Here is a 57,671-nt window from a genome sequence, read left to right on the forward strand (position 1 = left end):
GTTGATGAACCCAGAGCATCAGGCTGAACCACAGGCTCGACAGAAGGACGAATAAAGTAAACAGGCTGCCCAGTAGCCACAGACTCCAATGTCTGGAGATGTATTCGCGTCCCTGCATCATCACTTTTTCCTGAGAAATAGGCTTTATTTTCTGTAGGTTGCGAACTCAAAAGCAATGCCGGTTTTGTCGTCGATATGTTGCTCGGCAGCGACCTTTTTAAATTCCGCTGGAATCTCTGGATAATAGGCATCGCCCTGTACATCCAGTTCGACATGGGTCAGTTCCAGACGGTCTGTAATATTCATGGTCTGTTTAAAGATTTCACCGCCACCAATGATGAAAATGGTTTCGGGTTTTTCTGAAGCCTTCACATCTGTCAGGGCCTGACTCAACGCATCTTCAATGCTATAAGCGACTTTGGTGCCTGCAAATGCCCAGTCTGGATCACGGGTAATCACCCAGTTCACCCGTTTAGGCAGAGTACGTCCCATTGATTCTAGTGTCTTGCGACCCATCACCACCACACCGCCTTGGGTGATTTCCTTGAAGTGTTTCAGGTCTGCAGAGATATGCCAAGGCAGGTCATTGCCCTTGCCGATACAACGCTGCTGATCCATGGCGACGACGTGTACAACTTCTAAATCTTGAAATGACATGTATTGAATCCTTTTTATCAAGCCCAAAGTCCTTCGTATAATTTTTTACTGGTACGAAAGAAAGGTTAAAAATCTATATTGATTGCCTTCATGCTTTAGGCTAGGAATAATTTTGAAAGGAGTTGGCGATTTACGTGTGGTAAAAGGCCTCTCCCTAGTCCTCTCCTAAGAGGAGAGGGAACTTTATAATAAAGAAAATTAAACAGCGACAGGGGCTTTAATTCCTGGATGAGATTCATAACCGACAATTTCGATATCTTCAAATTTGAAATCGAACAGGTCTTTGATCTCAGGATTTAGTTTTAATTGACAGAGGCCTAATGGCTCACGGCTGAGCTGTAACTGTGCTTGCTCGAAGTGGTTGCTGTACAAATGAGTATCGCCGCCAGTCCAGACAAAGTCACCGACCTCCAGATCACAGACTTGCGCGATCATATGCGTCAACAAAGCATAGCTGGCAATATTAAATGGTACACCCAAAAAAACATCGGCACTGCGCTGATACAACTGACAAGATAATTTGCCATTATGTACAAAGAACTGGAACAGGGTATGGCAAGGTGGTAATGCGACCTGACCTGCCTCATTCGGGTTCCAGCCCGATACAATCAGACGGCGCGAATTTGGATTGGTTTTAATTTCATTGATCAACCATTTGATCTGGTCAAAACCGTCCTGATTATAACTATTGTCTGCATTTTTGCTGGCCCCAAAATTACGCCATTGGTGGCCGTAAACTGGACCCAGTTCGCCTTCAGGACGGCCAAAACGCGCAGTCTGTTCTGCGGTTGCCCATTCGTCCCAAATCGAGACTTTATTGTCTTTTAAATATTGAACATTGGTATCGCCTTTCAGGAACCACAACAGTTCGATCACGATAGAGCGGAAATGAACTTTTTTGGTGGTCAGTAAAGGAAAACCTTGCGAAAGATCAAAGCGCATTTGATGACCAAATACCGAACGTGTACCTGTACCGGTACGGTCGCCTTTATCGCCGCCGTTGTCGAGGATATGTTGTAAAAGGTCAAGATATTGGCGCATAGTTCTCTCTATTTGAATCTGTTAAAAATCGCCGTTTTAACAGCAAAATGGATTATTTTGTAATCAATTTTCTGTCGAAAGGGACAATTTAAATTGCGCACATCATAGCATTTTTTGATGAGCTTTCATCGTCCAAATTGAGAATAAAAAAGACCTCCTGATGGAGGTCTTTTGATTGCAATTTAAGCGGTTTTGTGGCCAGTATGCGCTGTATGAATCAGATTAGACAGATCATAACCCAAGGATTCTGCATAACTTAAATATTCGCGTTGAGTGGTTTCATCCAGACTGGTACCACGATGCAATCACCATAAATATTCTTTATTCGGCTCGCCTACAAGCGCCGTCTGATAATCGGGATCGATTTTTAATACCCAGTAATCGCCCTTGGTAAACGGAATCCAACGCAGGCCTTCAGGTAAAAAGCTGACTTCAAGCTTGGCATGTTCTGCATCGACAATGGTTGCTTCAGCAATAGCTTCCTCCAGTTTGCCATCACCATCCAGACAGCGATTCTGAACCCGAACCTTACCATTTTCATTCAAGCTATAGACAGCAGAAATATCGGTGCTGTCTTCAGGTTGGTGCTTCATCGGCAAGCGTGCAATTTCATACCAGGTCCCTAAATATTGTTCTAAATTAAAATTTGAAACGGTGCTTAAAGTCTGACTCATTTTTCTTCTCCATTTAGTTCAACATTAAAAATGCCTCATCAGTGTAATACAGGGTCTAAAGCTCAAAATGATGTAATCATGTAGTGAAATGCTGTCTGAAAATGGCCGAGCTACAGACTAAATCCACACGTTTGAGTAGAAAAAAGTAACGGCTCATTTTCTCTATTTCAGGCTGAAAACGCTTTGCAAGGCGTCGGAGTTAGCTTTGCTTTACATTTTTTTTTGCAAAGATAATGGGTTTTGTAACTGTATTAGAAAGAACGGCTTAATTTGAATGCCGCAAAAATAGACAAATTTATTTACATTTTTAATGTGAAAGATAACATTTAAACGACTAGTATTCTCGGCTTGTTAACAATATGAAAGCCTAAATTACAGGCGAGGAGCGGTTGGTAAGGCATGATCTATGATCATCAAGTAAACATGAGCGAAGTATATGCTCCTGTCCAAGCGAATATCATGGTGCGTTCCCAATCGGAGCAAAGACCTAAAAAGTCATCCCAAAAAGCCACTGTCCGTAACGCTTCAGGCGTAAGCAATGGCCATCGTATCAATATCGAGAAATTTACCAGTTATCTGCAAGGCATTACCCGAAATACCAGTACACAGAAATGTGCGCGCAGTATTCGTGTCGGTCTGCAATCTTCTGGAGCGAAAATTGTGAATCATCCGGTCGCAGCAGCAGATTGGGGAAGTACCCTGATGCAGCTGGGTTATAAGAAAATTAATGCTTCTTTTGATCGGCCGAAAAAAGGCGATATCTATATTATTGACCGTACTCAGGGACATAAATATGGACATATCGCGGCTTATTCAGGTAGTGCCTGGGTATCGGATTTTAAACAGCGAGATCATGCGGTTTATCGCAATAAAAACGTGACTTATAGTTACTATCGTCTGGAAACTTACTTCTAAGAAAACACTGCGAAGTGATCAGTCCTCAAAACGCTTCGCACGGCTTTCATAGATTGAAACGATAAATAATCCAATCGCGGCAAAGCCAAGACATTGCAGACCCAAGGCAAATTTGCCCCATTGCTGGTGCTGTTCTGGTAAATAGCCAAACAGGGTAATTAAGGCAATGATGGGAATGACCCGGCTCAAGGCGCTAAAGCCATTTGCATAGGGATTGGATTTTGAGATTTTCAGGCGGAAATGGTGCAGTAAATGCACGACAATTCCAATCGCTAAACTCACCCCCACAAATACCGGATCTAACTGGGCCACAGTCGATGCCGCATAAATAAAAATACAGGTCGCGATGACAACGATGAGTTTGATTTGACGGCTACAGCGTTCCGAATACCAAAATTCAAGCATGGGGTGAACCCGAATCTGATTTGTTCTGATTGAGCAGGGACAGTGGAGAAAACAGACAAATTGCCAGTGCCATAAAGGCAATGCCTTGTGCACCCGGAATCAGGATTTCGCCCTGTTGCATATTCATAAAAACTAAAGCAATCAATAAGGCAATTGGAATCCAGGTCAGTAATCTATACAGCAAACCGGTCGGATTTTTGCTGGCAAAGTGGATTTTGCAGTAACGACAGATCAGAAAAATGATGCCGGTACCGACAAACATCAAAATAGAATCTAAGGGCAGTGGTTCCATCCAGTACAAGCCTGCAGCTGTCGCTGCAATCACAATAAAGATCAATAGTTTTTTGAGAACAGATACCTGCGGATTAAACCAGAACTCAAGCATAATGATGAAAGAATAGAAGAGATAATCGGCACTTTAGCATATTTTGAGTATAAAAAAGCGAGGCCTTTGCCTCGCTAAATTACGCGATTTTCTCAGCTATTTTTTTGTGGACCCCAGTCATATATTTTCTTCTGATAGGCATACCACATCATCCACAAGCCAATCAGGATCATTGGTAGGCTCAGGAATTGTCCTTTGCTCATCCAGCCAATAAACAGTTGGCCATTGTCCGGCTCACGGAAGAATTCAACCACAAAACGTGCCAAGCCATAACCGATCAGGAACAGCGCAGAAACTGCCATACGTGGACGTGGCTTCGAGCTGAACCACCACAGTATAATAAACAGGATCAGGCCTTCACATAGTGCCTGATAGAGTTGAGATGGATGACGAACCAGTTGCAGCGGATCGGTCGGAAAGATCATGCCCCAGGCAAAGTTTGGGTCGGTGACCTGACGGCCATACAGTTCGCCACCAATAAAGTTACCAATTCGGCCAAACATCAAGCCTGTCGGTACGCAAGGTGCGATAAAATCCAGAGTCTGGAACCAGGTCATCTTATATTTCTTGCACCACCACAACATGGCCAGAATGACCCCGAGGAAACCGCCATGGAAACTCATACCGCCGGTCCAGATCTGGAACAGCCATAAAGGATCGGCCAGGAACTGAGAAAAACCGTAGAAGAAGACATAACCGACACGGCCACCGATGATCACACCGAGTGCACCGAAGAAAATCAGGTCAGACACCATATCCGGTGTCCAGCCACGTTGTTTGGCGCGAAACGTCGCCAATCCCCAGGCAAATAAAAATGCCAGTAAGTACATCAGTCCATACCAGTGGACTTGTAAGGGCCCGAGCGAAATCGCGACGGGATCAATATTGGGATAGGTGAGCATTCCTGTTCCTTGTGATTCTGTTTTGCACAGATTTTAGCTTAAAGCAAAGAAAAATGTTGTACATTCAATGTGTAAAGATCGAGAGCGTAAATTATGTGTATCGTGGCATTGGCTTGGCGGGTTCTGGATCAGAGCTCATTATGTCTGATTTCAAATCGGGATGAGTTCTATCAGCGTCCTACGCAGGAGCTGCATGAATGGGAGAATAGTCCGATAATTGCCGGACAGGATCTACAGTCGGGCGGCACCTGGATGGGGATTACGGCTTCCAGTCGCTGGGCGGTGATTACCAATTTTCGTGATGGGCAGGACAAAGGGCATTATCCGACTTCACGTGGACATATCATCCAGAACTTTTTAGATTCTGACTTAACGCCGATTCGTTTTGCTCAAGATCTGGAACAACGCCAGTGTGACTATGCCGGCTTTAACCTGTTTATCGGCGATCAAGATCAGGCGGTGTATATGAGCAATCGCGGTGAAGCACCACAAGTACTGGCCCATGGCGTCTATGTGGTTTCGAATGGCCTGATGAGCGAAGACTGGTACAAGACCCGACATTTACGTAAACGCTTTACCCAGGAATTTTTACCGATGCTGCAACAACTGGAGATCGCAGAAGCAGATTTGTGGTAAGCGTCCGCTGAATCCCATACCAATTTTTAATTCGATTTAGGTTTCCAGCAGTGTGGCAGTAACTCTTCAATCTGGGTCACTTTATGTGTCGGCAGCCTTTTCAGCACATCACTTAAATAGGCATACGGATCCAAGCCATTCAGCTTTGCTGACTGGATTAACGTCATGATGTTTGCCGCTCGCTGACCACTGCGCAGCGAACCTGCAAACAGCCAGTTCTTGCGCCCCAACGCCCAGGGACGCATCTGATTCTCGACCCAATTATTGCAAATAGGTAGATTGCCATCATCCAGATAGCGGCTTAAAGCTGGCCAACGCTTCAGAGTGTAATTGATGGCCTTGGCGGTGGGAGAACTCGATGGCACTGTCAGATGATGTTGGTTGAGCCATTCATATAGTTGTTGCATCACTGGTTGACTATGCTGTTGTCGGTATTCGCGGCGGTCTTCCGCTGTACCATCGGTCTTTTTCCTGAGTTCTGCTTCTATCGCATACAGTTTCTGAATCAGCACTAATGCCTGTTCAGCGACCTGACTTTTCCCAGTTACATGCAGTTCATGGAATTTACGACGTGCATGGGCCATGCAGCCCACCTCAATGACCTGGCCTGATTTAAAGCGTGCTTTATAACCACTGTAATCATCACAGACTAGATAACCCTGCCAGCCTTTCAAGAACTCTGCAGCATGCTGGCCTGAACGACTATCCTGAAAGTCATAGATCACCGCCTGAACTGGATTGTACTGTGTAGTGGCATAGGCCCAGACATAACCTTTCTTCGGTTTTTTATCATTCTCACCCATCCGCATGATGGTGACCGGTGTTTCATCTGCATGCAGCACCTGCTGTTGTAGTACCACCTCTTTTAAGGCATTGGCCAGAGGTTCCAGTTCTACACCGCAGCGACCTATCCAGTCAGATAAAGTTGATCTAGAAAGTTCGATTCCCGCCCGCTGATAGATCAGACGTTGACGGTACAGCGGCAAATGATCGGCATATTTCGATACCAAAACATGGCTGAGCAGTTCAGGTGAAGCAATACCTTTATCAATCACATAGGCGGGCATCGCTTGCTGAGTCAGAGTGTCACACTGATCACAGACCCATTTACCACGCACATGCTGTTCCTTATAGAACTGTGCCGGTCTGAAATGCAGTTTTTCACTGACATCTTCGCCGATACGACGGAGTTGGCAGCCACAAGCACATTGGGTTGATGCAGGTTCATGCTCAATACGGATGGTGTGTAGATGATCTGGCAGTGGTCGACGTTTAGGTTTATTGGTTTTGGCTTTGTGTGTCACTGCATCGGTTTTATCTGCATTTAGCCGTTCCAGTTCTAGATCAACCGCGGCAATATCTTCTTCAACCGCTTCATCCCACAGGTGGATTTGTTTTGCAGTGAGATGTTCGTTTTTACTGCCGAATTTGTGCTGTTTAAATAGTGCGAGTTCATGCTCGTATTTTTGATTGAGAATAGAAAGATGTTGAACTTTAGAATCTAATTGCTGATTGGTGACTTCAAGATGTTGAACTCTGGCATCTAATTGCTGGTTTGATTGTGCTAGAGACTGATGCTGCAGCGCCAACTGTCTGGTGAATTCCAGCAGTTGTTCATGGGTCAGTTGGCTTAAGTCAGGCAGCGTATTCATGACCGCAGTATGCCTGAGGTCATGAGAAGAATGAAATAGAACGTTTGGAGAATAGCAGAATGGAACAGTCTGGTTTAAAGCATCGTCACCACCTGCTGTCGTCCAATGCGCTGCCAGGGCAAACCCTGGATCAGTGCCTGTAACTGTTCCGGGCTGAGGGCTACGGTTTCACCTTGGTGAACTTGAGCCCAGTGAAATTTGCCCTGTTCCAGCCGCCGGGCACACAGCCAGATGCCCAGTCCATCATGTACCAGTACTTTCATACGATGGCCACGTTTATTACAGAACAGGTAAGCACAATGCGGTTTGATTGAACCAAAGGATTTCATAATCTGCGCCATGGCCGTATCCATACCCGCACGCATGTCCATGGGCTGGGTAGACAACCAGATTTCATCGATACGGATCATGTTGCAAGTGCCTTGAGTAATTCTGCTAAAGCAGATATTTCTGATACTTGCCATTTCAAGCCAATTTCTGCTTTTGAGTGGGGTAAAGTAATTTGAACCTTTAACATGTCAGTAGGAGTAGGATCTAATGGTGCAGAGCAAGATAAGGCAATAAATGCAGGTTTATTCGGTAGTGGTGAGCGATCATTCCCTGGCTTAGCATCAATTAAGCGAATCCATTTGGATACAAGATTTGTATTCAATCCATGTTGCAAAGCGACTGAAGCAATTGAAACGTCTGGTGCTTTACAAGCCTGAACGATCTGCTGTTTAAATTCAGCACTGTATGTTCTTCGTTTTTTCGCAAGAGATGCGATGGATGTCTGGTGATTTGTAGTCATAAATTTTAGTCCCCACTTGTTTCTAAGTGGGGACTAAATTAAGGCTTATAGGATGAATTCAGAAGGTGTGTTCAGCGGACGCTTACGATTTGTGTCATGCAGTCTGGGATATTCTGGAAGACGAACGCAAGGTGATTCCTGAACTTCTGCCAGACACCGGCATCTCGGTTGAAATGGAACAGCTGCTGTCTTCGACTTTTATCCAGAGTCCGGCCTATGGCACCCGATGCTCCAATTTTTTGAGAATGCAGCAGGGACGATGGCACTGGATCGAGAAGTCACAACAAGGTGCGACCGCAGGTCAAACTATTGAGAAAATAATTAGCCTGAAATAATCACCGGATATAAAAAATGCCGACTTGACGTCGGCATTTTTGAATAACAGCTTTTTTTATACGCTCGCTTGTTCCAAAGCCTCACCCGCAATGGCGCCACCATCTTTACGGGTAATGACCACAGTTGCAGAGCGAGGTACTTTGCCTAAACGGCTATAACGCTCGCTTTGGTTGGCTGGCCATGCACCCCCTGGATGCTGAACGTTGACAAAGATCGCTTTATAGTCCGGGGTAATAGTCACGCCGGTAATTTCACAACCCGATGGACCAGTCAAAAAGCGACGAACACGATCATTGCTGAGTTTGGCACCAACAAAGGTTTCCTGTCCTTCTGCTTTGGTGCTGGCTGCAAGCGCTTTAGCACCATCACCTACAGTACCCGGAAGTGCTGCCAGCATCATACAGTTGGTTTCATCGGTATACTGACCATCATCGGTCTGAATCCACAGAATTCCGCGCGGATCGAACCACATGCCATCTGGGCTGGAGAAGTCATTTAAATCATCCAGACCTGACAAGTTGATGTTAGAGGCAGCACGTGCTTCTGCACCGAACAGGAAAATATCCCAAGCAAAACTTGTTGCTGTAACTGTGTTTTTAGCTTCACTGAAACGAATGATATGACCATTCATGTTTCCTGAGTTGCTAGCTGACGAGCCTTTAAAGTCGATGTAGCTACGTGGGTTGGCTGCATCGGTTGGGTAAGCACGTCCACGGTTACCGTTGTTGGTAAGCGTTACATAGACTTCACCATTTTCGGGATTCACTGCAACCCATTCTGGACGGTCCATTTTGGTCGCACCTACATGGTCAGCAGCAAGACGGGCATTGATGACGATGTCATCTTGGCCTGCAAACGGATAGATTTCATTGGCAGCAGTTAAACCATTTTTGCCATGAGTCAGTTCTAGCCATTCACCTGTACCGTCATCATTGAATTTAGCGACATATAATGTCCCTTTATCCATGTATTTATCACCAGCGGTATAACCACCATTAATGTCTTTTGGATCCCAGACGGCTTCAGAAACAAATTTATAGATATATTCGCCGGTCGCGTCATCACCCATATAGAACGCTAATGGCTGACCCGGAATAGGGTTGCTACAGCGGCAGTCTTCGTGTGCAAAACGACCCAGTGCAGTACGTTTAACTGGACGTGTAGTCGCGCTAAATGGATCAATCTCTACAATGAAGCCACAGGTATTCATGACATTACGATAATCTGCTAAAGCATTTGCGCCTTTAACTGAAATATCCCAACGATCATAAAGTCCTTTATCACCGGTTAATTCAGCAACAGGAGTATTCCAGCGGTATTGAGACGAACGGGCATCAGTACCACCACGACCATAACGAGATAATGAAATTTCTTCTTTTGCAATAGCGCGGGTGTCGTTGGCTTGACGAGCGAAATAACCACTCCAGTTTTCTTCAGCCGTTAAGTAAGTTCCCCATGGCGTATAACCATTACCACAGTTGGCAAAGGTACCGCGAGTCAATGTTCCATCTGGTGAGAAAATAGTTTTGACGAGGTCAGAACCACGCGCTGGTCCATTAATTTCCATCTCGGTTGCTGCAGTGATACGACGGTTAAAATTAGAATTTAAGTTGATTTTAACGTCTTGTGTATTTGCATCTTTGCTGATCTCAATAACAGAAACACCATGCGCATTCACTTCACGGAGTACCTGATCTTCTGGACGTACGCCATCGATAGTAATTGTACCTTCTGGTGTATGGAGCTGAGATTGTTGTAGATATTCGTGGTTTAAAACAAGTAAACCTTGTGTTGATTCTTTCGCAGCATAATTTTTGTTGGTTGGATGCATACCGAAGAAGCTCATACCATCATGGTTATCGCCTGAACGGAACTGGTAAGAGGCACCAGAAGCTAAGGTCGTATCGGTCTTTTCTGGATAAGCAGGGTTGATTGGATCGCCTACTGCATACAATACTTTAAGCTCATAACCTTCAGGAACACTGAAGAAGTTTTGGGTATTCTTGCGAACCGGCTCAAAGGCTAATTTATTCGGACGTGCTTTTAGGTCACTCCAGGCATGTTGATCTGGGCTAGTAGTGTCTGGCGGTGTAGTTGGATTACTGTCAGGAGTACCAGAATCATTATCATCATCTGAACAACCACTTACTGTTGCTGCAAATGCTAATGCCATTGCCCCACTTGTAGTTTTCGCAATAAAGCTACGACGACTAGTATATTGGTCCAGAATCGTTTGGAAGTGCGTGTTATTTGAGTTGTTACTGTCTTCAACCAGATCCTGGCAAGGTATCATATCTTCGTTTTTCATTTTAAAGTCCCAATTAAAAAATAAGTGCTTGGTGATGTAGAAGTTTTCAATACCTTAAGCCTGGGATGTGACAGTAATCTTAAGAAAATGTTGCATTAAAGTTAAATAAATCAGTATTTTATTGAAATTTAGAAAATAAAAAGACAGCCAGAGCTGCCTGAGTAAATCGATATTTTTTTTGTTTTGGCTGGTTATTATTATTCGGTCTTTAAACGACGTTTTTCAATCAGTTTCCCTGCCAGCAAACCCAGTTCAAACAGCAGCCACATCGGGACAGCCAGCATGATCATTGACAGGGCATCCGGGGGCGTCACAAACATTGCTACAAAGAAGCAACCCACAATAATAAAGCGCCGTTTCTCTACCAGAGTCTGGGTCGAAACTGCGCCAATCAAGATCAGAACCAGGGTAATAATGGGAATCTCAAAAGTAAAACCAAAGACCAGAAACAGCTTTAAACAGAAGCTAAGATAACTGTTGATGTCGGTCATCGGGGCTACAGTTTCAGGCGAAACACTGATAAAAAAATGCAGAATCGAGGGCAATGCCACAAAGTAGGCAAAGCTGATGCCGGTATAAAAAAGTACGATACTGCCGATCAGAAGCGGCAAGGCCAGGCTCTTTTCCTTGGCATACAGCGCAGGCTTAATAAAGGTCCAGAGCTGATACAGGATGAACGGCATCGCGATCATCAGCGCGACAAAGAAGTTCAGCTTAAAAGGTGCCATGAAGGTTGCAGTGACATCCGTGGCAATCATGGTTGAACTGGCAGGTAGCTGTGCACGCAACGGTTCAGACAACCATTGATAAGTCTGATTAGCAAAGGGTAATAAGCAGAAAAACAGGCCAATCAGGACAGCAACCACTTTAAACAGATGCTTTCTTAAGATGATCAAATGCTGGGTAATCGGCATCTGTTCGAGGTTCAGTGCTGCAGCATCATTGGAGGCTGGTGTGGTCGGCAAGGATGTCATACGGCCACCTTCATTTCTGTATAGCGTTGTTCGGAAATCACGGTTTGAATTGCTGTAGGCTTGGGTAAATACACGGGTGATACAGGCTGTATCACCGGCTGATAGCTGAGCAAGGGCTGGACAGCTTGCGATTTTATTTTTACTTCATCGCTTACAATCGGCTGCTGCAAATTAGCCACTTGTGCCTGCATCTTGGCCTCCAGTTCCTGAATCCGCTGCATTTCAGCCTGCATCTGTTCACGTAGCTCAGACAGGCGCAATTCACGATCAAGATCATTCTGAACATTGCTCACCATACGCTTGATCTTGCCGTACCATGTTCCGACAAAACGTACTGCTTCCGGAAGCTTATCTGGCCCAAGAACCAAAAGCGAAATAATCCCGAAAATCAGCAGCTCGGTCATTCCAATATTGAGCATAGCGAACTCTTAACTTTTAACCGAATGTTCAGGAGTTTTGACCTGAGCATCAATGGTGCGTGGCTCTGCAAGCTGAGCTTGTTCTGCCTCTTCATCTTTGACTGATTTTTTAAAGTCTTTAATCGCGCCGCCGACGTCTTTACCCAGATTTTTAAGTTTCGATGTGCCGAACAATAAAATCACTACAATTGCAAAAATCAGCACATGCCAAATTGATAATCCTGCCATTATTTTATCCTCTATATTTCATGCACCTATCTCAGCAGGCTTGTATGACAGCGCGGTGACGCTTTGATGACAGTTTGCTGAAACAGTAGCAGGGTATGAATCACTCAGATCAAAAATTCTATCATTTGAGAAAAACTAAGCTGTGCTAGCATACAGCTTGATATGGAAATCTCAGCAGCATTGTCATGGCCTTAATTCTTCCCCTCCTGTCTTTTCTGATCGGTTATTGGGGGGTGCAATATTTAAAACCAGTTCGACCTCTCTTGGCGTCTTTATTGGCCCGAGTACTGATTCCAGTACTGATTATCTACAACATGGTGTTTTACCAAGAGGGCAGTTTGTGGCTGATTGCCTTCAGCTTTTTCTGTTCCTGTCTGTTCTTTGCCCTATTTTATTTCACCTTGAAAAATAAACTGCGTGCTTTATGTTTGAGCTATTTAAACGGGGCATGGCTGGGGATTCCTTTTGCCCTGGCAGTCTTTGGCCCGCAAGCAACCAGTACCGTAGTTGCCCTGTACATCGGTGGTTCCTTGTTTGGCAATATCTGTGCGGTGATGGCAGTCAGTGAAGCCAGACAAGATAGTGGCTATATTTTAAAGAATGTACTGCTCTCACCACCTGTGGTGGCACTGTCGGTGGCAGCGCTATTATCATTTTGGGATTTGAGCCACTGGCAGCAAGTACCCGGGATAGAGATGCTGTATCAGGCCAATAAAGTGTTGGTGACTTTTAGCGGCATGTGTGTGCTGGGAATGTGGCTGAGCAACGTGCGGATCAGCCGCTTCGATTTAATGCGTAGTCTGCAACTGATTTTTTATAGAGGGCTGTTTGCGGTTTTGCTGTGTATTGCCGCTTATTATTATTTACCTATTCCGCAGCAGATGCTGACTTATGCGGTAATGCTGATGTTCTTTTTATTGCCGCCTGCAGCCAATATTGTGGCACTGGAAACCCATTATCAGGGAACGGGCCATTCCGCCAAATATATTGCCTCGGGAACTTTGGCCAGTGCGATCTTGATTGCCCTATATGGGGCAGTCGTGCATGTATTGATGCCTACACTATAGATTCCTTCTCTTTTTAGGAGATGAGAAACGCTGTTTCGCAAGGGGAGAGGTGTATTTTAAAAATCCCTCACCCCAGCCCTCTCCCAAAGGGCATAGGTATCTACACAATTCCTGAACTTTGCGTTAAATTGAAGAGCATGCTCTTCAATTTAACATCTCTGGCCTGGATCAGCGTCTTGTCAAGCGCTATAACAGCCTTGTAAAGCTCAATATGAACCCTCTTGCTTCACTTGCTCCGGCAATCAAAGACCTGGCTTCTGCCCAAAAGTCGAGTTTCGCAACCACACAAGCGGTCTGGCGATTCCTGAATAATGACAAAATCTCTTTTAGTCAGTTAAACCAGCCAATTGAACATCTTGCATGTGAACAGATCAAGGCATCACCGCATCAATATGCATTGATTGTTCATGACTGGTCTCAGCTACAGTATGTGAAACACCATCATAAAATTCAGCGCCTGCAAAGAACCCATCAATATGATTCAGGCTATGAATTGCAAAGCAGTCTGCTGGTTGATGCAGCCTCGGGACTACCTATTGCGCCACTGGCGCAGACACTATCAGATGCCTCAGGCTGCTATTCCACATTCAGTCAACACTCTGCTGGGCGCAAATCTCATCTAGATTCACTTACCGAACAAATCAAAGTGATTGAACAATATCCCATTGAGAAAACATGTGTTCATATCATTGATCGTGAAGGTGACTCCATTGCCCACCTAAGGGAAATGAGCAGCCAGGGTTTTAAATGGCTGATTCGGGCGAAAGAAGGCCATCGAATTGAGCATCAGGGCAAAACATGCAAAGTTGCAGAAGCCGCAGAACGAGTAGAAACGCAGCAGGTCCAGCCGATTGCCTATAAAGGAAACCGGCATATGTTGCATGTGGGAGAAACTGCTATCCGGATAACACGTGCAGCAAAACCGAAGAGAAATGACGATTCAGGCCAACGGGTTGCTCCCCAGCCAGGGAGTGCGATTGAAGCCAGATTAATTGTTGCCGTAGTGAAAGATGATCAGGATAAGACCGTCGCAAGATGGTCACTAATCAGCAATGTTCCATCAGAGATTACTACGGTAGAGATGACGACCTGGTATTACTGGCGCTGGACAATTGAATGCTATTTCAAGCTGCTCAAGCAGGCAGGTCATGATATTGAAGCATGGCTTCAGACCAGACCTGAAGCCATTTTAAGGCGGTTACTGATTAGCTGTATGGCTTGTGTTTTAACTTGGCGAATCCAGCGTTCTGAAGATGAACACCATCAGAAAATTCGTGTATTTCTCACCCGTCTTTCAGGTCGGCAGCAGAAAAGAGGTAGGTTGGAAAGTGCACCTGCCTTATTGGCAGGGCTTTCGATTTTACTGAACACTCTTCAACTGCTCTCGGAATATTCAATAGATGAACTCAATGAGATAGCCACAATGGCATTAGGTATCTCATAGATGTGTAGATACCTATGCCCAAAGGGAGAGGGGTAATGAGAGGCGGAACTTACTTCGCCAAACTCGCCTTAAAAAACTGCATCGCTTGTCCACGATGACTGATTTTATTCTTTTCTTCCTTGCTCATTTCTGCACTGGAAATTCCGAGTTCCGGTAACCAGAACAACGGGTCATAGCCAAAACCATTTTCACCACGCACAGCTTCCAGAATTTCCCCGTGCCAGATACCCTGAAAGACTTGTGGTAAGGGATCTTCGGCATGTTGGACCAGTGCCAGTACACAAACAAACATACCCTCGATCGCTTCACCTTCTTGGCGTAAGGGTTTGAGATTGGCCAGCAGTTTTTCATTATTGGCGGCATCGTTGCCATGTTCCCCAGCATAACGAGCCGAGTAAATGCCGGGAGCGCCTCCAAGAACCGGCACACAAATTCCTGAATCATCCGCAATAGCAGGTTTTCCGGAAATTTTAGCAGCATGTCGAGCCTTAATAATGGCATTTTCTACAAAGCTTAAGCCATCTTCGATCGCATCTTCGATATTCAGCTTGCCTTGAGCCACGACTTCAACCGGCAGTTGTAACTCGGCAAACAGTTTTTCAAACTCGGCAATTTTACCTTTGTTATTACTCGCCAATACCAGTGTGCCTTGGGATAACCAGTCAGTTGCAGCCATGTTAAAACTCATTATTAGATCAAGAATGGCGCTATTTTAGCAATGGATGAAGAATTTGCGGCAATAAAAAAGCACCCGAAGGTGCTATTTATACCATTTAGCTTATTGTGCCTGAATCCAACGGTCTGCGCGATCACGTGCCTGACGGATCTGTTCCTGGGTCAAATTCGCCGCCAATGCAGTTTTTCTGCCTTCAGACAGTGTAATCACTTTATTGTCGAGCATGCCATCACGGGTAGAAAGTTCATACCACTGGTAAGCGCCCATATAGTTTTTCTTTTTCTCTTCCATCATTGCCAGGTTAAAGCTGGCACGGTTATCGCCACGGCTGGCCGCTTTTTCAAAATACTGACGCGCCAGCGCTTCATCTTTTCTGGTACCAATGCCATCGGCTAGCATACGGCCGACATTTAGCTGAGCAACTGCCAGACCTTGATCGGCTGCTGCTTTATACCAAGCAAAGGCCTGACGTTCATCTTTCTGGATGTCTTTACCATACTGGTATTTGGTGGCCAGATAAAACTGTGCACCCGCCTGACCGGCTTTCGCCGCTTTGGTCAGACTATTGATATCCATAATGGAATACTGAGCCGCTTGACTGGCAACAGAAGGACTCGGTGCAACATAATCTGCATGGGCTTGCATGCCAAAAAGTCCAGCCAGTAGCGTCGTACTTAATAATAATTTTTTCATAGCGCGCTCACTCGATAAATTGCGACTTCACCAAATAGATTAGGGAGATGCTTGCTCAGCAAACTATCTTCTTGATTCCCGTTCACAGCGAGTCGATTAATAATTTTGATGTTATTTTCCGCACAAAGTGCTTCAAAATCACGAAATGTACATAAGTGGATATTCGGGGTGTTATACCACATATACGGCAAGGCTTCAGAAACCGGCATTCTCCCTTTGATTGCCAAGAAAGAACGGGTCTTCCAGTGGGCAAAGTTTGGGAAGGTAATAATAGCCTGTTTCCCCACACGCACCATATCACGTAATAATACGTCAGGCGCATCTACAGCTTGCAAAGCTTGTGCCATGACCACGTTGTCAAAAGACTGGTCAGCAAAGCGGCTTAAGCCGAGGTTTAAGTCTTGCTGGATGATATTTAACCCGCGACTGACTGCAATTGCAATCTTTTCCTGATCAATTTCTAATCCGTATGCACGAATATCGTGCTTTTTACTCATTTGTGCCAGCAGTTCACCATCGCCACAACCGAGATCAAGTACGCTAGAACCGGGCTTAATCCACTTTTCAGCGAGTTGTTGATCGATACGCATTATACGGCCTCCTTTGGTGTTGCTTTCAGGTGTTCTTCACCTCCCAGGAATGCACGCAAAGATTTTACATAGAGCGGAATCGGGAACAGGAAAGAGTCATGACCCTGTTCGGCATCAATATCCAGATAGCTGACAGGTTTATGGTTGCTAATTAAGGCGTCCACGATTTCTTGCGAGCGGGCAGGAGTAAAACGCCAGTCAGTGGTGAATGACACCACCAGGAACTTGCACTGGGTATTGGCCATGGCTTTTTTGAGCGACTGTTCATATTCACGCGACGGATCAAAGTAATCCAGTGCCTTGGTCATGATCAGATAGGTATTGGCATCGAAGTTACGGCTGAACTGTTCACCCTGATAACGCAAATAGCTTTCGACCTGAAATTCAACATCGAAACCATACATAAATTTGCCTGATTTCAAATCGCGGCCAAACTTCTGCTTCATGGCTTCTTCGGACAGGTAGGTAATATGGCCGACCATACGTGCCAGAATCAGGCCACGTTTAGGATAGCTGTCATTTTCCAGATAACGGCCATTATGGAAATCTGGGTCTGACAAAATCGACTGACGTGCCACTTCGTTAAAGGCAATATTTTGTGCTGAAAGCTTTGGCGCGCTGGCAATAATCACGCATTTTCTTAAACGGTTTGGATAATCCACTGACCATTGCAATGCCTGCATGCCACCCAGTGAACCGCCAATGATGGCATCCCAGGTATCAATTCCTAAACGATCAGAGAGCAGGGCTTGGGTTTTGACCCAATCGCGGACCGTAACCAATGGAAAATCGGGGCCATAAGGACGGTTGTCATTTTCAGGGTTTGGCGAGATCGGGCCGGTAGAGCCGCTACAGCCACCAATATTATTCAGTGAAACCACAAAGAATTTTGACGTATCAATAGCTTTGCCGGGACCAATACATGAATCCCACCAGCCGGCTTTTTTATCATCTTCATGATGATAGCCAGCAGCATGGTGATGACCGGAAAGGGCATGACAAATCAGAATGGCATTGGACTTATCGGCATTGAGTTCGCCATAAGTTTCAACCATCAGTTCAAAACGTGGGAGGATGCGACCGCATTCAAGCTCTAACGGCTCTTCAAATTGGAACTTTTGTGGGACAACAATGCCCACTGAGTCAGCTGGAAAAGACACGGGGAGGATTCGCCTTAAATCTTTAGTATGAATAATAAAAGGATACCATTTGCCGGTATCCTTCTAAAGTCATTTTAGTGCTATGAATTATTGCTAATTCTAATACAGCCGTTTAGACCGCAGCAGCAATCACCTGATCAGTGCTTAAAACACCCTGATCAATCAGACGGTTGGTCGAGGCAATAATTGCTTCGATGGAAGAGGTCACGATGTTGTCATGTACCCCGGCACCAAAGGCAGATTTACCAGTACCTTTCACTTGAAGTTCGATCAAAGCCAAGGCTTTGGCATGAGCACCTGAACTGATGCTGCGCTCTTCATAGTTCACCACGTCAATCGGCAACTGAAGTGCATCCAAAATCGCAGAAATTGGACCATTGCCTTCACCACGAACACGACGTGACTGGCCATCAATTTCAAGATCAAGCTCAATCACCTGATTGCCATTGTCATCTGACAATTTGTAGTTTTTCGCAGAATAGTGAACGTTTTTAGCATCCACATAGGTTTCCTTGAACAACTTCCAGATTTCGGTCGCGCTGATTTCAGTGCCTTGCTCATCGGTACGTTTTTGTACGATCTGAGAGAATTCAATCTGTAAACGACGCGGCAAGATCACGTTGTAGTTCGATTCTAACAAGTAAGCAATACCGCCTTTACCTGATTGTGAGTTAACACGGATCACGGCGTCATAATCACGGCCTAAATCTTTCGGGTCGATTGGCAAGTACGGCATATCCCAGATTTCTTCGTTTTTCTGGAACTCGAAACCTTTTTTGATGGCATCCTGATGCGAACCCGAGAATGCAGTAAACACCAAATCACCGGCATAAGGATGACGCGGGTGCACAGGTAAACCAGTACATTCTTCCACAGTCGCAATGATTTCATTGATGTTGGAGAAATCCAAGTTTGGTGCTACACCTTGGGTATACATGTTCAAGGCAATCGCAGCCACGTCGACGTTACCGGTACGCTCACCATTTCCGAAGACACAGCCTTCAACCCGGTCAGCACCAGCCATAATTGCCAATTCAGAAGCGGCAATGCCACAGCCACGGTCGTTGTGGCAGTGAACTGAAATGATCACGCCATCACGACGCTGAATGTTACGGTGCATCCATTCGATTTGATCGGCATAGATGTGTGGACCTGAAACTTCTACCGTTGCAGGCAAGTTCAAGATCACTTTATTCTCTGGAGATGCTTCCCAGATTTCAGTGACGGCATCGCAGACATCTTTCGCGACTTCTAATTCGGTTGCAGTAAAACACTCCGGGCTGTACTGAAATACGAATTCAGTTTCCGGCTGTTTTGCGGCATATTCTTTTACTTTCTGTGCAGCATTAATGGCTAACTGTTTTGCACCTTCAACATCAACATTCAAGACTTTGTTGCGGAATGTCGGCGAGTTAGAATTATAGATATGTACAATGGCACGTTTCGCACCTTGTAAAGATTCAAAGGTACGTTGAATCAAATGATCACGTGCCTGAACCAAGACCTCGATATAAACGTCATCCGGAATATGACCTTCTTCAATCAATTTACGGGTAAAGTCAAAGTCAATTTGTGATGCTGACGGGAAGCCGATTTCAATATGCTTGAAACCGATTTTCACCAACATCTGGAACATCTTGAATTTCTGCTCCATGTTCATTGGCTCAAAGATCGCTTGGTTACCGTCACGCAGGTCGGTACTCATCCAGATTGGCGCTTTGTTGATTTCATTGTTCGGCCATTGACGGTCTGGTAAATCCACACGTTGATACATGCGACGGTATTTTTTACTTGGATCAGCCAACATCATGAGAGAGCTCCTTATGCTAACTTGGGTACCGTAATCTTGGTTAAAGCGGTGCGTGGGTCAGCGGTATAGATTTTGTCTATTCATTGGGTTTTAGTGACAGTCTGGTTCAAACCTGAAATATGGTCTAAATATTGGTGGTTTAGCTTCACCAAATGTACTAAATGCCTTACTTATAATTTAAAGTTTAATCCACTTATCCCGAAAAGTTTTTGCTATTTTTATGGATTTTAGTCGTATGGTAATAAAGATTTTCTTATAAAGTTTAAGTCGTGAAAAATATTTTCACTTATTTTAAATATCGTATTTTATATTTTCTCAATTTGGACATAATGCGTTATTTATTACGTTCAATAGTGCCATAAGGCAGTATATTTTAATAAAAAATAAATCCAATGATTTTCAAAGATCATTGACGTCAGGGCATCTTTTAAAGTTCAGCCCATTTACGCATTAAATTATGATACAGATTGGTCAGTTTCATCACTTCTGCATGCTGATCGCCCAGCTGCATTCTCAGGTTTTGAATACTCTGATCCAGATTAAACAGCATATGCCGCTCTGCATCATCCCGGATCATGCTTTGTACCCAAAAAAATGAAGCAATTCGACAACCGGAAGTGATTGGCGTGACTTCATGCAGGCTGGTCGACGGATACAGAATCATATCGCCGGCAGGCAATTTTACTTCGTGATAACCATAAGTGTCTTCGACCACCAGTTCACCACCGACATATTCTTCAGGTTCACTCAAGAAAACCGTACAGGATAAATCCGTTCTAAGGCGTTCATTGCTGCCACGGATACGACGAATCGAATTGTCGACATGAAAGCCGAAAGATTCATTATTTTCATAGCGGTTAAACAGGGGAGGAATAATATCCAGAGGAATTGCAGCTGATAAAAATAAAGCATGCTGTCCCAGAGATTCAAGAATGATTGTGCTTAAATGCTGGGTCAGGGGATGATCTTCAGGTAATTGCTGATTCTGTTTCACGGTGGCAGAGAGTGTACCCGCGGTAACTTTGCCATTGACCCACTCAATCTTATTCATCTCCTCACGGAAATATTGCACCTGTTCTTTGCTCAGTACATTTGGAATATGATGCAGCACGAGAAACCCCTGAATAATCGTATTTTAAAAATAACATAGCCCCCATCAGGAGGCTATGCGGTTGCATTGAATTAATATTTAAAGTTGACTGCTAACACTGCACTACGGCCTTCTGCTTCGGTCGCATAATGAGATGAATAGGCTTTTGTGAAATAGCGTTCATCAGACAGGTTATTAAGGTTTAATTGCAAATCAACGTTTTTATTCACGTTATAACGTGCCATGGCATCATAGCGAACATAGCCTGGTACAAACTTGGTATTAGTAGCATTACCATAGACTTTATCCATTGCGACGGCACCAGCACCTAGGGTTAAAGCAGGAGTTACTGCATAAGTAGTCCAAAGGGTTGCACTGTTTTTCGCGACGTTTTGAACCTGATTACCATTACTTCTATTGGAAATGTAGATTGGAGCTGCTGTAGTGCCAATATTTTCATAACCACCATCAACTAACTCACTGTCTAAATAAGTATAACCTGCAGAAACTGCCCATTTATCTGTGATGTTCCCATTTACACCAAGCTCAATACCATCGACACGAGTTTCACCAATATTACTTGTGGTGCCATCATCTCCGGTCGCACGAGTATTGGTTTTTTCGGTACGGAAAATAGCTGCAGTCAAGTTGAGCTTATCATTCAAGACATCCCATTTGGTTCCTAGTTCCATAGTGCGGACTTCTTCAGGTTTAAGATTATTGATTGCAGCTGTAATCCCTTCAGAACCATCGCCACCATCTACACCGACTGGATTAGACGAAGTCGCATAACTTGCATAGATGCTGCCATTTTCAACCGGTTTAAAAGTAAGACCAGCTTGATAGTTGATAAAATCTTTATCATTTTTAATCGTCACTTGATCGCCAGCACTTGCTGTAATCGGTGTATTGTTTGCACCAGTAACCGCATTATTTCGTGCACCATAAGTCATGGTTTGCTCAGTTGAGTAGTCATCCCAACGAACGCCCAAATCTAAAAGCCACTGAGGGGTGAATTCAATACTATCTAGGAAATAAACAGACTTGGATTTGCTTTGAATATTGTACTGGTCGGCACCATTGGTACTTAATGTACCTGTCCATGGCCCACGGTTTGGGTTTTGTACCGAAGTACACCAGCCTGAAGTAATATCACCAGCGTTACAGGCATTGTGTACATTACCTGTAGCGTTAACACCATCGATAATGTATTGGGTACGGTCAGTTTCTTGGTCTGAATATTCGGCACCTAGATTAAAACTATGTTTAAGCATACCGGTATTAAATTTACCGGTTAAAGCAAGTTGGTCGGTAAAAGCATCAGTATTTGCCACACGTGAGTTGGCACGCGCCCAGACATTTCCTGTTAATTCACTTGTAAAACCTGCTTTGTTGTAAAAGTTACCCTGAGAGTCATCTGGATTGGTCCACAGGTAATCATTCTTAGAGTTGCCATACACAGCAGTATTGCTAATGGTTAGATTATCAGTTAAATCATGTTCTAATTTGATGGTTCCGATCTGATTTTCCTGTTTCTGGAAGTCACGATCTTTCCAGCCGTAATATTGACCTTGTTTAACGTCAATTGGCTTGCCGTTGCCATTTAATGGACGATAGTCTGTTGCTGTTGCTGTTGCTGTTGCTGTTGCTGTTGCAGTTCTTGGAGCACCAAATGGGTTGTTATAGGGAATACCTGAATCTGGTGTGTCATCGGTTTTTAAGTAGTAATAACTTAAAGTCGCGCGAGTAGAGGTGTCTAGACCAAAGCTAATACTCGGTGCAATCCCGGCACGTTTATATTCTGCACCGTCTTTCTGGCCTGCTTTTTCGTTTTGATGTCCCATGACGGCAACACGTGCAGCAATGCCGTTACCAAAATCTTTGTTGCCATCTAAAGTAATACGTTGGTAATTGTCAGTGCCGCCAGCGACCGAGCCTTCTAGAAAATCGCCTGCTTTAGCGACTTTAGAAATCATATTAATGCTACCGCCAGTGGTGCCTGCACCGCCCATGGCAGAAGCAGAACCTTTGGTCACTTCAACTTGTTCTACCGCAAACATTTCACGGTTTTGTGAAGTGGCATTACGAACGCCGTCTACATACATCGAGCTTTCAGAGTTATAACCGCGAATAAATGGACGGTCACCATTCGGATTACCACCTTCACCTGCACCCAAGGTAATCCCCGGAACTGTACGCAGTGCATCAGCTAAAGTCGTCACTTGTGTATCGGCAATCAGCTGTTTTGAAATCACTGAAACTGACTTGGGGGTGTCGAGTAAAGGCGCAACAAATTTGCTATTCGCAGATTGATCTACTTTTAAGCTGGGTGCTTGTTCAGCTTTGACTTCTTGATGAATAGTCTCTAACTGGATCACCTGTTCTTCTGCCATCGCAGATGCAGCTACCATTGATAAAGATGAAACAATTGCAGAGGAAACGATTTTTTTACGTGTTTTAATGAAGGTCATGTTAAACCTAATAAATGAATGCTAAAAATGTATGCGAATAATAATGATTCTTGTTTTTATTTCTATCTTTTTATCATGGGAATTCATGATCTTTAAGAAAATATTAAATGAGTTTTTAAATGTAATGATATAACAATATCTACTTAAGTTTTTGATTTTAATAAATATTGAAAAATTAATCTGATTATTAAATTTTTATTGAGAATAATGATGTCTATAAAGGGACATAAATTAGTAAGCGTCCGCTGAATCCCATACCAATTTTTAATTCGATTTAGGTTTCCAGCAGTGTGGCAGTAACTCTTCAATCTGGGTCACTTTATGTGTCGGCAGCCTTTTCAGCACATCACTTAAATAGGCATACGGATCCAAGCCATTCAGCTTTGCTGACTGGATTAACGTCATGATGTTTGCCGCTCGCTGACCACTGCGCAGCGAACCTGCAAACAGCCAGTTCTTGCGCCCCAACGCCCAGGGACGCATCTGATTCTCGACCCAATTATTGCAAATAGGTAGATTGCCATCATCCAGATAGCGGCTTAAAGCTGGCCAACGCTTCAGAGTGTAATTGATGGCCTTGGCGGTGGGAGAACTCGATGGCACTGTCAGATGATGTTGGTTGAGCCATTCATATAGTTGTTGCATCACTGGTTGACTATGCTGTTGTCGGTATTCGCGGCGGTCTTCCGCTGTACCATCGGTCTTTTTCCTGAGTTCTGCTTCTATCGCATACAGTTTCTGAATCAGCACTAATGCCTGTTCAGCGACCTGACTTTTCCCAGTTACATGCAGTTCATGGAATTTACGACGTGCATGGGCCATGCAGCCCACCTCAATGACCTGGCCTGATTTAAAGCGTGCTTTATAACCACTGTAATCATCACAGACTAGATAACCCTGCCAGCCTTTCAAGAACTCTGCAGCATGCTGGCCTGAACGACTATCCTGAAAGTCATAGATCACCGCCTGAACTGGATTGTACTGTGTAGTGGCATAGGCCCAGACATAACCTTTCTTCGGTTTTTTATCATTCTCACCCATCCGCATGATGGTGACCGGTGTTTCATCTGCATGCAGCACCTGCTGTTGTAGTACCACCTCTTTTAAGGCATTGGCCAGAGGTTCCAGTTCTACACCGCAGCGACCTATCCAGTCAGATAAAGTTGATCTAGAAAGTTCGATTCCCGCCCGCTGATAGATCAGACGTTGACGGTACAGCGGCAAATGATCGGCATATTTCGATACCAAAACATGGCTGAGCAGTTCAGGTGAAGCAATACCTTTATCAATCACATAGGCGGGCATCGCTTGCTGAGTCAGAGTGTCACACTGATCACAGACCCATTTACCACGCACATGCTGTTCCTTATAGAACTGTGCCGGTCTGAAATGCAGTTTTTCACTGACATCTTCGCCGATACGACGGAGTTGGCAGCCACAAGCACATTGGGTTGATGCAGGTTCATGCTCAATACGGATGGTGTGTAGATGATCTGGCAGTGGTCGACGTTTAGGTTTATTGGTTTTGGCTTTGTGTGTCACTGCATCGGTTTTATCTGCATTTAGCCGTTCCAGTTCTAGATCAACCGCGGCAATATCTTCTTCAACCGCTTCATCCCACAGGTGGATTTGTTTTGCAGTGAGATGTTCGTTTTTACTGCCGAATTTGTGCTGTTTAAATAGTGCGAGTTCATGCTCGTATTTTTGATTGAGAATAGAAAGATGTTGAACTTTAGAATCTAATTGCTGATTGGTGACTTCAAGATGTTGAACTCTGGCATCTAATTGCTGGTTTGATTGTGCTAGAGACTGATGCTGCAGCGCCAACTGTCTGGTGAATTCCAGCAGTTGTTCATGGGTCAGTTGGCTTAAGTCAGGCAGCGTATTCATGACCGCAGTATGCCTGAGGTCATGAGAAGAATGAAATAGAACGTTTGGAGAATAGCAGAATGGAACAGTCTGGTTTAAAGCATCGTCACCACCTGCTGTCGTCCAATGCGCTGCCAGGGCAAACCCTGGATCAGTGCCTGTAACTGTTCCGGGCTGAGGGCTACGGTTTCACCTTGGTGAACTTGAGCCCAGTGAAATTTGCCCTGTTCCAGCCGCCGGGCACACAGCCAGATGCCCAGTCCATCATGTACCAGTACTTTCATACGATGGCCACGTTTATTACAGAACAGGTAAGCACAATGCGGTTTGATTGAACCAAAGGATTTCATAATCTGCGCCATGGCCGTATCCATACCCGCACGCATGTCCATGGGCTGGGTAGACAACCAGATTTCATCGATACGGATCATGTTGCAAGTGCCTTGAGTAATTCTGCTAAAGCAGATATTTCTGATACTTGCCATTTCAAGCCAATTTCTGCTTTTGAGTGGGGTAAAGTAATTTGAACCTTTAACATGTCAGTAGGAGTAGGATCTAATGGTGCAGAGCAAGATAAGGCAATAAATGCAGGTTTATTCGGTAGTGGTGAGCGATCATTCCCTGGCTTAGCATCAATTAAGCGAATCCATTTGGATACAAGATTTGTATTCAATCCATGTTGCAAAGCGACTGAAGCAATTGAAACGTCTGGTGCTTTACAAGCCTGAACGATCTGCTGTTTAAATTCAGCACTGTATGTTCTTCGTTTTTTCGCAAGAGATGCGATGGATGTCTGGTGATTTGTAGTCATAAATTTTAGTCCCCACTTGTTTCTAAGTGGGGACTAAATTAAGGCTTATAGGATGAATTCAGAAGGTGTGTTCAGCGGACGCTTACATAAATTAGGGATTTTTCGTGGAGTACTAATCTAGCGATAATAAAAAACCCTGCCAGGGCAGGGTTTTAAATAACTTTCACTTAAATATTAGAAGTCATATGAAACAGATAGCCAGTAGTTACGGTCTGGAATATAAGTACCCGCTAAACCACTCGTCGTTTTAGTATATAGGAAAGCATTTTCAACTTCGTTATCACTATTAATAAATGACTTATAGTCGCCAAAGTCTTTGTTCAATAAGTTATTCACACGACCTGAAACAGTAACTTGATTGTTGACTTTATAAGATGCACCTAAATTAAATAGCTCATAGGCTTTTAACTTATTGCCGACAGCATCAATTTCACGACTTACATTGACATCGCTTAAATCAGGATCTATGAAACGTACACGGTCAGATTTATATTCAGCTTCTAACCAGGTAGTGAACTTATCATTCACATACCAAGTTCCTGTGAAGTTCAAAGCGTGACGAGGTGTATTTTCAATAGGATTACCTTTATTTTCACCTTCGGTAATTTCAGACTCTAACCAAGTATAGTTTGCTTTTACATCAAAGCTTGGAGAAATTTCATATTTAGCACTAAGTTCCACACCGTAGCTTTCAGCTTCGCCTGCATTGCCTTTAAAGCTAAAGTTTTGCTGATTATCAAAACTGCCTACAGTCATGCAGTTGTTTGCAGGTGCTTGTCCTGTTGGGCGACCTGCCCATAAACAGTTTTCAACGACGCGTGCATCACTGATGATAATATCTTTAAACTGAGTAAAGAACGCAGTGGTAGCTAAAGAGAAATTAGACAAGTTGTCGTAAACGAAACCAAGTTCATAGTTTGTGGTTTCTTCAGGCTTAAGATCTGGGTTGCCCAAAGTCACGTTTCGGCCTTGTGAGCTAAAACCATTGATTCCATTATGAAGGTCATTCGCTGTTGGAACTTTATAGCCAGTACTTATACCACCTTTTAAAATCAACTGATCATTGGTGTTCCAAACTAAATATGCGCGAGGTGTAAAGTGACCACCAAAAGCACTATGGTCTTCGTAGCGACCACCGAAAGTGAATGCAAGAGAATCCGTTAGATTCCATTCATCCTCAGCGAACACAGACCAAGAATCTTGTTTAAAAGCAACTCCATTACCTGCTGAGTTATCGATGGTTTCACCATCTTTATATTCAACACCAGCTGTAAGTTTATGGTTGCCAAGTGTTGAAATAATACGAGAATCAACGGTTAGGTCTTTATTTTCTAAAATACGATCTTGTGTACCATCTGAATAATAATTGTATTCAGGTACATTTCCTTTTGGAAGACGACGGCCTTCTTGTTCAGAAGAAACATAGTTTGCAAATGTTTTCCATTGACCTAAGCTAAGCTCAGCATCTACACCTGCAGAAATACGATCTCTTAAGAATTTGATCTCGTCTTTATATGAACCAATTCCTGATGGTAAACCTGTCGTACGGTTGAATTCGTAAAGTTCACCTAAACGGGCATCACTATTATCAAAACGTTGTTTAGCATGATCAAAGTCTACCCAAGTAGAGACATTATCATTTACATTTAGCGTAAGTTTTGTACCCACAGCATAATTATTTGCTTCTACTGTACGTGGGTCACGACCTTGGCTACCTTCATCAATAGTTTTTGCGGGGGTAACAAGTCGATCTGATTGATCGCGGTGGAAAAACTCGCCACGTACTTGTATACCAAGTTTATCTTGAATCACTGGACCATTAACAACTGCACTGGTTTTCCAGTTATTACCAATATCAGAATTTTCTTGAATATTCTGTTCAACAGAAACGTTACCATTCCATTCTGATGCAACTTTCTTGGTAATAATATTAATGATACCGCCCATGGCATCAGAACCATAAAGGGTAGACATAGGACCACGAATGACTTCAATACGTTCAATAGAAGCTAATGGTGGCATAAAGCTTGTACTAAATTCACCAAAACCATTTGGACCAATTGAACCAGAAGTATTCTGACGCTGACCATCGATCAAAATAAGAGTGTAAGATTGATTCAGACCACGCATTTGGATATTTAAACCACCAGTTTTGCCTTGGCCATTTCGTACGTCGACACCTGGTACTTCACTGAGCGCATCTGCAATACTGGTAATACCTTTTTTCTTTAATTCTTCTGCGGTTACTACACTAATTGAAGCAGGCGCATTTTTAATATCTTGTTCAAAACCCGCCGCTGAAACCACAATCGTAGACATTTGATGTGTTGTTGTAGGAGTCGCTGTCTCGTTCACAGTCTCTGCAAAAGTAGATGTTGCTGTAACCCCAAGAATTGCCAATGTAAGTGGACGAAGACTAAAACTATGCATGACCAGATTCCCGAACCGAAGAATAAATTAGTATTGTTGCTCAAATAAGAAACTGGATATTAATGATAGTATTTATCATTTGCAATAAAAATATACATTTTCTCTATTTAAATTGGGTTGACTAGGTATCTGGAAAGGTAGCAATTCAAGTGAAAAAAGGGCTTAAAAACTGGAACTCGCGCGTATTTTTTGTATATCCTTAAATGTTGTCATATAATGTGGCACATTTTTATAAACCTGTTATAACCTAATATATAGAGGAAGCCATGCAAGTAACTTCTGAAGCGGTTTCGGGCGTTGCCCGTCGTTTAAATGTTTCTGTACCGACGAGCCGTATTAATGAGCAATTTGAAGCTCGTTTAAAGCGCACTGCTAAAACTGCGAAGATCAACGGCTTCCGTCCAGGTAAAGTGCCTGTAAACGTAGTTCGTCGTGAATACGGCGCGGGTATCTACCAAGAAGTAGTAAACGATATTATTCGTGACACAGTTTTCGAAGCGATCCAGCAAGAAAAAATCAATGCTGTGGGCATGCCAAACATCGAAAAAACTGAAATGAAAGACGACGCGCTGGTATATACAGCGACTGTTGAAGTTTATCCAGAAATCGAAGTGAAATTCGACGGTTTGGAAGTTGAGCGTAAAGCAGCTGAAGTAAATGACAAAGACGTTGAGAAGATGATTGAAAATCTTCAAAAACAACGTGCTGCTTGGGCTGAAACAAAAGGCATGGCTAAAAAAGACATGCAAGTCACTTTTGATTTTGAAGGTTCAATCGACGGCGAAAAATTTGAAGGCGGTTCTGCAGAAGACTTCAAACTAGTACTTGGTTCTGGTCGTATGATCCCTGGCTTCGAAGACGGTATCGTTGGTATGAAGAAAGGCGAAGAGAAAGTGATTGATGTAACTTTCCCTGAAGACTACCAAGCTGAAAACCTTGCTGGTAAACAAGCTCAATTCAAAATCACTGTGAAGCTTGTTGAAAAGCAAAAACTTCCAGAAATCGATGCTGAATTCCTGAAAATCTTCGGTGTATCTGAAGAAGAAGGCGTTGAGAAGTTAAAAGCTGACGTTCGTAAAAACATGGAACGTGAAGTGAAGAATGGCCTTCGCAACCAGGTTAAAGGCGCGACTTTCGATGCACTTGTAGCTGCAAACGAAGTTGAACTTCCAGCTGCTATGCTTGCTCAAGAAATTGACCGTCAACGTCAACAAATGATCCAGCAGTTCACACAGCAGTTTGGTGCTCAAGGTGCGAAAGCATTTGATTCAAGCATGCTTCCAGACGAATTGTTCAAAGAACAAGCTGAAAAATCTGTAAAACTTGGCGTACTTGTAAGCCGTGTTTTAGCTGATGCGAAAATTGAAGTAGATGCTGCACGCGTTGAAGCGTACATCGAAGACATGGCTTCTTCTTATGAAGATCCAAACGAAGTAATTGAATACTTCAAAAACGATGCGCAACAACGTGCCCAAATCGAAGCAGTTGTACTAGAAGACCAAGTTGTTGATTACATTTTGGCTTCTGCTAAAGTAACTGATGCGACTGTAAGCTATGAAGACTTATTGAAAGAGCAGCAAGCTCGTCAACAAGGCTAATTTAGCTTTCGATAAAAAAGGCGCTTAATGCGCCTTTTTTTCATATTGATGCCTGAAAAAAGCATTTCTGTTTTTCACAAAACTAATGCAAAAAATATAATGGATTTGTTGGCGAATTTTTTGCAATTTCAGTGATTATCCCTCATATTGTGATTATGGGTTAGGTCACAAAAAATTTAGGAATAAATAAACGTATGTATGTTCCAACGATTGAAAACGCTTTAGTGCCAATGGTGGTAGAACAATCCTCTCGTGGTGAGCGTTCTTTTGATATTTATTCACGCCTTTTGCGTGAACGTGTAATTTTTATGACGGGCGAAGTTGAAGACAACATGGCGAACCTGATCGTTGCGCAAATGTTGTTTTTAGAGGCGGAAAATCCAGATAAAGATATTCATCTATATATCAATTCACCAGGCGGTTCGGTAACTGCGGGTATGGCGATTTATGACACCATGCAGTTTATCAAACCTGATGTCGTAACGTACTGCATGGGTCAGGCAGCATCAATGGGTGCGTTCCTGCTGAATGCCGGTACCAAAGGCAAGCGTTATTGCCTTGAAAATGCCCGTGTCATGATTCACCAGCCATTGGGTGGTTTCCGTGGTCAGGCTTCAGATATTGAAATTCATGCACGTGAAATCCTGTTTATTAAAGAACGTTTAAACCGTTTAATGGCTGAACACAGCGGTCAGGATTACGAGAAAGTTGCACGTGATACAGACCGTGACAACTTTATGACTGCTCAGCAAGCGAAAGAATACGGTCTTGTGGACGAAGTTTTAACTAAACGTCCATAAGTTTTAAAGATTGAGATAGTGGAGTAAATATGTCCGAACATCCTCAAGGACAAAAGCATTGTTCATTTTGCGGTAAAACGCAGTCTGAAGTCGGGAAGCTGATTGCAGGCGAGGACGCATACATTTGTAACGAATGTGTGGACGTATGCTTAGATTTGGTTCAAACCAGTCAGCAGGTGGAAACCAATGACTGGGCCAATCGTCCTTTGCCGAAACCGCATGAAATTCGTGCGGCCTTGGATCAATATGTGATTGGTCAGGACGTCGCGAAAAAAACCTTGTCAGTTGCGGTTTATAACCATTACAAGCGCTTGAAAGTGCAAAATAATGGCAAGAAAGCTGATGATTCAGTCGAGCTTTCAAAAAGTAATATTATGTTGGTTGGTCCGACAGGATCGGGCAAAACCTTGCTTGCACAAACGCTGGCACGTCTTCTGGATGTTCCATTTGCCATGGCAGATGCAACGACACTGACCGAAGCCGGTTATGTGGGTGAAGATGTAGAAAACATCGTACAGAAGCTTTTGCAAAAAGCAGATTACGATGTCGAAAAAGCGCAAAAGGGGATTATCTATATCGACGAGATCGACAAGATTACCCGCAAGTCTGAAAACCCATCCATCACGCGTGATGTATCAGGTGAAGGTGTTCAGCAAGCATTATTGAAAATGATTGAAGGCACGGTTGCATCAATTCCGCCACAAGGTGGACGTAAGCATCCACAGCAGGAATTCATTCAGATTGATACCTCGAACATCCTCTTTATCTGTGGTGGTGCATTCTCAGGACTTGAGAAAATTGTACAGCAGCGTCAGGAAAAAGGTGGCATCGGCTTTACTGCAGAAGTGCGTAAAAAAGATGAAACCAAGAAGCTGTCTGACTTGTTCCGTCAAGTTGAAGCAACTGACCTAGTAAAATTTGGTTTGATTCCAGAATTTATTGGTCGTTTGCCAGTAATTGCCACTTTGGACGAGTTGGATGAAGAAGCATTGATGCAGATTCTGACTGAGCCGAAGAATGCGTTAACCCGTCAGTATCAACATCTGTTTGATATGGAAGATGTGGATCTGGTTTTTGAAGAATCGGCATTACGTGCAGTGGCTAAGAAAGCAGTTGAGCGTAATACAGGTGCACGTGGTCTACGTTCGATCCTAGAAAATTCATTGCTGGAAACCATGTATGACTTGCCAAGCCGTAGCGATGTCGGCACTGTCGTCATCAATGAAGCTGTGATTAAAGGTGAAGCAGAGCCGGAATACCGTGCCGAGCGTCAGCCACATGATCAGCAAGAGACAGCAACAAAAATAGATTTAAAGGTCGTAAATAGCAAATCTGCTTAATTGCTATTCGTCCGAAACGTGCGAAAACTCCGTGTTTTCGCACGTTTTTTATTTCCAAAAATAAAGCTCGGTGTTAATCTGATTCACTAGGCGTGGATGCCTAAAACTTATAAAAAACAAATCGCAAAGCACTTGCATACAAAAGAATAAAGACGCAGTGAGGGATAAGCATGCGTGGAGTCGCAATTGTACTCATCAGCAGTTTGGCATTGCTGGGGTGTCATGGTAAGAAAGCCGTCGTTGAGCCTACACAGCCACTCAGCACTTTAAAAAATATCGATCTTGAAAAAAAACCGGGCTTTGTCGAGCAGCATCGTATCGGCATGTTCACCATTGGCGGTTGGGTCAATCAAAAGCAGGGCAACCAGTTTCAGACGGTGAAACCGCAGCATGATGAAGCCGCCATCGTGTATTTATACCGGCCCGATTCTAAATGGAATCGTCAGGAAATTGTCGCTGCCAGCCTGTTTATCAATCAAGAACATATTCCAAGCTTATTGCACAACCATTATTACTGGATTGAAGTGCCTGCAGGGACCTATCGTTTGAGTACCAGTCGACCGCTAGGCGCGCTGCATTTCCAGAAACCTAAATATCTGGATTTTACTGTCGAAGCGGGACAGTCTTATTTTATTAAATATGATGAAGAGAATATCAGTACACGCCGGAGTGTTTCAGGGCCACTCATGCTGATGCCGGAAAAAGTTGGTCTGAATGAAATTGCTTTTACTCAGCTAAAATCAGACAGTTTTAACTTCGTGGCACAAGATCAGGAAACTGGCCAGATTCGTAAAAAAGCCCAAAAAATTGAACCGACTGCTTATGATCCATCATTGGATGTACAGCTAAAAGCACCTTTTAAACTTTGGGATCCACGGACTTGGTAATTGACATTTTATTGAGAAAATATAATAAAAAAGCACCCTGAATGGGTGCTTTTTTATACAGATTTAATTAGCCCGCAGCAGCGTCAACTACTGGAATCTTACCAATTTTTGCTTGCCAGATTTTAGGTGCAGTCGCGTGAATAGAAGTACCATTCACATCAACCGCTACAGATACCGGCATATCTTTTACCACAAACTTGTAAATTGCTTCCATACCCAGGTCAGCAAAGGCAACCACTTTAGCTTCGCGAATAGCTTTAGACACGAGGTAAGCAGCACCACCGACAGCCATCAGGTAAGTTGCCTGGTTGTCTTTAATGGCTTCAACGGCAGCAGGACCACGGTCTGCTTTACCGATCATGCCGAACATGCCAGTTGCTTCAAGAACTTGACGCGTAAATTTATCCATACGCGTAGCCGTTGTTGGGCCAGCAGGGCCTACAACTTCGTCGCCGACTGGATCAACAGGGCCAACGTAGTAGATAAACTTGCCTTTCAGATCAACAGGAAGTTCTTCACCGTTGTTCAGCATGTCGACCATACGTTTGTGTGCAGCATCACGACCTGTATAGATTGTACCGTTAAGAAGAAGTGTATCGCCTGGTTTCCAGCTATTCATTTCTTCTTGGGTAATCGTGTCAAGGTCAACACGTTTAGAAGATGAAGAATCCCAAGTCACAGCAGGGTAGTCTTCAAGTTTAGGTGCTTGAATATGTGCAACACCTGTACCATCTAACTGGAAGTGTGCATGACGAGTCGCAGCACAGTTCGGGATCATACCAACTGGTTTACCTGCAGCATGACATGGATAATCTTTGATTTTAATATCAAGTACAGTGGTTAAACCGCCAAGACCTTGTGCACCAATACCCAAAGCATTTACTTTTTCGAAGATTTCGATACGAAGCTCTTCCATTTTGCTTTGTGGACCACGACGAAGCAATTCGTCCATGTTGATCTCTTCCATCAATGCTTCTTTGGCAAGCATCATGGCTTTTTCAGCAGTACCACCGATCCCGATTCCCAGCATACCTGGTGGACACCAGCCTGCACCCATGGTTGGAACAGTTTTCAGTACCCAATCCACGATTGAATCAGATGGGTTTAACATTGCTAGTTTAGATTTGTTTTCTGAACCGCCACCTTTGGCTGCCACAGTGATATCTACTTTATTACCAGGCACAAGCTTGTGGTAAATCACGGCAGGAGTGTTGTCTTTGGTGTTCTTACGACCAAATGCAGGATCAGCCAGAACTGATGCGCGAAGCACGTTCGAGTTTTCTAAATAACCCTGACGTACGCCTTCATTGATTGCATCATCCAGGCTCATGGTTAAATCGAATTTAACGTCCATGCCCACTTCAACAAATACGTTGACGATACCGGTATCTTGACAGATTGGGCGGTGGCCTTCTGCACACATGCGTGAGTTAATTAAGATTTGTGCGATCGCATCTTTAGCAGCTTTGTTCTCTTCACGATCATACGCACGGCTCATCGCTTGGATAAAGTCTTGTGGGTGATAGTAAGAAATGAACTGAAGCGCATCTTTAACTGATGTGATCAAGTCATCTTGCTTGATAATAGTTGTCATACAAATATCTCTTGAGCGGGCTGATAGCTAGCGGGCTAAATTATAAGACAAAAGAATCGGGTTGTGGGCATTTTGGGCGAGCATTGGCCGAAAGTTTATAGTTTAAGCAATCTGAGCAAGGACTTTAGCTATTCAATCGGTCAAATATGACAGCAAGTTGTCATATTCAGTGTCATATTTCAAATTAAAAATACGCATAATTTTTCTGATTTTATATTAAGTATTTGAATTTTATTGTTTATTTAAAATTTAATAAAAAACCAGATTGTCATATAACTGTCATAAAACTTTTACATAATGCAGCTATTGAAACGGGAGATCCTAACAATGGTTACAGGTATTTTGATGGCAGCTGGTTTTTGTGTATATATCGCTGCAACTTGGATGTATGGTCAGAAAGAAGAGCAAGCCTAAGCTTATCTTCTTTCTCCTATTTTAAAATCTCAAAGAATTAAGCTATCTTCAAATCTTCAAATCTTCAAATCTTCAAATCTTCAAATCTTCAAATCTTCAAATCCAGTTCATCAAACTATAAAAACATTTGAAAACTCAAATTTAAAAAGTATCTTTCCTATAGCTTACTCAAGCCATGTTGACCATTTACATTTTTAACCCAGAAAAACTCAAAGCCTGAAAACCCTTACACATGCGGCATTTTTTATTGCTTAGACTGTTTCTCTCAACTTCTAGAAACAGGCAAGTAGAATGAACAATTTTAATGCAAGTGATATTAAAGAACATGCTTCAGTCATTGCTTCATGTGGTACTCAAGTCGGGAAGGTGGACCATTTAGAAGGTCAGGATTCAATTAAATTAACAAGAAGTGATGATGAAAATAATGAGCATCATCTGATTCCCTTGAGTTGGGTAAGTGAAATCAAAGACGATAGCGTCGTGCTCAATAAAACTGCGGAAGAGGTACGTAAAGAGTGGACTACCTTATAAGAAATTAAAGTTAGTGGACTGAAAAGCAGGGCTGCTTCAGCTTAATTTTTTATGTCACAGACTTTATGAGTAACCGTTGAAAATGCCAGTTCGAAAGACTGGCATTTTTATTGTTTATTAAAACGAGATAATGATCGCGTGCTGAATTTATTGAAGCTATGAGTGTTTTTTTATAAAAAAACCACCTGATTTTTCAATCAGATGGTTTGGAAAACTTAAATTCAAGAAGTATTAAGCTTCTTGCTGCTCGGCCTGAATCGCGGTTAAGGCAATGGTAAACACGATGTCATCGACCAAGGCACCACGCGACAGGTCATTGACCGGCTTATTCAAGCCTTGCAGCATTGGTCCAACACTGACTACATTGGCAGCACGTTGTACCGCTTTATAGGTCGTGTTACCGGTATTCAGATCCGGGAAAATAAATACATTGGCACGTCCAGCCACTTGTGAATCAGGTGCCTTTTGGCGCCCCACGCTTTCCACCGATGCTGCATCATATTGTAATGGCCCATCAATCAACAGGTCAGGACGACGTTCTTTGGCAATGCGTGTAGCTTCCGCGACTTTTTCCACATCAGCGCCAGTACCCGAAGTTCCTGTCGAATAGGAAATCATGGCAATGCGTGGATCTATACCAAAGGCTTTGGCAGAATCGGCGGACTGGATTGCAATTTCGGCCAGCTGTTCTGCATCAGGGTCCGGATTGATCGCACAGTCACCATACACATAGACTTCATCTGGCAACAGCATAAAGAATACGGAAGATACCAGTGAGTAATCCGGAGCAGTCTTAATCAGCTGGAAAGCAGGACGTACCGTATTCGCCGTGGTATGCACTGCACCCGACACCAAACCGTCAACCTGATCCAGCGCCAGCATCATGGTGCCAAGTACTACTGTATCTTGCAGTTGTTCACGGGCCTGTAGTTCGTTGAGCTTGCCTTTACGCAGCTCCACCATCTTGTCGATATAGTTTTCACGCACCAAATCCGGGTCAAGAATTTCCAGATCTTCAGGCAATTCAATGCCGCGCGCTTTGGCTACTTCTAGCACAGCTTCAGGCTTCGCTAGCAAAATACATTGCGCAATGCCACGGGACTGACAAATGGCCGCAGCCTGTACGGTACGCGGTTCATCACCCTCTGGCAGTACAATACGTTTTTTCGCAGCAATCGATTTCTGTACCAGTTCATGACGGAAAGCGGAAGGTGACAGACGTGGCTTATAAGAACCATTCAACATTTGATTCAGCCATTCCGGATTGATATGGCTTGAAACAAAACGTGTCACCTGATCTGCACGTTCGGTATCATCCACTGGAATTTCATTGCTGAGATTTGCCAGTTTTTGTGCGGTTTCAAACGTGCTGAGTGGTGTATGTAAAATCGGTAAACCTTGCTTGATGGCAGCTTGGCAGAATTCCAGTACATGATCATTTGGCTGTTGATGTTCAGTCAGCACCAGACCGGCCAAAGGAATCCCATTACTGCTGGCCAGACTACTTGCCAGTAATACATCAATCCGGTCAGAGGCACTAATAATTAATTCGCCAGCTACAAACTTATGTAGTTCATGTTCAATATTGGCTGAAATCAGACTACTGTGTTGCACACGGCGCTGTTTGGCTTCGCCTTCATTAATCCAGTAAGCAGAAATATGGGCAGCCAGATCAGACATGCGTGGCACACTTAAGGTTTTACTGAAAGGCACCAAGCCAATCACTGGCAATTTTTCAGAACCAATATACGGATGCGTCTGCTGAATAGCTGTAATAAATTCGGCGGTTTCAGCTTTAAGGCGTAAATCTGGATTCAGCGTGACAGGAATCTGCGCAGATTCTTCAGGCAGGCCTTTGGTGCGCATTAACATGATACCTGCCAGACGGGTAGAGCTAGCGCCACCAAAATTACGCAGCTGATGTTCAACTTTGTCTGCGGTTTGGCTTGGCTGCTGAATATTGGCATTGCTGACCACAATAACTTTGGCATCAAGAGCTTGTGCCAGTGAAGCATTCAAATCATCGGCAAAACTGTCCTGAGTATTTGGCAGCAGACCTTCGACAATAATCAGGTCATGCTGTTTGGCGATTTGACGATGCAGACGTACCGCTTCTTCAAGCAATTCATCCTGTTCACCCAGATTGATCTGCTGCAAGACTTTGCTATAACGGATGGGTTCAACAGTTTCACTTTGAGAAATATGACGATACAAAGCCGTGGTTCGGTCTTCGATTTCATTCAATTCCTGGGCAAAAGGTTTCAGGAAACCAGCTTTTACCCCTTGGCATTCTAGTGCATAAATCAGGCCTAAACATGCAGAAGTTAAGCCTACGCCTTCCCCAGTGGGAACCAATAAAATCGTTTTCATAAGTGATATCAGTCGCAGAATAATAAAAATCAGTTAAAAAGTGGCTAAGCCTGCTTATGCAGGCGTTACCTCAGCTTTAGACTTTTTTGCAGTATTGCGCTCCACCTCAAGTTCAACCACACTTTGAACTTCTTGTGCGATACGGCCTTCTTCATCTGTTGGCACTACCCAGATTTGTGGGCCTGTACCTGAATCGATCCGACCTTCAGTACCGCGTTTCAATTCATTGTTGGCGTTTTTATCCAGATTGAAGCCGAAGTGGGGCAGGTAAGTCATGGTCTTTTCGCGGATATAGGCTGAATTTTCGCCAATACCGCCAGTGAAGAACAGACCATTAAGACGTGGCAGACCACAGCTCAACGCTGCCAGAGATTTAGCTAAACGGTAGCAGAATACTTCAATCGCCAGTGCGGCATCTTCATTGCCTTGTTCTGAAGCTTCAATCAGGGTACGCATGTCATTCGACAGGTCAGACAGACCCAAAAGACCACTTTGGCTATTCAGCATCTTGTCAATTTTATAAATGTCCCAACCCAGGTTTTTCGCCAAGAAACTATGCAGGCTTGGATCGACATCACCACTGCGTGTGCCCATAACAATGCCTTCAAGCGGAGTTAAGCCCATTGAAGTATCTACACTTTGCCCATTCCAAACGGCACAGGTCGAGCTACCATTACCTAAATGCGCAGTTAACCAGCCACCTTGTTTGAAACTACCTGCCAGTTCAGAACCACGTTCTGAAACATAGGCATGACTAGTCCCGTGGAAGCCATAGCGACGCACACCATGAGCAGTATATAAAAATTTCGGCAGGGCATAACGATAAGCATGCGCTGGCATGGTTTGATGGAAGGCAGTATCAAATACTGCAACTTGTGGTAATTCCGGGAATAAGCGTTTGGTTGCTTCAATACCAATTAAGTGTGCCGGATTGTGTAATGGCGCAAGCGGCGTTGCTTCACGAATTTTTTCAATAATCTCGTCATTGATCAGTTCAGCCTTGGTCAGGCTGCCACCATGTACGACACGGTGACCGATCGCGTCCGGACGGTAGTTGGCCAGACGTTCAAGACCCACTTCAAGTGCTTTTTTGTGGTCAGCAAATGGAATATGGATATCGACCGGCTCATTGCCAACCGTCACACCTTTAATGCGAGCATTCTCTGTGCCTAAGTTCTCAGCTAAACCATGAATACGGAAATTCTGCTCCTCAAGAAGTAATGCAAACTTGATTGAAGAAGAGCCACAATTAATAACTAATACTGATTTAGACACGATTGATTACCCAATTTTTAATTAAAATTCTCGTCCATTTGCTTGACCCAATTGCGGACAATGAAGCAGCAATCCAGATCAATGAATATGTTTTAACATTTGTTTTTTTTCTGTCCTAGATAGACTTTAGCAGATTAGACTTAAGCATTATCGACCGATTTAACAATAATAACTAAAATTTATCAGTTCATAGTTTTCATTTATAAATAAAATGATGCTGAAAATATAATCAATAAGAATACTCAATTCTGCTTAAAGTTTATTTTAGAACAGATTGGTTTTTTAGTTTAGCGCCTGAAAAGGCAAATATTGTTTCTACATACAATTCTATAAAGAGATTTATCAATAAAATGACCCGAAGGTTCTGATCCATCTATTTCAGTGTGAATTTATCTGCCCATAAAAAAACGCCTCATAAATGAGGCGGTTTTAAATGAGCGATCTGAATACTTATTGGCGAATCTGACCATCACCAAAGACAATCCATTTCTGCGAAGTCAGGCCTTCAAGTCCGACTGGGCCACGAGCATGGATTTTATCGGTCGAAATCCCGATTTCTGCGCCTAAGCCATATTCAAAACCATCTGCAAAACGAGTAGATGCATTGATCATGACCGAACTTGAATCTACACCCGCCAGAAATTCGCGAGCCAGACTGTAGTTTTCCGTAATGATGGAATCAGTATGATGCGAGCCATATTTGTTGATGTGCTCAATGGCTTCTTCTATACCAGAAACAACTTTGATCGCCAGAATCGGACCCAGATACTCGGTATACCAGTCTTCTTCAGTGGCCGTAATAACTGCATCTCCAAGAATACGCTGGGTTTCCCGGCAACCACGCAGTTCAACTTTTTTCTCTTGGTATAGCTCTGCAATGCGTGGCAAGAATTCTTCAGCGACTTTTTCATCGACCAGCAGGGTTTCCATGGCATTGCATACGCCATAGCGATGGGTTTTGGCATTGAGCGCAATCGGCAAGGCTTTCAACAAGTCCGCTTGAGCTTCCACATAGACATGACAGTTGCCATCTAAATGTTTGATGACCGGTACGCGTGCTTCCTCGGTAATCCGTTCGATCAGGCTCTTGCCACCACGAGGCACAATCACATCCACATATTCGGTCATGGTAATCAACTGGCCCACTGCAGCGCGGTCAGTCGTATTTACCACCTGTACGGCAGCTTCAGGCAAGCCTGCGACTTTCAGGCCATGCTGAATCGCGACTGCAATTGCCTGATTCGATTCCAGAGCTTCTGAGCCGCCACGTAAAATAATCGCATTGCCTGATTTTAGCGCGAGTGATGCCGCTTCCAACGTGACGTTAGGACGTGACTCGTAGATCATGCCGACTACACCCAAAGGTACACGCATCTTGCCCAGTTGAATGCCGGATGGGCGATAAGCCATATCACTAATTTCACCGATTGGATCTTTCAGACCAATGACATCTTTTAGGCCCTGTAACATACTTTTAAAGCGTGCGGGGTTGAGTTCTAAGCGATCAAGCAGGGCAGGGTCCAGATTGTTGTTATGCGCCTTGGTCATATCTTTCTGGTTAGCAGCCAAAATAGCAGTTTGGCTATTTTCCAAAGCCGTATAAATAGCGGATAACGCATTATTTTTAGTTTGGGTGGACGCGCGAGCCAAAATGCGAGACGCTTGGCGTGCCTGCTGTCCTACCGTTTGCATGTATTGTTCAATAGACTCTTGCATAGCGGTTTGATCACTTAGAAATTTCATTTCGATATTAACAGCCTGCTGCTGCACAATGAAGCCCATCTGTTAAAAATCATCCGTTTTCGCTGACTTCTAAACATTTTGAAATTGTTTTCTGTTTAAAAGCAGATAAGTGGTCACTGAAGCGGTTGCTTGTGAAAAGCAGCTCTGTATAGAATGAAACACGCGACATTGATGTCATTTATAATTATTAAAGAGCAGGATGCGTGTTCAGGCACACCGGAATGCGCCTGAAATATAAGATCTGTTAAGCATGACTTGCACAATAAAAATAAGGCAAGGACGGAGGAAAAGGAATATGAATTCCATTATCCACATGGACGCCCATGTATTGGAACAACATAGCCACGATGGTTTTTTTGATCTTTATGATAAGCACAGTTTTAAGCAGCCGCCACGTACCACCTGGATGGATGGCTGGAAAATCGAATATATGGCGATCGCCCGTCCGGATACCTTGCATTTAAGACCCATGGTGATTGTTGGGGGAGCTTTCCAGAATTTTAATTCCTACAAATACTGTGTAGAACAGCTTTTTGATGCAGGTCCCATCATTCTGATTGACCTACCGTCCATGGGGGCCAACCAGCAGATTAGTAATGTCGATACGGGGCTGTCTGCCGGAACACTGGAGCTTGAAGACCTTGCTGCGATGCTGGGGCGCTGGCTGGAACAGATGCAGCTGCCGCAAGTGGCAATTCTAGGTATGTCCTTGGGTTCAGTGGTGGCTTCCTGTTTGGCAGATCAGCGTCCTGAACTGGTCGATCGGATGATCCTGATGGGTGTGATGCAGAAAACCCGTAAAAGCTGGCGGATGCTGCTGGAAGAGTCTTTGCATCTAATGAAAGAACAGCGTATGGATGAATTTGGTCAGGCCGTCATTTTGTACCTGGTGAATCATGCACGTTTAACAGAAACCCGGATGTCACCGACTGCAAAGCGTTTGTTCTTTAAACAGATGGCGGAATTTACGGCCACCGAACAGGATCGTTATGATATCAATTGCAACCGTTTATTGCGTCTGACCAATGTGCCGATTCCACAGTGCAAAGTGCTGGTGGCATGTGGGCAATATGACAGTTTTACCTTGCCACATGAGAATGCCAATTTTGCCCTGCAATGTCCGAATATGCAGTATGTACAAATTGCAGGCGCCGATCATGTACCGCAGTTACAACGTCGTAAAGAAACCATGCATCTGTTTGCAACCTTCTTACGTGATGAACCGGTCGATCAGTTGCCGGGAATTATTCCGTTTAGCCCTGAGCAGATACAGCAGCTTGAACGTCGCGGTGAAGAGCGGATTCAGGTGCAAGATTCACAACGTTTTCTCAGTCATCGTCATTCTGATCTCATTTTAAAAGCAGAGATAGTGGACATGAATTTCTTTGGGGTATTGCTGGAGTTAGATCCAGTACAGGCAGTGCGCGCAGCAGCTTATCCACGTGACTTAGCCCTGCATCTGGAAGATGAAGCTGGGGAATTTCAGATTGAGTGCCTGATCTTTGAACAGGATGACACCCAGCTGCGTGCCTTATTCAAACATGGCAGTTTTGAAGTGGCAGAACGTTTATTGGCTTTTGTAAAACAGCAGAAAATGTTGCAACATGCCGAAGTTTTTGATGCGGCAATTTAAAAAATATCAGTATTAAAAAACAGCATACTTAAACGCTGCTTTTTTTCACTGCATGAATCATCCAGACCAGATCACCTAAATGTTCATCTTGTTCTGGTGCCGGGTTTGGCTGATGAGGCTCGGCAAAATAACGTTGTGGTTGTTGTACCTCAACCTGGTCAAATCCTGCATCTTGAAAAAAGCGCTGCAGTTCTTGGGGGGATTTAAAATGAAAGGTAAACGCACTGCGAGACATGAATTTAAGCAGACGGCTACTGCTCCAGATAAAGTTCGCCAGTTTATTTTTCACCGGTTCAGGATAAATATCGCTGAGATAGTGAACTGCCGGGAAATACTGCGCATTTTCTGTAATACCCTGCATCAGAATGCGTAACATCTGCTGATCAAAGTAATTAATCAGTCCTTCACTAATGACCACTAAGGGCTGGTTGCGGTTAAACATCTGAAAAATACAGTCCAGCTCTTCACTAAAAATATCGGCAGTCAGGACTTCAGGTGCATGCTGATCAATCTGCTGTAAAGCCTGGGTCTTGATCTTGGCCATATCCGGCAGATCCAGTTCACGATAATTAATCGCGGGAAATTTCTGTCTGAAATTCCAGCTGCGTGGAGATAGGCCGCAGGCAACTTCAAGAACCTGAAGTTGTGGGTGTTGCTCAATTAGTTGACACAGATGCTCATCAATCATCTGATGGCGCTGCTTAAGTGTAGTCCGCATGCTACCGCCAGCATGGCGCTCTGCCCAGGATTCAAGAGGATGCAGTAGTTTGGCCAGAAACTTGCCTTTGGATGTAACAAAGGCTGGATGTGAGATCCCCATTTGATACCAGATATAGCCGGTATAGTGCGCCGTAAAAGAAATATGGCGATGTTGCGAAAGTGAGTCTGTCATATTGTTCTGACCTTATTTTTTTATTTTTAAGTTGATTAAATAATAGTGTAACCTTTTCATTACTATAATGAAAAAGGAACACCTTGTCGTGTCCCTTTTTCATATTGATTGGATTTAAAAAGTTTTAGCTGGATTTCTGTTTAAATGCCAGTATTTCATCACGGATCTCGCGCCATTCTTCACCCAGATCCAGTTCGTCACCAATCTGGATGTTCGGGATGTTGCCGCGCATGCGTTCCAGGCGTTGCTGGTTCGGGAGGGGCAAATCAACAATCCCTTCCAGTGCAATACATTGTGCTGCACGATCATTGCAGACCAGACCCATATCACAACCAGCTTTGAGTGAGGCCTGAATTCGGGCATCGGCACCGCCTGCGACACATGCGGCCTGCATGCTTAAATCATCCGAGAACAGGACACCGTCAAAACCAAGCTCCTGACGTAAAACTTTCTGAATCCAGAATTCAGAGAAGCCTGCCGGATTGGGATCGACCTGACTATAGATGACATGAGCCGGCATCAGCGCATCCAGTTGTGGTTGCAGTTGGATAAATGTTTGCATGTCTTTTTGCTGGATTTCTGCATAGGAGCGCGTATCAATTGCTGCAGCAACATGCGAGTCTGCTTTAACCGAACCATGACCTGGGAAATGTTTACCGGTTGAGGCCATGCCGGCACGTTTCATACCTTTTAGAAATGCGCTGGCGAGTGGAATAATGTCCTGAATATTTTGGGCAAAGCTACGATCACCGATCACATCACTGATGTCATTCAGGTCCAGTACCGGTGCAAAGCTGAAATCAATTCCGACAGCCAGTACTTCAGTCGCCATCAGCCAGCCGCATTTTTCAGCCAGTTCAAGGGCACGCTGTGGATCGCTCGTATAAAGTTCGCCAAATTTCCCCATGGCAGGCAGCAGGGTAAAGCCTTGTCTTAAACGCTGTACACGACCGCCTTCCTGATCCACTGCAATTAAAATATCAGGACGCACCTGACGCATATGATCGGTCAAAGCACGGACTTGGGCGGGAGATTCGATATTGCGACCAAATAAAATCACTCCACCGACTTGCGGCGCACTTAATAGTTCAATATCTTCTTGAGTGAGGGTTGTGCCTGCGATGTCGAGCATCAATGCGCCAATCATATGCGGAATCCGTTTTAGAGTTTTCGGAGAAAACAATACCTGAATTCTGCAATGATTTGCTACACTTTGTCAGCACAGAATATGATAAAACTACACGACATAAACATATTAAGTTGTTTAAGATGCTGAATACGTTAAATTCTGGTCGAAAAGCAACACGGTCACATTGGTCTCTAGGCCAAGGAAGTACGAATTATTTATGAAATTTCAAACTATAGCTTGCGCAGTTGCGATTGCGACAGGTGGATTCTTTTTTACCCATGTAGTGAATGATGCGATTGCGGCCAATAGTAATGAAGTGGTCAGTAAAGCAATTCAGCCATCTCAAGAGCAGGCGCTGGTGTCACGTCAGCTGGCAACCCTGGTTGACCGTCAGCACTATTTAAATATGCGTCTGGATGCCCAGACTTCCCAGCGTATTTTTGATTTCTATATTGATAGTCTTGATCCGGAACACAGTCTGTTTCTGGCCCCAGAAGTTGAAAACTATAAGAAACGCTATGGTGCCAATTTTGGTGCCAATCTGAAAGCCGGCAACTTGTCTGGTCCTTATGAAATGCATGCGCAATATCAACAGCGCTTGCACCAGTTCTACACCTATATGTTGAATGAGCTGAAAAAACCGCAGAATCTGAATCAGCCAAATGTTTATATCGAAACGTATCGTGAGAAAGCGCCATTCTTTAAAACTGAGGCTGAACAGCGTGCGCACTGGTCAAAAATGCTGGTGTCTCAGCTGATCAATCTGACCATCAGTAAAGAAGAGGAATTGGCCAAGCAGAAAGCGCTGAAAGCCAATCCGGAATTGGCCAATGGACAAGACCTGACTGGTCCTGAAGATCTAACGCCTGCGCAAACCTTGACCAAGCGTTATACCCGTCAACTGGAACGTCTCAGCCGCGTCAAAAGTGATGATGTGCTCGACAAGACACTGAACGCGATGATGCTGACTTATGATCCCCACAGTAATTACTTCCCGCCTGTGGATGCGATGGAGCTGAATCGTCAGACCACTTTACAGCTGGAAGGCGTCGGCGTATCGATTCGTCCAGAACGTGGCAATGAAGATTACACCAAGATTGAAACCATCGTTGAAGGTGGTCCGGCCAGCAAATCTGGTCAGGTGAAATCAGGGGATCGTATCATTGGTGTGGCACAAGACGGCGAGCAGATGGTCGATGTCATTGGCTGGCCAAGTAATGAAATTGTCGGTCTGATTCGTGGTAAACGTGGCACGAAAGTGACTTTACGCTTACTCGGTGCGGGTGCTGCCATGGGGCAGGCACGTAATGTGACCATTACCCGCGATGTGATTCAGGAAGAAGATGCCGGTGTACGTACGCGTGTAGTCGACATTCAACGCGATGGCAAGAAATATCAATATGGTGTGATCGAAATTCCATCGTTCTACCTGAACTATCGTGCACGCCGTGCCGGTACCGATTATCGTTCGGTGTCTGAAGATACCAACAAAGCCTTGAAAGAGCTGGCAGCGAAGAATGTTGCCGGGATTATTGTCGATTTACGGAATAACCCAGGTGGTTCACTGGAAGAAGTGGCGCGTATGTTGGGGCAGGTGATCAAGTCTGGTCCAGTGGTGCAGATCCGTGATGGCAATGGCAATGTCAGCGTCTTTGAAGATGATGATGGCGGTGCACAAACTTATGCTGGTCCATTGGCAGTGATGGTGAATCTGGCCTCTGCATCGGCCAGTGAAATTTACTCTGCTGCGATTCAGGATTATGAACGCGGGATTGTGATTGGCAGTACCACCACCGGTAAAGGTACAGCACAGGTGCAACTGGATAGTCTGGCGCATGGTCAGGCGACATTGACGCAGCGTAAATTCTACCGTGTGACCGGTGGCAGTACCCAGAATAAAGGGGTTGTTCCAGACATTAAACTGGTCGATATTTATAACGAAGAGTTTGGTGAGCGTAAGGCTAAAAATGCCTTGCAGTGGGATACCATTCCAACGGCACCATTTAAACGTGAAGGGGCTGTACAGAAATACGTCCCTGAATTGGCCAAACTTTCTCAGCAACGGGTCACACTGGATTCTCAGTTCAAGTATTTAGAACAGCGTAAAGCCGTGATGAAGAAAGCCGAAGAAGAGAAACGTCAGGTACTGGACTTGCAACAGCGTAAAGCTGAGTTGATTGCCATGGAGCAAAAAACGCTGGACGCAGAAAACACTCGTCGTGCTGCAACAGGTCTGAAACCTTATCCAAACTGGGAAAGTTATCAGGCTTCACTGGATGCCTTGATTGAAACGCGTGCCAAGATGAAGGCCAAAGAACGTCCGGCTCTGCCTGAAGAAGAAGCGTTTGTGATTGAAGCGGCAAATGTGTTACTGGACTATGCCAAATTACAAGCAAAACCCTAAGTTTTAGCCTCATTGGTCGTTGATAAAAGTAGCCTGTTTCGACAGGCTATTTTTTTATTTTGCAAATCTGCACGAAAGAACAAATAAAATTTTGCTATGAAGTGCCATCTGTCTAAATAAAAAGAAAAAAATTGTGATGGTGATCGAATAAATGAGCTAAAAAAATGAAGCTAAATATTTGCTTAAATTTGAAACACTTCTAATATATAAGTTGTATTTTATTTTTCTGTTGAGTTTTATTTTTGGGGCAATTCTCAACTTCAAAAGAAAGAAATATAAATTCTAAATTTTAGTTAAGACTGATGTTGTTGCAGACCAATTGGCTTGCATGGATAGTCAGTCTTGAGATTTTACTGAGTTCAAATTTGATCGGGTGAAAATGGAAATATCAGTGCAGAGCATAATAAAAATGATCACCGCTGGGGAACATTTTTTATGATTGATATTCAGCATGATATTGGTCTGTTCATCGGGTCCATTCTTTCTGCATTGGTTGCTTGCTATCTCATCGCACGGATTAAAAAATTTGCTTCAGGCGCTTTACAGCTAAACTTTAAAACCTTCAATTTAATGCTAACCGCCATGCTATTGGGCCTATTCATATGGTTGATCCATTTTATTGGGCTGACAGCAAGTTTTGTGCTGAATAAATATGAGATGGATTTGGGGATGCTGCTCCTGTCTGTTCTGGTGATATGCATTGCCTCTATGTTTATCCTCTGGTTAAGTACCAGAAGTACTTGGTCATTTTTCCGGTTAGTTCTCGTATTAGGTGTGATCGCACTCAGCATCTTTGGCATGCACTCTATTAGCATGATGTCATTCAATTTTACTGCCGCCCATATGCAACAGTCACCGGAATTAGTTCAGGCACATGATCAGCTATTTCTGGCCATGATACTGATGAGTGGATTGCTGCTGGTAACGCTGATTTGTATCATCGTGTCCGAACTGCGTGTGGGATTACGCAACCGTCAGCTTGCATGGGCCAATCAACAAATTGAAAATCAAACCATTCAGGACAATCTGACCAAATTACCTAACCGTTTGTATCTGGCTGAATATGCAAATCTGCTGTTTTCAGGTCAGTCCGAACAGCAGCATGAAATTGCTTTTTTATATATCGATCTGGATCGTTTTAAGGCAGTCAATGATGTGTTTGGCCATCTGGTCGGCGATCAGTTGCTGATTCAATTGACCACGCGGATTCATCTGTTATTAGGCCATCATTCCAAGCTGCTCAGAATCGGTGGGGATGAATTTCTGCTGGTACTGGAAAATACTTCAGTCGCCAAAGCTGCAAAAATGTCAGAACAGATTCTTGAACTGATTCAGGAAAGTTTCCTGATTGAAGGCAAGAGTATTCATATCTCGGGCAGTATTGGTATTGCCATGTATCCGGAGCACGGCAAAAATTTACAGGATCTGCTGGTCAATGCTGATGCCGCGATGCTGAGTTCCAAGTATCAGGGACGCAATACCTATTCAGTCTTTAATTACTCTACCGATCAGGATGAAAGCAAGAGTCAGAGTACCCTGATTAATGATCTATATAAAGCCGTGGAAGAACAGCAGTTTGTGCTGTTTTATCAGCCCAAGTTTTGGACCAAGGATCGTAGCTTGTGTGGGGTAGAGGCATTAATTCGCTGGAACCATCCCCAGTTTGGGCTGCTCGGCCCGAATCTGTTTATCAAGGCAGCTGAAAAAACCGGACTGATTATTCAAATGGGCTATTGGGCATTGGAACTGGCTTGTCAGCAGATTCAAAAATGGCAACGGACACATACTGAATTTTTCCCTATCGCGGTCAATTTGTCTGCGGTACAATTTGAACATAAGCATCTGTTTAGTACTTTAGAAAAGTTATTTGCACAATATAAAATCAGTCCTCAGCATTTAATGATCGAGATTACTGAATCGACTGCCATGCATCATATTGATGTGAGTATGCGCAGCTTTAAGCGCTTAAGACAAATGGGCATCCGTCTAGCCATTGATGATTTTGGTACAGGGCATTCCAGTTTTCTCTATTTAAAGAATTTCGCCGTAGATGAATTAAAAATTGACCGGGAATTTATCAAAAATCTGGCAGTCGGCTCCAAAGAAGAAATGATTCTGGAAAGCATTATTCAGCTGGCCATAAAACTGGGCTTGGTGGTGACCGCCGAAGGTGTTGAAACAGAAGCGCAAGCAGAAATTTTAACCCGGCTCGGTTGTGAACAATTACAAGGTTTTTTACTGGGTTTGCCGGTAGATGAACAACGTTTAGAAAATTTACAATTCCATTAATAGCGCTCTAATTGATTGAGCGTCAGGATAGACAATATGGCTCACGGAACTCCACCCTGAAACTCTGCTACAATATCGCCAATTTTTTTCATATTGATCGAATTTGATCTCGAATGCTGTGCATTGAGCAGTAGGTATATTTCATGAGCTTTAAGCAAGAACTGGCGGCACAAGTCGCCCAGCGACGTACGTTCGCTATTATTTCCCACCCCGATGCCGGTAAAACCACCATGACAGAAAAATTGCTGTTATGGGGTCAGGCCATTCAGGTTGCCGGGATGGTAAAAAGCCGTAAATCTGACCGGGCCGCAACATCGGACTGGATGGAAATGGAAAAAGAGCGTGGTATCTCGATTACGACCTCGGTAATGCAATTCCCTTTTAAAGACAAGATGATCAATCTTCTGGACACCCCGGGACATGAAGACTTCTCGGAAGATACCTATCGTACCCTAACCGCAGTAGACTCTGCGCTGATGGTGATTGACGGGGCAAAAGGTGTCGAAGACCGTACCATTAAACTGATGGAAGTGTGTCGAATGCGCGATACACCGATCATTTCATTCGTCAACAAAATGGACCGTGAAATTCGTGAACCGCTTGAGCTGCTGGATGAAATCGAAAACGTTCTGAAAATTAAATGTGTTCCGATCACCTGGCCGCTCGGTACTGGCCGTGATTTTGCCGGTGTATTCAATTTAATCGAAGAAAAATTCTACGTGTATAAAGCCGGTTTCGGTTCAGTGATTACTGAGATCGAAGTGCGAGATGGTTATGACTATCCTGATCTTCGTGAGAAAGTCGGTGAGCTGGCTTGGGCGGCATTTGAAGAATCGCTGGAACTGGTACAAATGGCCAATGAGCCTTTAGATCGTGAAGAATTCCTGGCCGGTCGTCAAACGCCTGTTCTATTCGGTACAGCCTTGGGTAACTTTGGTGTCGACCATGTTCTGGATGCCTTCAGTCAATATGCGCCATCTCCTAAAGCCCATCCGACCCAAGATCGTGTGGTAGAAGCGGATGAAGAAGGCTTCACCGGTTTTGTCTTTAAAATTCAGGCCAATATGGATCCGAAACACCGTGACCGTATTGCTTTCATGCGGATCTGTTCAGGCAAGTATGAAAAAGGCCTGAAGATGAAGCATGTGCGTCTGGATAAAGATGTGCGCATCAGCGATGCCTTAACTTTCCTGGCCGGTGATCGTCAGCATCTGGAAGAAGCTTGGCCGGGTGATATTATTGGTCTGCATAACCATGGCACCATCCAGATTGGCGATACATTTACCTCGGGTGAGAAACTTCAGTTCACCGGTATTCCACACTTTGCGCCTGAAATGTTCCGTCGTGTCCGCTTGAAGGATCCATTAAAATCCAAGCAGCTGCAAAAAGGTCTGAAAGAGCTTTCAGAAGAAGGGGCAACCCAGGTATTCATGCCGCAGAATAACAACGATCTGATCGTGGGTGCTGTAGGTGTGCTACAATTTGAAGTGGTGGCTTACCGTCTGAAAGAAGAATACAAAGTTGATTGTGTTTACGAACCGGTCAGCATCAACACAGTACGTTGGGTGTCTTGCGATGATGAGAAGAAATTCAACGAATTCAAGAAAAAAGCTCATGACCAGTTGTCTGTCGATGGTGGTGGTCATTTGACATATCTCGCACCAAGCCGCGTGAATTTGCAGCTGATGCAAGAACGTTATCCGGACATCGTGTTCCACAATACGCGTGAACACTAAACTTTAACGTTCCGCAGCTAAAGTTTAAAAATATAAAACAGCTTCTCCGGAAGCTGTTTTATTTTATGCTACATTTAAGCAATTAATAACTCGATAGATATAGCAAAGAGAATGAAGCTCAGCAAGGAAGTCGTCCTCGGTTCTGTGATTGGTTTAAGTCTTGTCCTGAGTGGCTGTGATCAAAGCGAAAAAGAGCCTGTTAATACTCCGCAAAATGAGAAAATGACCGCAGCTCAGCAGACCGCAGATGTTTTGCCTTATCTGAATATTCAAGAGCAGCCGGCTAAAATTGCCTTGCCATTTTGTGAAAATAAAAACTGTATCAATCTGGATATTCAGACCTTGCATACGGTTGATCCATGGATGAACCAATGGATTGAAAAGCAGCAGGCCAAAGTGATCCAGGATCAAATTGGGTTGAAACAGGACATGAATTTACAGCAGGCGATCAATGCCTATGTAAAAAAATCGGATGCCTGGCAGGCGCAGCTCAATCTGAACAAGGCTTATGAGTTATCGCTATATACCCGCATTCCCTACCAGCGCAATCAATATGTATTGATGCAGATTGGGGTCGATACCAAACAGGAAAATGTCAGCGTGCATGAGCGCTATTATTTTTTTGTGGCTGATCGTCGCCAGCAGAAAATGCTGACTCCACTGGATATTATTGATCCTAAGCAACAGTTATTAATGGATCAGATTATTCAACAAGCTTATGAGACATGGCTCAAAGAAAACGATCAGCAAGTTCAGCAGAAAGCACCGAAAAAACTGTATTGGGGACAGGCTGACTGGTTCTTTGATCAGGAAGGCATTGGTCTGCATTTTCGCAGCCATGAAATTAGCAAAGATGCCAAACAACTGGATATTTATTTAACAAAACAACAAACACAACAGGTCTTGAAAGCTGATATCTATCAGCATATGTTTTAAAGCTCATGATCCTGCGAGATTACAGGTTCCAAAAAGGTGAATGAATGCCAAAATACAAGAATATCTTTTGTCTATCTATCCTGGCATCAGCGATCTTGCTGAGTGCGTGCCAGCCGAAGAGTAATGAGCCGGAAGAATCAAGTGCTTCCGAGGTGCTACAAGCCGAAGCTGAAGCACTTAAACTCAGCGGCGATACCGAAAAGCTCAAGCTGGCGATTCCAGAATGTGAAGACAAAAGCTGTCCGGAAATCTCGATCGAACGTCTGAACAGTAATCAGAGCTTTATTGATGAATGGATCGACCAGCAGATTCTGCAACAGTTGAAAAATATCCTGTCTCTTGATGCGATTGAACCGGCAAAAGTGAGCGCTGCCAGCGAAGCAGACGTTGCCGCCTCTGAACCCAAAGCTGCTTTAGCAACAGTGGTGACACCAAAACAGCAGCTTGAGCAGCAAACTCAACCTTATATGCAGACTTTCTTGAATCTGGATAAAGAGCTCAAGGCCCTGAGTGCCAGTCATAGTATTAGCCTGATGATTAAGCCCAAGATTCTGCATTCGGGTGATCCTCTAGCGACAGTAGTTTTGAACAGCAGTTATTATCTGGGAGGCGCACACGGGGCATCTGCACAGACTTATTATAATTTTGATCTGGAACAGAAAAAGCTGATCAAGCTGGATGACATTATTGCGGTCAAACAGAAAGCCCAACTGGAAGCGCGTGCTTATGATGCGTTTAAAACCTGGGTAGTAGAGTCCAAGCTGGCCAAAGATGTCGCCGAATATGAACAGGCCTGGAAGTTCAAGCTTACCGATAACTTCTATCTGGGCAAAGACGGCTTGATATTGCAGTATGCCGAATATGAAATTGGGCCATATGTTGTTGGCTTGCCACGTCTGATGATTCCTTATGAGCAGTTACAAGGTGTGCTGGAACCCGAATATCTGCCTCAAACTGAAAAAGCTGCCTCCGAGGCACAGCCAGCATCTGCTGCAAAAGCCAAATGACCTTAAAACTGTTTGATACGCATACCCATTTTGATGTTCCCGATTTTGATCCTGATCGGGAACAGTTGGCCTATACGGCCAAAGCGGTAGGTGTCGATCATCTGGTTTTAATTGGTTTTTTGCAAAACCGTTTTCAAGATTTGTTAAGGACCCATCACTTCATCAATGATCTGGAAAATGCCCCGCAAAGCCATTTGGCACCCGGCTTGCATCCGTTTTATATTGAACAGCATCAGGCTGAACATCTATACGATTTGGAACGGCTGCTCAAAACTGAACCATGCATTGCCATTGGCGAAATCGGTCTGGATACCTTTTTAAAACAGCACAAACAGGCGGAAATTTTTCAGAAGCAAAAAGATTTTTTTGCTGCACAGCTTGAACTGGCACAGCAATTTGATAAGCCGGTTTTGCTGCATATCCGCAAATCGCATGCGGAGGTTTTGCAGATTTTAAAACAGCAGCAGTTTAAACAGGGCGGCATTGCGCATGCTTTTGGTGGTGGGATTGAGGAAGCCAAGGCTTTTATCAAGCTGGGATTCAAACTGGGCATCACCGGGCAAATCACCAATCTAAATGCCAAAAAACTTCATCAAGTGGTGCAGTATGTCGGACCAGAACATTTGGTATTGGAAACTGACTGTCCGGATATGACGCCACTCTGTTGTCAAAGCTCGACCGAGCAACGTACCCGAAATACACCTGCAAATTTACCTTATGTGCTGCAAGGACTGGCAAAGAGCCTGCATATGCACAAAGAGGAACTGGCTGAACAGCTCTGGCAAAATACTCATCAGGCCCTGCATCTGACCATTTAAGTTAATACTCTTAACTCAGTCTTAAATTCCCAGTTCATCATAAATCGAAAAAAAGGTGCATTATGCAATTTCTAAAATGCTTCAGACTTGGCATCATGCCATATACATTCTTTTAGGTGAGATTCACATGGCACAAGGACTTTTGGCGGGTAAGCGCTTCTTGATCGCGGGCATTGCGAGTAAATTATCGATTGCTTTTGGTATTGCTCAAGCATTGCATCGTGAAGGTGCTGAATTGGCTTTTACTTATCCAAATGAAAAGCTGAAAAAGCGGGTAGATGACTTTGCTGAACAGTTTGGTTCGAAACTGGTTTTTCCTTGTGATGTGGCAGTCGATGCTGAAATTGACCATGCATTTGCCGAACTGGCTAAACACTGGGATGGTCTGGACGGCGTAGTGCATTCTATCGGTTTTGCACCGGCACATACGCTAGATGGTGACTTCACCGAGATCACGGATCGTGAAGGCTTTAATATTGCACATGACATCAGTGCTTATAGCTTTATTGCAATGGCACGTGCGGCAAAACCTTTGCTGCAAGTCCGTCAAGGCTGTTTGCTGACATTGACCTATCAAGGTTCTGAGCGTGTAATGCCAAACTATAACGTGATGGGTATGGCCAAAGCCTCTTTAGAAGCAGGCGTACGTTATTTGGCGTCTAGCTTGGGTCAGGAAGGTATTCGTGTGAACGCGATCTCTGCGGGTCCAATCCGTACCTTGGCAGCTTCAGGTATTAAATCATTCCGTAAAATGCTTGACCTGAATGAGAAAGTTGCTCCATTAAAACGTAATGTGACGATTGAAGATGTCGGTAATGCCGCATTATTCCTGTGCTCGCCATGGGCTAACGGAATTACCGGTGAAATCCTGTATGTCGATGCCGGTTTCAATACGGTAGGTATGAGCGCTGATTTGATGGCGGATGCGGAATAAGTCCTATAAATCCTCTCTCCCTCAGGGAGAGAGTTAGAGAGAGGGGAATGACTTCTTTCTCTGAGTGAGGAAATGATTAAAATCCCCCTCATTCCCCCTTTGATAAAGGGGGAGGCCACTCAAGGCAATAAAAAAGACCGCATAAGTGGTCTTTTTTAGATTTGAAGGATAGCGATTAAGCTTGACCATCCACAGCAGCGGCTTGCGCACGTTGCATATTGGCTTCAAATTCAGCATCGAAGTTGATTGGAGTCAATAGCAATTGTGGGAAGCTACCTTTAGTCACCATATCATTCACTGCTTCACGTAGGAACGGGAACAGGATGTTCGGGCAGTATGCGCCTAGGATGTATGGAAGACGCTCTTCTTCAACGCCATCCACCAGGAAAATACCAGCTTGAGTGACATCAACGATAAACGCGGTATCACCTTCGTTGGTCGCTTGAACCACGACTTTCAAAGCTACTTCAAAATGAGTTTCATCAATTTTTTCTGCAGAAGAAGAAAGATTGATGTTTAACTCAGGTTGCCATTGCTTGGTAAAAACTTGCGCCCCAGGAACTTCAAAAGAAATATCTTTGGTATAAATACGCTCTAATGCCAATTGTGGTTGAGCTTGTTGTTCTTCACTCATTTTTTGATCCTTAATATGAAGTGATAATTTTAGTAAGGTTAAGCCAGCAATTCATCAAGTTTGCCTTCACGCTCTAAAGCATAAAGTTGGTCAAAACCACCGATGAACTGATCATTAATAAAAATTTGTGGCACGGTACGGTGATTGGTACGCTGCATCAATTCAAGACGTACTTCAGGCGCTTCTTGAGACAAGTTAATCTCTTTATATGCCACACCCTTACGTTCCAGTAGCTGTTTTGCACGCACGCAATAAGGACACACTGTCGTCGAGTAAATAGTAACTTCAGCCATGATCAATCTCCTGTTCGTGGATTATTTGCTTTTCACCAAAGGTAAACCTTGAGCTTTCCAGTTGCTGACGCCGCCATCAAGACGGTAGGCATCGGCATGACCAACCTGCTGTAATGCAGTACCAGCCACCTGTCCAAGGTTACAAATGAACACCAAAGGGCGATCAGATGCTTTCAGCTCTTCAACATGTTTTGTAATCTGGCTATATGGAATATTACGGCTGCCGCTGATATGACCTTCACGGAAGTCTTTGGCATCACGTAGATCAACCAGCATGGCATTTTTTGCTTTGACTAAAATTCCCAGCGATTGCGGAGAAATTTTGCGACCGTTACGTTGACCTTCGATAATGAAGAACAAAACCACTAATACCGCGAGTGTTCCAAATAAGAAGGGGTGATTCCCCATAAACTCGAACCAACGTTCCACAATTCACCTAATTACAATTTTAAAATTGCCAAGAGTATAGCTCATAAATATGGTGATCAAAATCACCGCTTCAAGGGCCAAGGGTTAAGAAAATTAATTTTTTTGCTGTGCTTCAGTGATTTCGTCGATTAAACGTAAATAGCTGTCCAGTCGGCGCGGCAAAATTTCACCTTCGGCCGCAGCCTGACGCAAAGCACATTGTTTTTCATGCTTATGGGTACAGTTACGGAACTGACAATGGCCGAGCAGATTTTCAATTTCAGGAAAGCCGCTTTGTACCTTATCTAAAGTCAGATGCCACAGGCCAAATTCACGAATTCCCGGAGAGTCAATCAGGGCCGCACCTTCACCAAAACCGATCAAGCGCGTTGACGTCGTGGTGTGTTGACCGAGTGCCGAGTTTTCCGAAATAATATTGGTTTTCTGTGCGGCATCCGGCACGATCGCATTAATCAGCGTGCTTTTACCCACACCAGATTGACCGACGAAAGCCACCGTTTCATTTTCCAGACGATTAGACAGTGCAGTCAGGTCGCCATCGGATTGGGTCTGCATCACTTCATAACCGAGATCTTGATATTCTTGCAGCAGAGTCAGAATCGGATCGTTTTCTTTTAACAAATCGGCTTTATTCATCACCAGCAATGCAGGAATATCGGCATCGGCACAGGCCACCAGATAACGGTCGATCAGGCCCGGCGCTGGCTCAGGCAATGGTGCAAACACGATCACAATCAGTGAAATGTTGGCCGCTACCGGTTTAACCTTGTGATAGCGGTCGGGGCGTGTCAATAAGGATTTTCGGGGATGAATCGCGGTGATAATTCCTAAACCGGTATTCGGATCGGCTTGCCATTTGACCCGGTCACCCGTGACCAATAAATCCAGATTGGTTCGAGTATGACAGCGCCAGACGCTGTCCAGTTCAATCTCTTTCCAGAAAGGTTCAGGCTCACCATCGGCGACCACAGGTTTTTCAGGGTGAATGTCAGGGCGAGACAAAGCTTGCACTTCAAGTTGGCGGCCATAATGTTGCACCACTAAACCTTCAAGATCACTGGAGGTATCGAGATCTTCTTGACGTGTTTTCTGTTGTTTCTGAATGCGGCGCTGTTGTTGCTCTGTCAGACGACGCTTACGTATTAAGGCCATTCATATCCTAAAAAAACCGGGTAAATCAGATGGCAAAAATAGCATGAAGCAGCCCCCGAATGACACCCAAGATGTAATTAATTTGCTACTATAGTTGTTTTTAAACCCAATAAGATTGCACATTTATGAGCAGTACCGCTGATACCCGCCTGATTTGGATTGACCTTGAAATGACAGGTCTAGACACAGACAATGATCAAATTATTGAAATTGCAACAATTGTAACCGATGACAATTTGAATATTTTGGCTGAAGGTCCTGTGCTTGCGGTACATCAGCCTGCACGTCTGTTAAATGCCATGGATGAGTGGAACACTCGCCAGCATGGTCAGTCCGGTCTGATTGAGCGTGTGCGTCGCAGTAAACTGACCGCTCAGGATGCCGAGCAGCAAACCCTTGA

At 44.0% G+C, this 57,671-nt stretch carries 51 protein-coding genes and 3 pseudogenes (2 of these 54 running past the window's edge); 19 read left to right on the forward strand and 35 right to left on the reverse strand.

The window, feature by feature from the left end; all coding sequences use genetic code 11:
* The 4 genes and pseudogenes from I6L24_RS05915 to I6L24_RS05930 form a co-directional block, all read right to left on the reverse strand.
* Positions 1–121, reverse strand: the 5' portion of a protein-coding gene (locus tag I6L24_RS05915; protein ID WP_153566605.1) for a DUF4105 domain-containing protein. 929 nt of this gene lie to the left of the window's left edge; the window shows 121 of its 1,050 coding nt (coding positions 1–121); it begins with the start codon at positions 119–121; its stop codon lies beyond the left edge, outside the window.
* 23 nt (positions 122–144) lie between these two features.
* Positions 145–657: a dihydrofolate reductase gene (locus I6L24_RS05920; protein WP_005267485.1), complete on the reverse strand. Its 513-nt coding sequence runs from the start codon at positions 655–657 to the stop codon at positions 145–147.
* Positions 658–855: 198 nt separating this feature from the next.
* Positions 856–1,698 carry a thymidylate synthase gene (thyA, locus tag I6L24_RS05925; RefSeq protein WP_004278429.1) on the reverse strand — a complete coding sequence of 281 codons (843 nt, stop codon included), beginning with the start codon at positions 1,696–1,698 and terminating at the stop codon, positions 856–858.
* Between the two features lie 182 nt (positions 1,699–1,880).
* Positions 1,881–2,372, reverse strand: a pseudogene (locus I6L24_RS05930) (lipocalin family protein).
* Positions 2,373–2,771: 399 nt separating this feature from the next.
* Between I6L24_RS05930 and I6L24_RS05935 the strand changes: the two are divergent.
* Positions 2,772–3,287: a hypothetical protein gene (locus tag I6L24_RS05935; RefSeq protein ID WP_005107935.1), complete on the forward strand. Its 516-nt coding sequence runs from the start codon at positions 2,772–2,774 to the stop codon at positions 3,285–3,287.
* An 18-nt stretch (positions 3,288–3,305) separates the two neighbouring features.
* Here the strand turns inward: I6L24_RS05935 and I6L24_RS05940 are convergent, their stop codons facing one another.
* The 3 genes from I6L24_RS05940 to lgt form a co-directional block, all read right to left on the reverse strand.
* The gene (locus I6L24_RS05940; RefSeq protein WP_005250661.1) at positions 3,306–3,692 is read right to left on the reverse strand and encodes a hypothetical protein; all 387 of its coding nucleotides are present in this window, start codon (positions 3,690–3,692) and stop codon (positions 3,306–3,308) included.
* Complete coding sequence (locus I6L24_RS05945; RefSeq protein ID WP_005250664.1) at positions 3,685–4,077, reverse strand: hypothetical protein; 393 nt, start codon at positions 4,075–4,077, stop codon at positions 3,685–3,687. Before I6L24_RS05945 ends, I6L24_RS05940 begins: the two co-directional genes overlap by 8 nt.
* A 92-nt stretch (positions 4,078–4,169) precedes the next feature.
* A complete protein-coding gene (lgt, locus tag I6L24_RS05950; RefSeq protein ID WP_005250665.1) occupies positions 4,170–4,979 on the reverse strand; it encodes a prolipoprotein diacylglyceryl transferase in 810 nt (269 codons plus the stop codon).
* A 93-nt stretch (positions 4,980–5,072) separates the two neighbouring features.
* Here lgt and I6L24_RS05955 point away from each other — a divergent pair.
* Positions 5,073–5,609, forward strand: a pseudogene (locus tag I6L24_RS05955) (NRDE family protein); the annotation flags it as partial.
* A 32-nt stretch (positions 5,610–5,641) separates the two neighbouring features.
* On the opposite strand, the gene tnpC (I6L24_RS05960) reads toward I6L24_RS05955, so the two are convergent.
* The 3 genes from tnpC (I6L24_RS05960) to tnpA (I6L24_RS05970) form a co-directional block, all read right to left on the reverse strand.
* A complete protein-coding gene (tnpC, locus tag I6L24_RS05960) occupies positions 5,642–7,267 on the reverse strand; it encodes an IS66 family transposase (RefSeq protein WP_216986525.1) in 1,626 nt (541 codons plus the stop codon).
* A 74-nt stretch (positions 7,268–7,341) separates the two neighbouring features.
* Positions 7,342–7,677, reverse strand: a complete 336-nt coding sequence (gene tnpB, locus I6L24_RS05965) for an IS66 family insertion sequence element accessory protein TnpB (protein ID WP_004646131.1) — start codon at positions 7,675–7,677, stop codon at positions 7,342–7,344.
* Positions 7,674–8,057, reverse strand: coding sequence for an IS66-like element accessory protein TnpA (gene tnpA / locus I6L24_RS05970; RefSeq protein ID WP_004646130.1), 384 nt, complete (start codon positions 8,055–8,057; stop codon positions 7,674–7,676). The genes tnpB (I6L24_RS05965) and tnpA (I6L24_RS05970) overlap by 4 nt, the downstream gene beginning before the upstream one ends.
* An 86-nt stretch (positions 8,058–8,143) precedes the next feature.
* On the opposite strand from tnpA (I6L24_RS05970), the pseudogene I6L24_RS05975 reads away from it, so the two are divergent.
* A pseudogene (locus tag I6L24_RS05975) lies at positions 8,144–8,392 on the forward strand (NRDE family protein); the annotation flags it as partial.
* Positions 8,393–8,448: 56 nt separating this feature from the next.
* Here I6L24_RS05975 and I6L24_RS05980 read toward each other — a convergent pair.
* The 4 genes from I6L24_RS05980 to tatA form a co-directional block, all read right to left on the reverse strand.
* Complete coding sequence (locus tag I6L24_RS05980) at positions 8,449–10,701, reverse strand: PhoX family protein (RefSeq protein ID WP_153566604.1); 2,253 nt, start codon at positions 10,699–10,701, stop codon at positions 8,449–8,451.
* A gap of 197 nt (positions 10,702–10,898) precedes the next feature.
* The gene (gene tatC, locus I6L24_RS05985; RefSeq protein ID WP_005107926.1) at positions 10,899–11,675 is read right to left on the reverse strand and encodes a twin-arginine translocase subunit TatC; all 777 of its coding nucleotides are present in this window, start codon (positions 11,673–11,675) and stop codon (positions 10,899–10,901) included.
* Positions 11,672–12,094: a Sec-independent protein translocase protein TatB gene (tatB, locus tag I6L24_RS05990; protein WP_005245947.1), complete on the reverse strand. Its 423-nt coding sequence runs from the start codon at positions 12,092–12,094 to the stop codon at positions 11,672–11,674. The genes tatC and tatB overlap by 4 nt, the downstream gene beginning before the upstream one ends.
* Positions 12,095–12,103: 9 nt before the next feature.
* A complete protein-coding gene (gene tatA / locus I6L24_RS05995) occupies positions 12,104–12,322 on the reverse strand; it encodes a Sec-independent protein translocase subunit TatA (protein ID WP_005245949.1) in 219 nt (72 codons plus the stop codon).
* A 185-nt stretch (positions 12,323–12,507) separates the two neighbouring features.
* Here tatA and I6L24_RS06000 point away from each other — a divergent pair, with 185 nt between their 5' ends.
* Together I6L24_RS06000 and I6L24_RS06005 are read left to right on the forward strand one after the other, a co-directional pair.
* Positions 12,508–13,389: an AEC family transporter gene (locus I6L24_RS06000; protein ID WP_005250672.1), complete on the forward strand. Its 882-nt coding sequence runs from the start codon at positions 12,508–12,510 to the stop codon at positions 13,387–13,389.
* 211 nt (positions 13,390–13,600) lie between these two features.
* Entirely contained in the window at positions 13,601–14,833 is a 1,233-nt protein-coding gene (locus tag I6L24_RS06005) for a transposase (protein WP_004730312.1), read from the forward strand.
* Positions 14,834–14,882: 49 nt separating this feature from the next.
* Here I6L24_RS06005 and rdgB read toward each other — a convergent pair whose 3' ends face one another.
* From rdgB to I6L24_RS06060, 11 genes are all read right to left on the reverse strand, one after another.
* Positions 14,883–15,509: an RdgB/HAM1 family non-canonical purine NTP pyrophosphatase gene (gene rdgB / locus I6L24_RS06010; RefSeq protein WP_005250674.1), complete on the reverse strand. Its 627-nt coding sequence runs from the start codon at positions 15,507–15,509 to the stop codon at positions 14,883–14,885.
* Between the two features lie 102 nt (positions 15,510–15,611).
* Positions 15,612–16,202, reverse strand: coding sequence for a tetratricopeptide repeat protein (locus tag I6L24_RS06015; protein WP_004647420.1), 591 nt, complete (start codon positions 16,200–16,202; stop codon positions 15,612–15,614).
* Positions 16,199–16,792 (reverse strand): methionine biosynthesis protein MetW, encoded by a 594-nt coding sequence (gene metW, locus I6L24_RS06020; RefSeq protein WP_004278415.1) that lies wholly within the window; start codon positions 16,790–16,792, stop codon positions 16,199–16,201. Before metW ends, I6L24_RS06015 begins: the two co-directional genes overlap by 4 nt.
* Complete coding sequence (metX, locus tag I6L24_RS06025) at positions 16,792–17,952, reverse strand: homoserine O-succinyltransferase MetX (protein ID WP_180087113.1); 1,161 nt, start codon at positions 17,950–17,952, stop codon at positions 16,792–16,794. The genes metW and metX overlap by 1 nt, the downstream gene beginning before the upstream one ends.
* Before the next feature lie 112 nt (positions 17,953–18,064).
* Positions 18,065–19,762: a 2-isopropylmalate synthase gene (gene leuA, locus I6L24_RS06030; RefSeq protein ID WP_004278413.1), complete on the reverse strand. Its 1,698-nt coding sequence runs from the start codon at positions 19,760–19,762 to the stop codon at positions 18,065–18,067.
* A gap of 427 nt (positions 19,763–20,189) precedes the next feature.
* Complete coding sequence (locus I6L24_RS06035) at positions 20,190–20,873, reverse strand: Fe2+-dependent dioxygenase (RefSeq protein WP_216986526.1); 684 nt, start codon at positions 20,871–20,873, stop codon at positions 20,190–20,192.
* 71 nt (positions 20,874–20,944) lie between these two features.
* A complete protein-coding gene (locus I6L24_RS06040; RefSeq protein WP_216986527.1) occupies positions 20,945–23,323 on the reverse strand; it encodes a TonB-dependent receptor in 2,379 nt (792 codons plus the stop codon).
* A gap of 264 nt (positions 23,324–23,587) precedes the next feature.
* Complete coding sequence (gene tnpC / locus I6L24_RS06045) at positions 23,588–25,213, reverse strand: IS66 family transposase (protein ID WP_216986525.1); 1,626 nt, start codon at positions 25,211–25,213, stop codon at positions 23,588–23,590.
* A gap of 74 nt (positions 25,214–25,287) precedes the next feature.
* On the reverse strand, positions 25,288–25,623 hold the full coding sequence (gene tnpB, locus I6L24_RS06050; RefSeq protein ID WP_004646131.1) for an IS66 family insertion sequence element accessory protein TnpB: 336 nt from the start codon (positions 25,621–25,623) through the stop codon (positions 25,288–25,290).
* A complete protein-coding gene (gene tnpA / locus I6L24_RS06055) occupies positions 25,620–26,003 on the reverse strand; it encodes an IS66-like element accessory protein TnpA (protein WP_004646130.1) in 384 nt (127 codons plus the stop codon). Before tnpA (I6L24_RS06055) ends, tnpB (I6L24_RS06050) begins: the two co-directional genes overlap by 4 nt.
* A gap of 174 nt (positions 26,004–26,177) precedes the next feature.
* Positions 26,178–28,433, reverse strand: coding sequence for a TonB-dependent receptor domain-containing protein (locus tag I6L24_RS06060; RefSeq protein WP_005245956.1), 2,256 nt, complete (start codon positions 28,431–28,433; stop codon positions 26,178–26,180).
* 266 nt (positions 28,434–28,699) lie between these two features.
* On the opposite strand from I6L24_RS06060, the gene tig reads away from it, so the two are divergent.
* The 4 genes from tig (at position 28,700) to I6L24_RS06080 (ending at position 33,058) form a co-directional block, all read left to right on the forward strand.
* Entirely contained in the window at positions 28,700–30,031 is a 1,332-nt protein-coding gene (gene tig, locus I6L24_RS06065; protein WP_004647426.1) for a trigger factor, read from the forward strand.
* Between the two features lie 194 nt (positions 30,032–30,225).
* Complete coding sequence (gene clpP / locus I6L24_RS06070) at positions 30,226–30,831, forward strand: ATP-dependent Clp endopeptidase proteolytic subunit ClpP (RefSeq protein WP_004647427.1); 606 nt, start codon at positions 30,226–30,228, stop codon at positions 30,829–30,831.
* Between the two features lie 29 nt (positions 30,832–30,860).
* Positions 30,861–32,171 (forward strand): ATP-dependent protease ATP-binding subunit ClpX, encoded by a 1,311-nt coding sequence (clpX, locus tag I6L24_RS06075; protein WP_004278407.1) that lies wholly within the window; start codon positions 30,861–30,863, stop codon positions 32,169–32,171.
* A 170-nt stretch (positions 32,172–32,341) separates the two neighbouring features.
* On the forward strand, positions 32,342–33,058 hold the full coding sequence (locus I6L24_RS06080) for a DUF2846 domain-containing protein (RefSeq protein ID WP_004729543.1): 717 nt from the start codon (positions 32,342–32,344) through the stop codon (positions 33,056–33,058).
* A 67-nt stretch (positions 33,059–33,125) separates the two neighbouring features.
* Here I6L24_RS06080 and I6L24_RS06085 read toward each other — a convergent pair whose 3' ends face one another.
* Positions 33,126–34,652: a fumarate hydratase gene (locus I6L24_RS06085; RefSeq protein ID WP_153567012.1), complete on the reverse strand. Its 1,527-nt coding sequence runs from the start codon at positions 34,650–34,652 to the stop codon at positions 33,126–33,128.
* Positions 34,653–35,357: 705 nt separating this feature from the next.
* Here I6L24_RS06085 and I6L24_RS06090 point away from each other — a divergent pair.
* Entirely contained in the window at positions 35,358–35,597 is a 240-nt protein-coding gene (locus tag I6L24_RS06090) for a DUF2171 domain-containing protein (RefSeq protein WP_004729548.1), read from the forward strand.
* A 231-nt stretch (positions 35,598–35,828) separates the two neighbouring features.
* Here I6L24_RS06090 and pta read toward each other — a convergent pair whose 3' ends face one another.
* From pta to I6L24_RS06105, 3 genes are all read right to left on the reverse strand, one after another.
* Positions 35,829–37,967 (reverse strand): phosphate acetyltransferase, encoded by a 2,139-nt coding sequence (pta, locus tag I6L24_RS06095; RefSeq protein ID WP_153567011.1) that lies wholly within the window; start codon positions 37,965–37,967, stop codon positions 35,829–35,831.
* Positions 37,968–38,021: 54 nt separating this feature from the next.
* On the reverse strand, positions 38,022–39,242 hold the full coding sequence (locus I6L24_RS06100; protein WP_114542258.1) for an acetate/propionate family kinase: 1,221 nt from the start codon (positions 39,240–39,242) through the stop codon (positions 38,022–38,024).
* A gap of 450 nt (positions 39,243–39,692) precedes the next feature.
* Complete coding sequence (locus I6L24_RS06105) at positions 39,693–40,958, reverse strand: glutamate-5-semialdehyde dehydrogenase (protein WP_114542263.1); 1,266 nt, start codon at positions 40,956–40,958, stop codon at positions 39,693–39,695.
* 322 nt (positions 40,959–41,280) lie between these two features.
* On the opposite strand from I6L24_RS06105, the gene I6L24_RS06110 reads away from it, so the two are divergent.
* Positions 41,281–42,618 (forward strand): alpha/beta fold hydrolase, encoded by a 1,338-nt coding sequence (locus tag I6L24_RS06110; RefSeq protein ID WP_153567010.1) that lies wholly within the window; start codon positions 41,281–41,283, stop codon positions 42,616–42,618.
* Positions 42,619–42,646: 28 nt separating this feature from the next.
* Here the strand turns inward: I6L24_RS06110 and I6L24_RS06115 are convergent, their stop codons facing one another.
* On the reverse strand, positions 42,647–43,510 hold the full coding sequence (locus I6L24_RS06115) for a class I SAM-dependent methyltransferase (protein ID WP_153567009.1): 864 nt from the start codon (positions 43,508–43,510) through the stop codon (positions 42,647–42,649).
* A 124-nt stretch (positions 43,511–43,634) separates the two neighbouring features.
* Positions 43,635–44,657 (reverse strand): beta-N-acetylhexosaminidase, encoded by a 1,023-nt coding sequence (nagZ, locus tag I6L24_RS06120; protein WP_153567008.1) that lies wholly within the window; start codon positions 44,655–44,657, stop codon positions 43,635–43,637.
* A gap of 199 nt (positions 44,658–44,856) precedes the next feature.
* On the opposite strand from nagZ, the gene I6L24_RS06125 reads away from it, so the two are divergent.
* The 7 genes from I6L24_RS06125 (at position 44,857) to I6L24_RS06155 (ending at position 54,763) form a co-directional block, all read left to right on the forward strand.
* On the forward strand, positions 44,857–47,043 hold the full coding sequence (locus tag I6L24_RS06125) for a carboxy terminal-processing peptidase (RefSeq protein WP_216986528.1): 2,187 nt from the start codon (positions 44,857–44,859) through the stop codon (positions 47,041–47,043).
* Between the two features lie 435 nt (positions 47,044–47,478).
* A complete protein-coding gene (locus tag I6L24_RS06130) occupies positions 47,479–49,332 on the forward strand; it encodes a putative bifunctional diguanylate cyclase/phosphodiesterase (RefSeq protein ID WP_153567033.1) in 1,854 nt (617 codons plus the stop codon).
* 143 nt (positions 49,333–49,475) lie between these two features.
* Positions 49,476–51,068 (forward strand): peptide chain release factor 3, encoded by a 1,593-nt coding sequence (locus I6L24_RS06135; RefSeq protein WP_004647433.1) that lies wholly within the window; start codon positions 49,476–49,478, stop codon positions 51,066–51,068.
* 111 nt (positions 51,069–51,179) lie between these two features.
* On the forward strand, positions 51,180–52,004 hold the full coding sequence (locus tag I6L24_RS06140) for a hypothetical protein (RefSeq protein ID WP_004647434.1): 825 nt from the start codon (positions 51,180–51,182) through the stop codon (positions 52,002–52,004).
* Between the two features lie 44 nt (positions 52,005–52,048).
* A complete protein-coding gene (locus I6L24_RS06145) occupies positions 52,049–53,011 on the forward strand; it encodes an RsiV family protein (protein WP_153567032.1) in 963 nt (320 codons plus the stop codon).
* Entirely contained in the window at positions 53,008–53,829 is an 822-nt protein-coding gene (locus I6L24_RS06150) for a TatD family hydrolase (protein ID WP_004647437.1), read from the forward strand. The genes I6L24_RS06145 and I6L24_RS06150 overlap by 4 nt, the downstream gene beginning before the upstream one ends.
* 127 nt (positions 53,830–53,956) lie before the next feature.
* Entirely contained in the window at positions 53,957–54,763 is an 807-nt protein-coding gene (locus I6L24_RS06155) for an enoyl-ACP reductase FabI (RefSeq protein WP_004647438.1), read from the forward strand.
* A gap of 175 nt (positions 54,764–54,938) precedes the next feature.
* Here I6L24_RS06155 and secB read toward each other — a convergent pair whose 3' ends face one another.
* The 4 genes from secB to rsgA all read right to left on the reverse strand — a co-directional run bounded on the left by secB (position 54,939) and on the right by rsgA (position 57,271).
* Entirely contained in the window at positions 54,939–55,397 is a 459-nt protein-coding gene (gene secB, locus I6L24_RS06160) for a protein-export chaperone SecB (protein WP_004647439.1), read from the reverse strand.
* A 38-nt stretch (positions 55,398–55,435) separates the two neighbouring features.
* Positions 55,436–55,690 carry a glutaredoxin 3 gene (grxC, locus tag I6L24_RS06165; protein ID WP_004278388.1) on the reverse strand — a complete coding sequence of 85 codons (255 nt, stop codon included), beginning with the start codon at positions 55,688–55,690 and terminating at the stop codon, positions 55,436–55,438.
* A gap of 21 nt (positions 55,691–55,711) precedes the next feature.
* Positions 55,712–56,119, reverse strand: coding sequence for a rhodanese-like domain-containing protein (locus I6L24_RS06170; RefSeq protein ID WP_004647440.1), 408 nt, complete (start codon positions 56,117–56,119; stop codon positions 55,712–55,714).
* 93 nt (positions 56,120–56,212) lie between these two features.
* Complete coding sequence (gene rsgA, locus I6L24_RS06175) at positions 56,213–57,271, reverse strand: ribosome small subunit-dependent GTPase A (RefSeq protein ID WP_004278384.1); 1,059 nt, start codon at positions 57,269–57,271, stop codon at positions 56,213–56,215.
* 125 nt (positions 57,272–57,396) lie between these two features.
* On the opposite strand from rsgA, the gene orn reads away from it, so the two are divergent.
* On the forward strand, positions 57,397–57,671 hold the beginning of the coding sequence (gene orn, locus I6L24_RS06180) for an oligoribonuclease (RefSeq protein WP_044109923.1). Its footprint extends 283 nt past the window's final position; 275 of the gene's 558 nt are visible here — the first part of the coding sequence; the start codon lies at positions 57,397–57,399; the stop codon falls past the right edge of the window.

This window comes from Acinetobacter lwoffii, from assembly GCF_019048525.1.
In the GTDB taxonomy this organism is placed as follows: domain Bacteria; phylum Pseudomonadota; class Gammaproteobacteria; order Pseudomonadales; family Moraxellaceae; genus Acinetobacter; species Acinetobacter lwoffii_K.

Excerpts from the sequence above, each read along its gene's own strand:
- pta (WP_153567011.1), bottom strand. The coding sequence starts at position 37,967 with ATGAAAACGATTTTATTGGTTCCCACTGGGGAAGGCGTAGGCTTAACT.
- tatB (WP_005245947.1), bottom strand. The coding sequence starts at position 12,094 with ATGCTCAATATTGGAATGACCGAGCTGCTGATTTTCGGGATTATTTCG.
- I6L24_RS06115 (WP_153567009.1), bottom strand. The coding sequence starts at position 43,510 with ATGACAGACTCACTTTCGCAACATCGCCATATTTCTTTTACGGCGCAC.
- tatA (WP_005245949.1), bottom strand. The coding sequence starts at position 12,322 with ATGGCAGGATTATCAATTTGGCATGTGCTGATTTTTGCAATTGTAGTG.
- I6L24_RS06000 (WP_005250672.1), top strand. The coding sequence starts at position 12,508 with ATGGCCTTAATTCTTCCCCTCCTGTCTTTTCTGATCGGTTATTGGGGG.
- I6L24_RS06125 (WP_216986528.1), top strand. The coding sequence starts at position 44,857 with ATGAAATTTCAAACTATAGCTTGCGCAGTTGCGATTGCGACAGGTGGA.
- I6L24_RS06090 (WP_004729548.1), top strand. The coding sequence starts at position 35,358 with ATGAACAATTTTAATGCAAGTGATATTAAAGAACATGCTTCAGTCATT.
- I6L24_RS06150 (WP_004647437.1), top strand. The coding sequence starts at position 53,008 with ATGACCTTAAAACTGTTTGATACGCATACCCATTTTGATGTTCCCGAT.
- tnpC (WP_216986525.1), bottom strand. The coding sequence starts at position 25,213 with ATGAATACGCTGCCTGACTTAAGCCAACTGACCCATGAACAACTGCTG.
- I6L24_RS05945 (WP_005250664.1), bottom strand. The coding sequence starts at position 4,077 with ATGCTTGAGTTCTGGTTTAATCCGCAGGTATCTGTTCTCAAAAAACTA.
- lgt (WP_005250665.1), bottom strand. The coding sequence starts at position 4,979 with ATGCTCACCTATCCCAATATTGATCCCGTCGCGATTTCGCTCGGGCCC.
- I6L24_RS06110 (WP_153567010.1), top strand. The coding sequence starts at position 41,281 with ATGAATTCCATTATCCACATGGACGCCCATGTATTGGAACAACATAGC.
- leuA (WP_004278413.1), bottom strand. The coding sequence starts at position 19,762 with ATGATGTTGGCTGATCCAAGTAAAAAATACCGTCGCATGTATCAACGT.
- tnpA (WP_004646130.1), bottom strand. The coding sequence starts at position 8,057 with ATGACTACAAATCACCAGACATCCATCGCATCTCTTGCGAAAAAACGA.
- I6L24_RS06145 (WP_153567032.1), top strand. The coding sequence starts at position 52,049 with ATGCCAAAATACAAGAATATCTTTTGTCTATCTATCCTGGCATCAGCG.
- I6L24_RS06105 (WP_114542263.1), bottom strand. The coding sequence starts at position 40,958 with ATGCAAGAGTCTATTGAACAATACATGCAAACGGTAGGACAGCAGGCA.
- tnpB (WP_004646131.1), bottom strand. The coding sequence starts at position 7,677 with ATGATCCGTATCGATGAAATCTGGTTGTCTACCCAGCCCATGGACATG.
- nagZ (WP_153567008.1), bottom strand. The coding sequence starts at position 44,657 with ATGATTGGCGCATTGATGCTCGACATCGCAGGCACAACCCTCACTCAA.
- I6L24_RS06015 (WP_004647420.1), bottom strand. The coding sequence starts at position 16,202 with ATGAAAAAATTATTATTAAGTACGACGCTACTGGCTGGACTTTTTGGC.
- clpP (WP_004647427.1), top strand. The coding sequence starts at position 30,226 with ATGTATGTTCCAACGATTGAAAACGCTTTAGTGCCAATGGTGGTAGAA.
- I6L24_RS05980 (WP_153566604.1), bottom strand. The coding sequence starts at position 10,701 with ATGAAAAACGAAGATATGATACCTTGCCAGGATCTGGTTGAAGACAGT.
- I6L24_RS06040 (WP_216986527.1), bottom strand. The coding sequence starts at position 23,323 with ATGACCTTCATTAAAACACGTAAAAAAATCGTTTCCTCTGCAATTGTT.
- I6L24_RS05920 (WP_005267485.1), bottom strand. The coding sequence starts at position 657 with ATGTCATTTCAAGATTTAGAAGTTGTACACGTCGTCGCCATGGATCAG.
- tnpB (WP_004646131.1), bottom strand. The coding sequence starts at position 25,623 with ATGATCCGTATCGATGAAATCTGGTTGTCTACCCAGCCCATGGACATG.
- clpX (WP_004278407.1), top strand. The coding sequence starts at position 30,861 with ATGTCCGAACATCCTCAAGGACAAAAGCATTGTTCATTTTGCGGTAAA.
- metW (WP_004278415.1), bottom strand. The coding sequence starts at position 16,792 with ATGCGTATCGATCAACAACTCGCTGAAAAGTGGATTAAGCCCGGTTCT.
- tatC (WP_005107926.1), bottom strand. The coding sequence starts at position 11,675 with ATGACATCCTTGCCGACCACACCAGCCTCCAATGATGCTGCAGCACTG.
- I6L24_RS06140 (WP_004647434.1), top strand. The coding sequence starts at position 51,180 with ATGAAGCTCAGCAAGGAAGTCGTCCTCGGTTCTGTGATTGGTTTAAGT.
- tnpC (WP_216986525.1), bottom strand. The coding sequence starts at position 7,267 with ATGAATACGCTGCCTGACTTAAGCCAACTGACCCATGAACAACTGCTG.
- I6L24_RS06005 (WP_004730312.1), top strand. The coding sequence starts at position 13,601 with ATGAACCCTCTTGCTTCACTTGCTCCGGCAATCAAAGACCTGGCTTCT.
- rsgA (WP_004278384.1), bottom strand. The coding sequence starts at position 57,271 with ATGGCCTTAATACGTAAGCGTCGTCTGACAGAGCAACAACAGCGCCGC.
- I6L24_RS06130 (WP_153567033.1), top strand. The coding sequence starts at position 47,479 with ATGATTGATATTCAGCATGATATTGGTCTGTTCATCGGGTCCATTCTT.
- I6L24_RS06080 (WP_004729543.1), top strand. The coding sequence starts at position 32,342 with ATGCGTGGAGTCGCAATTGTACTCATCAGCAGTTTGGCATTGCTGGGG.
- I6L24_RS06135 (WP_004647433.1), top strand. The coding sequence starts at position 49,476 with ATGAGCTTTAAGCAAGAACTGGCGGCACAAGTCGCCCAGCGACGTACG.
- thyA (WP_004278429.1), bottom strand. The coding sequence starts at position 1,698 with ATGCGCCAATATCTTGACCTTTTACAACATATCCTCGACAACGGCGGC.
- tnpA (WP_004646130.1), bottom strand. The coding sequence starts at position 26,003 with ATGACTACAAATCACCAGACATCCATCGCATCTCTTGCGAAAAAACGA.
- I6L24_RS06085 (WP_153567012.1), bottom strand. The coding sequence starts at position 34,652 with ATGACAACTATTATCAAGCAAGATGACTTGATCACATCAGTTAAAGAT.
- secB (WP_004647439.1), bottom strand. The coding sequence starts at position 55,397 with ATGAGTGAAGAACAACAAGCTCAACCACAATTGGCATTAGAGCGTATT.
- tig (WP_004647426.1), top strand. The coding sequence starts at position 28,700 with ATGCAAGTAACTTCTGAAGCGGTTTCGGGCGTTGCCCGTCGTTTAAAT.
- rdgB (WP_005250674.1), bottom strand. The coding sequence starts at position 15,509 with ATGGCTGCAACTGACTGGTTATCCCAAGGCACACTGGTATTGGCGAGT.
- I6L24_RS06155 (WP_004647438.1), top strand. The coding sequence starts at position 53,957 with ATGGCACAAGGACTTTTGGCGGGTAAGCGCTTCTTGATCGCGGGCATT.
- I6L24_RS05935 (WP_005107935.1), top strand. The coding sequence starts at position 2,772 with ATGATCTATGATCATCAAGTAAACATGAGCGAAGTATATGCTCCTGTC.
- I6L24_RS06060 (WP_005245956.1), bottom strand. The coding sequence starts at position 28,433 with ATGCATAGTTTTAGTCTTCGTCCACTTACATTGGCAATTCTTGGGGTT.
- I6L24_RS05940 (WP_005250661.1), bottom strand. The coding sequence starts at position 3,692 with ATGCTTGAATTTTGGTATTCGGAACGCTGTAGCCGTCAAATCAAACTC.
- grxC (WP_004278388.1), bottom strand. The coding sequence starts at position 55,690 with ATGGCTGAAGTTACTATTTACTCGACGACAGTGTGTCCTTATTGCGTG.